Origin of the sequence: Pseudoduganella sp. OTU4001 (assembly GCF_038440195.1) — a bacterium.
Classification (GTDB): domain Bacteria; phylum Pseudomonadota; class Gammaproteobacteria; order Burkholderiales; family Burkholderiaceae_D; genus Rugamonas.
Genome location: NZ_JASATG010000035.1, coordinates 1 through 55,905, shown reverse-complemented (window position 1 = coordinate 55,905; position 55,905 = coordinate 1). Strand labels below are relative to the sequence as shown.

At 63.7% G+C, this 55,905-nt stretch carries 49 protein-coding genes (1 of these 49 only partly in view); 19 read left to right on the top strand and 30 right to left on the bottom strand.

Annotated features, from left to right (window positions below):
* On the bottom strand, positions 1-1,194 hold the 5' portion of the coding sequence (locus AAHE99_RS22740; protein ID WP_342119667.1) for a cytochrome ubiquinol oxidase subunit I. Its footprint begins 177 nt before the window's first position; the window shows 1,194 of its 1,371 coding nt (coding positions 1-1,194); it begins with the start codon at positions 1,192-1,194; the stop codon falls past the left edge of the window.
* Positions 1,187-3,505: an FdhF/YdeP family oxidoreductase gene (locus AAHE99_RS22735; RefSeq protein WP_342119666.1), complete on the bottom strand. Its 2,319-nt coding sequence runs from the start codon at positions 3,503-3,505 to the stop codon at positions 1,187-1,189. The genes AAHE99_RS22740 and AAHE99_RS22735 overlap by 8 nt, the downstream gene beginning before the upstream one ends.
* A gap of 112 nt (positions 3,506-3,617) precedes the next feature.
* Here AAHE99_RS22735 and AAHE99_RS22730 point away from each other — a divergent pair, with 112 nt between their 5' ends.
* Positions 3,618-5,033 carry an aminotransferase-like domain-containing protein gene (locus tag AAHE99_RS22730; protein WP_342119665.1) on the top strand — a complete coding sequence of 472 codons (1,416 nt, stop codon included), beginning with the start codon at positions 3,618-3,620 and terminating at the stop codon, positions 5,031-5,033.
* Here the strand turns inward: AAHE99_RS22730 and moaA are convergent.
* The 7 genes from moaA to AAHE99_RS22695 form a co-directional block, all read right to left on the bottom strand.
* Positions 5,016-6,038 carry a GTP 3',8-cyclase MoaA gene (gene moaA / locus AAHE99_RS22725; protein WP_342119664.1) on the bottom strand — a complete coding sequence of 341 codons (1,023 nt, stop codon included), beginning with the start codon at positions 6,036-6,038 and terminating at the stop codon, positions 5,016-5,018. The genes AAHE99_RS22730 and moaA overlap by 18 nt on opposite strands.
* A gap of 159 nt (positions 6,039-6,197) precedes the next feature.
* Positions 6,198-6,485, bottom strand: a complete 288-nt coding sequence (locus tag AAHE99_RS22720; protein WP_055934583.1) for a hypothetical protein — start codon at positions 6,483-6,485, stop codon at positions 6,198-6,200.
* A 138-nt stretch (positions 6,486-6,623) separates the two neighbouring features.
* Positions 6,624-7,304 (bottom strand): ABC transporter ATP-binding protein, encoded by a 681-nt coding sequence (locus tag AAHE99_RS22715; protein ID WP_342119663.1) that lies wholly within the window; start codon positions 7,302-7,304, stop codon positions 6,624-6,626.
* Positions 7,305-7,307: 3 nt separating this feature from the next.
* A complete protein-coding gene (gene phnE, locus AAHE99_RS22710) occupies positions 7,308-8,096 on the bottom strand; it encodes a phosphonate ABC transporter, permease protein PhnE (protein ID WP_342119662.1) in 789 nt (262 codons plus the stop codon).
* Positions 8,093-8,938 (bottom strand): PhnE/PtxC family ABC transporter permease, encoded by an 846-nt coding sequence (locus AAHE99_RS22705; RefSeq protein ID WP_342119660.1) that lies wholly within the window; start codon positions 8,936-8,938, stop codon positions 8,093-8,095. Before AAHE99_RS22705 ends, phnE begins: the two co-directional genes overlap by 4 nt.
* 3 nt (positions 8,939-8,941) lie before the next feature.
* A complete protein-coding gene (locus AAHE99_RS22700; RefSeq protein ID WP_342119659.1) occupies positions 8,942-9,763 on the bottom strand; it encodes a phosphonate ABC transporter ATP-binding protein in 822 nt (273 codons plus the stop codon).
* Between the two features lie 3 nt (positions 9,764-9,766).
* Positions 9,767-10,624, bottom strand: a complete 858-nt coding sequence (locus AAHE99_RS22695; protein WP_342119658.1) for a putative selenate ABC transporter substrate-binding protein — start codon at positions 10,622-10,624, stop codon at positions 9,767-9,769.
* Positions 10,625-10,734: 110 nt separating this feature from the next.
* On the opposite strand from AAHE99_RS22695, the gene egtD reads away from it, so the two are divergent.
* Together egtD and egtB are read left to right on the top strand one after the other, a co-directional pair.
* Positions 10,735-11,736 carry an L-histidine N(alpha)-methyltransferase gene (egtD, locus tag AAHE99_RS22690; RefSeq protein WP_342119656.1) on the top strand — a complete coding sequence of 334 codons (1,002 nt, stop codon included), beginning with the start codon at positions 10,735-10,737 and terminating at the stop codon, positions 11,734-11,736.
* Positions 11,729-12,907: an ergothioneine biosynthesis protein EgtB gene (egtB, locus tag AAHE99_RS22685; protein ID WP_342119655.1), complete on the top strand. Its 1,179-nt coding sequence runs from the start codon at positions 11,729-11,731 to the stop codon at positions 12,905-12,907. The genes egtD and egtB overlap by 8 nt, the downstream gene beginning before the upstream one ends.
* Here egtB and AAHE99_RS22680 read toward each other — a convergent pair.
* The 3 genes from AAHE99_RS22680 to leuA form a co-directional block, all read right to left on the bottom strand.
* Positions 12,904-14,520 (bottom strand): methyl-accepting chemotaxis protein, encoded by a 1,617-nt coding sequence (locus tag AAHE99_RS22680; protein WP_342119654.1) that lies wholly within the window; start codon positions 14,518-14,520, stop codon positions 12,904-12,906. The genes egtB and AAHE99_RS22680 overlap by 4 nt on opposite strands.
* Positions 14,521-14,643: 123 nt before the next feature.
* A complete protein-coding gene (locus AAHE99_RS22675; RefSeq protein ID WP_342119653.1) occupies positions 14,644-17,694 on the bottom strand; it encodes a DUF4214 domain-containing protein in 3,051 nt (1,016 codons plus the stop codon).
* 93 nt (positions 17,695-17,787) lie between these two features.
* Entirely contained in the window at positions 17,788-19,482 is a 1,695-nt protein-coding gene (leuA, locus tag AAHE99_RS22670; protein ID WP_342119652.1) for a 2-isopropylmalate synthase, read from the bottom strand.
* Positions 19,483-19,761: 279 nt separating this feature from the next.
* On the opposite strand from leuA, the gene AAHE99_RS22665 reads away from it, so the two are divergent.
* Positions 19,762-20,202, top strand: coding sequence for an Lrp/AsnC family transcriptional regulator (locus tag AAHE99_RS22665; protein WP_342119651.1), 441 nt, complete (start codon positions 19,762-19,764; stop codon positions 20,200-20,202).
* A 26-nt stretch (positions 20,203-20,228) separates the two neighbouring features.
* Complete coding sequence (locus AAHE99_RS22660; RefSeq protein WP_342119650.1) at positions 20,229-20,864, top strand: hypothetical protein; 636 nt, start codon at positions 20,229-20,231, stop codon at positions 20,862-20,864.
* Positions 20,865-20,893: 29 nt separating this feature from the next.
* On the opposite strand, the gene AAHE99_RS22655 is transcribed toward AAHE99_RS22660, so the two are convergent.
* The 3 genes from AAHE99_RS22655 to senB are packed head-to-tail and all read right to left on the bottom strand — an operon-like array spanning position 20,894 to position 23,486.
* Entirely contained in the window at positions 20,894-21,427 is a 534-nt protein-coding gene (locus AAHE99_RS22655) for an HD domain-containing protein (protein WP_342119648.1), read from the bottom strand.
* Positions 21,428-21,432: 5 nt separating this feature from the next.
* The gene (gene selD, locus AAHE99_RS22650; protein WP_342119646.1) at positions 21,433-22,482 is read right to left on the bottom strand and encodes a selenide, water dikinase SelD; all 1,050 of its coding nucleotides are present in this window, start codon (positions 22,480-22,482) and stop codon (positions 21,433-21,435) included.
* A gap of 8 nt (positions 22,483-22,490) precedes the next feature.
* Positions 22,491-23,486 carry a selenoneine biosynthesis selenosugar synthase SenB gene (gene senB / locus AAHE99_RS22645; protein WP_342119645.1) on the bottom strand — a complete coding sequence of 332 codons (996 nt, stop codon included), beginning with the start codon at positions 23,484-23,486 and terminating at the stop codon, positions 22,491-22,493.
* 34 nt (positions 23,487-23,520) lie between these two features.
* Between senB and senA the strand changes: the two genes are divergently transcribed.
* Both senA and AAHE99_RS22635 read left to right on the top strand, forming a co-directional pair.
* On the top strand, positions 23,521-24,723 hold the full coding sequence (gene senA, locus AAHE99_RS22640; RefSeq protein ID WP_342119643.1) for a selenoneine synthase SenA: 1,203 nt from the start codon (positions 23,521-23,523) through the stop codon (positions 24,721-24,723).
* Between the two features lie 50 nt (positions 24,724-24,773).
* Positions 24,774-25,811, top strand: a complete 1,038-nt coding sequence (locus AAHE99_RS22635) for a VCBS domain-containing protein (RefSeq protein WP_342119642.1) — start codon at positions 24,774-24,776, stop codon at positions 25,809-25,811.
* A 64-nt stretch (positions 25,812-25,875) separates the two neighbouring features.
* Here AAHE99_RS22635 and AAHE99_RS22630 read toward each other — a convergent pair whose 3' ends face one another.
* Complete coding sequence (locus AAHE99_RS22630) at positions 25,876-27,939, bottom strand: S9 family peptidase (protein WP_342119641.1); 2,064 nt, start codon at positions 27,937-27,939, stop codon at positions 25,876-25,878.
* 76 nt (positions 27,940-28,015) lie between these two features.
* On the opposite strand from AAHE99_RS22630, the gene AAHE99_RS22625 reads away from it, so the two are divergent.
* Genes AAHE99_RS22625 through AAHE99_RS22605 form a run of 5 tightly spaced genes read left to right on the top strand, consistent with a single transcriptional unit; the run spans position 28,016 to position 33,816 of the window.
* Entirely contained in the window at positions 28,016-29,848 is a 1,833-nt protein-coding gene (locus AAHE99_RS22625; RefSeq protein ID WP_342119639.1) for a DUF885 domain-containing protein, read from the top strand.
* Between the two features lie 54 nt (positions 29,849-29,902).
* A complete protein-coding gene (locus tag AAHE99_RS22620) occupies positions 29,903-30,418 on the top strand; it encodes a DUF2812 domain-containing protein (RefSeq protein ID WP_342119637.1) in 516 nt (171 codons plus the stop codon).
* A gap of 36 nt (positions 30,419-30,454) precedes the next feature.
* Positions 30,455-31,888, top strand: a complete 1,434-nt coding sequence (locus AAHE99_RS22615; protein WP_342119635.1) for an alpha/beta fold hydrolase — start codon at positions 30,455-30,457, stop codon at positions 31,886-31,888.
* 12 nt (positions 31,889-31,900) lie between these two features.
* Positions 31,901-32,635 (top strand): ABC transporter ATP-binding protein, encoded by a 735-nt coding sequence (locus AAHE99_RS22610; protein ID WP_342119634.1) that lies wholly within the window; start codon positions 31,901-31,903, stop codon positions 32,633-32,635.
* On the top strand, positions 32,632-33,816 hold the full coding sequence (locus AAHE99_RS22605) for an ABC transporter permease (protein ID WP_342119633.1): 1,185 nt from the start codon (positions 32,632-32,634) through the stop codon (positions 33,814-33,816). Before AAHE99_RS22610 ends, AAHE99_RS22605 begins: the two co-directional genes overlap by 4 nt.
* On the opposite strand, the gene AAHE99_RS22600 is transcribed toward AAHE99_RS22605, so the two are convergent.
* From AAHE99_RS22600 to AAHE99_RS22580, 5 genes are all read right to left on the bottom strand, one after another.
* Positions 33,817-35,049, bottom strand: coding sequence for a malic enzyme-like NAD(P)-binding protein (locus AAHE99_RS22600; protein WP_446728950.1), 1,233 nt, complete (start codon positions 35,047-35,049; stop codon positions 33,817-33,819).
* A 104-nt stretch (positions 35,050-35,153) separates the two neighbouring features.
* Complete coding sequence (locus AAHE99_RS22595; RefSeq protein WP_342119631.1) at positions 35,154-36,437, bottom strand: Glu/Leu/Phe/Val family dehydrogenase; 1,284 nt, start codon at positions 36,435-36,437, stop codon at positions 35,154-35,156.
* Between the two features lie 225 nt (positions 36,438-36,662).
* Positions 36,663-37,625, bottom strand: coding sequence for a LysR family transcriptional regulator (locus tag AAHE99_RS22590; RefSeq protein ID WP_342119630.1), 963 nt, complete (start codon positions 37,623-37,625; stop codon positions 36,663-36,665).
* 10 nt (positions 37,626-37,635) lie between these two features.
* Positions 37,636-38,898 carry an MFS transporter gene (locus tag AAHE99_RS22585; protein WP_342119628.1) on the bottom strand — a complete coding sequence of 421 codons (1,263 nt, stop codon included), beginning with the start codon at positions 38,896-38,898 and terminating at the stop codon, positions 37,636-37,638.
* Positions 38,895-39,323, bottom strand: coding sequence for a MarR family winged helix-turn-helix transcriptional regulator (locus AAHE99_RS22580; RefSeq protein ID WP_342119626.1), 429 nt, complete (start codon positions 39,321-39,323; stop codon positions 38,895-38,897). Before AAHE99_RS22580 ends, AAHE99_RS22585 begins: the two co-directional genes overlap by 4 nt.
* 98 nt (positions 39,324-39,421) lie before the next feature.
* Between AAHE99_RS22580 and AAHE99_RS22575 the strand changes: the two genes are divergently transcribed.
* Positions 39,422-39,958 carry a DUF882 domain-containing protein gene (locus AAHE99_RS22575; protein WP_342119624.1) on the top strand — a complete coding sequence of 179 codons (537 nt, stop codon included), beginning with the start codon at positions 39,422-39,424 and terminating at the stop codon, positions 39,956-39,958.
* On the opposite strand, the gene AAHE99_RS22570 is transcribed toward AAHE99_RS22575, so the two are convergent.
* From AAHE99_RS22570 to AAHE99_RS22540, 7 genes are all read right to left on the bottom strand, one after another.
* On the bottom strand, positions 39,949-40,719 hold the full coding sequence (locus tag AAHE99_RS22570) for a M23 family metallopeptidase (protein ID WP_342119623.1): 771 nt from the start codon (positions 40,717-40,719) through the stop codon (positions 39,949-39,951). The two genes, AAHE99_RS22575 and AAHE99_RS22570, sit on opposite strands and share 10 nt — an antisense overlap.
* A 10-nt stretch (positions 40,720-40,729) precedes the next feature.
* Entirely contained in the window at positions 40,730-41,629 is a 900-nt protein-coding gene (locus tag AAHE99_RS22565; RefSeq protein ID WP_342119621.1) for a L,D-transpeptidase family protein, read from the bottom strand.
* 102 nt (positions 41,630-41,731) lie between these two features.
* Entirely contained in the window at positions 41,732-43,435 is a 1,704-nt protein-coding gene (locus tag AAHE99_RS22560; RefSeq protein ID WP_342119620.1) for a DEAD/DEAH box helicase, read from the bottom strand.
* 247 nt (positions 43,436-43,682) lie between these two features.
* The gene (locus AAHE99_RS22555) at positions 43,683-43,889 is read right to left on the bottom strand and encodes a hypothetical protein (protein WP_342119619.1); all 207 of its coding nucleotides are present in this window, start codon (positions 43,887-43,889) and stop codon (positions 43,683-43,685) included.
* Positions 43,890-43,894: 5 nt separating this feature from the next.
* The gene (locus tag AAHE99_RS22550; RefSeq protein ID WP_342119618.1) at positions 43,895-44,755 is read right to left on the bottom strand and encodes an SPFH domain-containing protein; all 861 of its coding nucleotides are present in this window, start codon (positions 44,753-44,755) and stop codon (positions 43,895-43,897) included.
* 213 nt (positions 44,756-44,968) lie between these two features.
* A complete protein-coding gene (fabI, locus tag AAHE99_RS22545) occupies positions 44,969-45,760 on the bottom strand; it encodes an enoyl-ACP reductase FabI (protein WP_342119616.1) in 792 nt (263 codons plus the stop codon).
* A gap of 99 nt (positions 45,761-45,859) precedes the next feature.
* Complete coding sequence (locus AAHE99_RS22540) at positions 45,860-47,170, bottom strand: transglycosylase SLT domain-containing protein (RefSeq protein WP_342119614.1); 1,311 nt, start codon at positions 47,168-47,170, stop codon at positions 45,860-45,862.
* 171 nt (positions 47,171-47,341) lie between these two features.
* On the opposite strand from AAHE99_RS22540, the gene AAHE99_RS22535 reads away from it, so the two are divergent.
* Together AAHE99_RS22535 and AAHE99_RS22530 are read left to right on the top strand one after the other, a co-directional pair.
* Positions 47,342-47,902 carry a DUF1415 domain-containing protein gene (locus AAHE99_RS22535; RefSeq protein WP_342119612.1) on the top strand — a complete coding sequence of 187 codons (561 nt, stop codon included), beginning with the start codon at positions 47,342-47,344 and terminating at the stop codon, positions 47,900-47,902.
* Positions 47,902-48,096: a DUF1289 domain-containing protein gene (locus AAHE99_RS22530; protein ID WP_342119611.1), complete on the top strand. Its 195-nt coding sequence runs from the start codon at positions 47,902-47,904 to the stop codon at positions 48,094-48,096. Before AAHE99_RS22535 ends, AAHE99_RS22530 begins: the two co-directional genes overlap by 1 nt.
* A gap of 16 nt (positions 48,097-48,112) precedes the next feature.
* Here AAHE99_RS22530 and AAHE99_RS22525 read toward each other — a convergent pair whose 3' ends face one another.
* On the bottom strand, positions 48,113-48,628 hold the full coding sequence (locus tag AAHE99_RS22525; RefSeq protein WP_342119610.1) for a DUF1993 domain-containing protein: 516 nt from the start codon (positions 48,626-48,628) through the stop codon (positions 48,113-48,115).
* A gap of 89 nt (positions 48,629-48,717) precedes the next feature.
* Here AAHE99_RS22525 and AAHE99_RS22520 point away from each other — a divergent pair, with 89 nt between their 5' ends.
* Positions 48,718-51,834, top strand: coding sequence for an EAL domain-containing protein (locus AAHE99_RS22520; RefSeq protein WP_342119609.1), 3,117 nt, complete (start codon positions 48,718-48,720; stop codon positions 51,832-51,834).
* A 10-nt stretch (positions 51,835-51,844) separates the two neighbouring features.
* A complete protein-coding gene (locus AAHE99_RS22515; protein ID WP_342119608.1) occupies positions 51,845-54,112 on the top strand; it encodes a xanthine dehydrogenase family protein molybdopterin-binding subunit in 2,268 nt (755 codons plus the stop codon).
* Here the strand turns inward: AAHE99_RS22515 and AAHE99_RS22510 are convergent.
* Positions 54,098-54,520, bottom strand: a complete 423-nt coding sequence (locus tag AAHE99_RS22510) for a thioredoxin family protein (protein WP_342119607.1) — start codon at positions 54,518-54,520, stop codon at positions 54,098-54,100. The two genes, AAHE99_RS22515 and AAHE99_RS22510, sit on opposite strands and share 15 nt — an antisense overlap.
* A 40-nt stretch (positions 54,521-54,560) precedes the next feature.
* On the opposite strand from AAHE99_RS22510, the gene tsaB reads away from it, so the two are divergent.
* On the top strand, positions 54,561-55,271 hold the full coding sequence (gene tsaB, locus AAHE99_RS22505; RefSeq protein WP_342119606.1) for a tRNA (adenosine(37)-N6)-threonylcarbamoyltransferase complex dimerization subunit type 1 TsaB: 711 nt from the start codon (positions 54,561-54,563) through the stop codon (positions 55,269-55,271).
* On the top strand, positions 55,268-55,741 hold the full coding sequence (gene rimI, locus AAHE99_RS22500) for a ribosomal protein S18-alanine N-acetyltransferase (RefSeq protein WP_342119605.1): 474 nt from the start codon (positions 55,268-55,270) through the stop codon (positions 55,739-55,741). Before tsaB ends, rimI begins: the two co-directional genes overlap by 4 nt.
* Positions 55,742-55,905 lie beyond the last annotated feature (164 nt).

The following is a 55,905-nucleotide window of genomic DNA, read 5'->3' as shown; positions in this document are numbered from 1 at the left end:
CAAGCCATACACCGACCATGGCTGGCGGCCCACTTCGCGCACGATCCAGCCGCATTCCACGGCGAAGTAGGGCAGCGGGATGCACAGCGTCCACGCCAGCAGCAGTTTGCGGCGCGCCAGCAGTGCTTCCAGCCGGCCGCCGGCACCGCGCAGCGACCAGACGCTCCAGATACCCAGCGCCGCCAGCAGCACGCCGATGCCGGCCATGACGCGGAAGGCGTAATACAGCAGCGGGATGGCCGGCGGCTGTTCGTCGCGCGGGATGTCGCGCAGGCCGGTCACAGTGCCATCCGTGTTGTGGATTGCCAGTACGCTTAGCAGGGCTGGCACCTCGATCGACCAGTCGTTGCGTTGCGCACCGGCGTTGGGCCATGCCAGCAAAGACCATGGGGCGCCGCTGCCGGCGGCATTGGTTTCCCAGTGGCCTTCGATCGCCGCGCCCTTGGCCGGCTGGTGTGCGAACAGCGCGGCGCCGCTGGCGTCGCCCACCAGTACTTGCAGCGGCGCCACCACCAGCAGCGCGCCGAGCGCAATGCGGAACGAGCGTGCGAAGAATTCGGGCTGGCGGCGCTGGTACAGGTGCCAGGCCGAGATGCCGGCCACCACGCACAGGCCGGTCTCCATGGCGGCCAGCCACATATGGGAAACGCTGTGCAGCATGGAGGGGTTGAAGATCGCAGCGAGATAATCCACTACGACGGCGCGGCCATTTTCGACCACGATGCCGGCCGGCGTCTGCATCCAGGAGTTGGCCACCATGATCCAGAACGAGGAGATGGTGGAACCCAGCGCCACCATGGCGGTGGCGAACAGGTGCATCTTGCGCGGGACCTTGCCCCAGCCCCACAGCATGACGCCGATAAAGCCGGCTTCCAGCATGAAGGCCATGGCGCCTTCGAAGCCGAGGATGTTGCCGATAAAGGCGCCGGTGAAGCGCGAGAACGGTGCCCAGTTGGTGCCGAACTGGAATTCCATCGGCAGGCCGCTGACCACGCCGACGGCGAAATTCAGCACCAGCAGTTTGCTCCAGTAGCGCACGTGGTGGTAGTACACCACTTCGCCGCGCCGCAGCCACAGGGCTTCCATCAGCAGGATGAAGGCCGACAGGCTGATGGTCAGGATCGGCCACAGGATATGGAACATCGCCGTCAGCGCGAACTGGGCGCGCGACAGCAGCAACGTCGCTTCATGCATGGAGTTCTCCCTTGGCGGGGTGCAGCAGCACCGGGATGGATTTGGAAGTCGGCGTACCGGCGCCATCGGCCACGCTCGATAGCGGCACCAGCGGATTGGTCTCGGGATAGTAGGCTCCCACGCAACCACGCGGAATGTCGTAGGCCACCAGCAGGAAGTCGTCGGCACGGCGCTCGACGCCGTCATCCCAGACACTGGTGATGTCGACGCGCTGGCCGGCCTGCAGGCCCAGCATGGCCAGGTCCTGCTCATTCGCGAACACCACGCGGCGCAGGCCGAACACGCCGCGGTAGCGGTCGTCCAGGCCGTAGATGGTGGTGTTGTACTGGTCGTGCGAGCGCGTGGTCATCATGGTCAGCAGGCGCTTGCCGTGGACGGCGCGGGCACGGTGGATCGGGGTGTCGCGGTCCACCGCGTGCACGATGAACTGCGCCTTGGCGCTGGGCGTGACCCATTCGCGCTCGCGCGACGCCACCTTCAGGTGGAAGCCGCCGGGCACCGCCACCCGCGCGTTGTAGTCGTGGAAGTCGTCGAACACCTTTTCGATATCATCGCGGATGGCGGCATAGTCGGCGGCGCGTCCGAGCCAGTCGTAACGCGTGCTGCCCAGTGTGGAGTGCGCCATGCCGGCCACAATGGCGATTTCCGAACGCAGCTGGGGCGACGCCGGCTGGTTGATGCCGTAGGAGATGTGCACCATGCTCATCGAGTCTTCGACGGTGACGCCCTGCGCCACGCCATGTTGCAGATCGATTTCGGTGCGGCCCAGTGTCGGCAGGATCAGGGCATCGCGTCCATGGATCAGGTGGCTGCGATTCAGCTTGGTGGCCACGTGCACGGTCAGTTCGCACTGGCGCAGACCGTCCCAGGTGCGCGGCGTATCTGGCGTGGCCATGGCGAAATTCCCGCCCAGGCCGATAAACACCTTGACGCGGCCGTTGAGCATGGCCTGGATGGTGGCCACCACATCGTAGCCGTGGTGGCGCGGCGGTTCGAAGCCGAACACCTGCTGCAGGCGGTCCAGGAAGGCGGCGCTGGGCTGCTCCTCGATACCCACCGTGCGGTCGCCCTGCACGTTGGAGTGGCCGCGCACCGGGCACAGACCGGCGCCGGGGCGGCCGATCTGGCCGCGCATCATCATCAGGTTGGACAGCATCTGGATGGTTGGCACCGAGTGCTTGTGCTGTGCCAGCCCCATGCCCCAGCAGGCGATCACGCGCTCGCTGCCGGCAAACAGGCGCGCCAGGCGTTCGATTGCATCGCGGTCGAGGCCGGACTCCTCCAGCAGCACGGCCCAGCTTTCGTCGCGCAGGTCGCGCGCGAAATCGTGGAAACCGACCGTGTGGGCGGCGATGAAGCCGGTATCGAGCAGGCGCGGACGGCCCGCTGCCAGCGCTTCGTCATCCAGCTCCAACAGGCGTTTGGCCAGCGCCTTGATCAGGGCGAAATCGCCGCCCAGGCGCGGCTGCAGGAACATGGAGCCGATGCGCGTGGCGCTGTTGGTCGCCATTTCAAGCGGGCTTTGCGGGTCCTGGAAGCGCTGCAGGCCGCGCTCCTTGAGCGGGTTGATGGAGACGATAGCGGCGCCGCGCTTGGCGGCGTGGCGCAGCTCGCCCATCATGCGCGGATGGTTGGTGGCCGGATTCTGGCCGAATACCAGGATGGTGTCGGCCAGTTCGAAGTCGTCCAGCGTGACCGTGCCCTTGCCGATGCCGACGGTGTGCGGCAGGCCGCGGCTGGTCGCTTCGTGGCACATGTTCGAGCAATCCGGGAAATTGTTGGTGCCGTACATGCGCGCGAACAGCTGGTAGAGGAAGGCCGCTTCGTTGCTGGCGCGCCCGGAAGTATAGAAGGCCGCCTGGTCCGGGTCGGGCAGGGCGTGCAGGTGGCGCGCCACCAGGGCGTAGGCCTCGTCCCAGCCAACCGGCAGGTACTTGTCGCTGGCAGCGTCGTAGCGCATCGGATGGGTGAGGCGGCCGTGCTGTTCCAGCTCGTAGTCGGTCTGTCCGAGCAGCTCGGTGACGGTATGGGCGCCGAAGAACTCGGGCGTCACGCGCTTGCTGGTGGCTTCCGCCGCCACGGCCTTGACGCCGTTCTCGCAGAACTCGAAGGTGGACGTGTGCTTGCGGTCCGGCCAGGCGCAGCCCGGGCAGTCGAAGCCGTCCTGCTGGTTCTGCGCCAGCAGGGTGCCAAGCTTGCCGGCGCTGACGCGCTCGCGGTACAGGTTGAGGGCCACATATTTGAGCGCGCCCCAGCCGCCGGCAGGATTGGGGTAGGGCGCGATATGGCCGTCTTTTTCGGTTTTTGCCATGTTGTCAGACTCCTTTCGAGGGATGGCGCCAGTGTCGCTCCGGCGCCTTGCCCCGGGCGTGCACAGAATTGACCGTCGCGAAGCAGTACAGTGCTGCGCTATACTGGTTCCCATGAACCTGTACGAGACCCTGGCTGCCGATATCGAATCGCAGGTGGCGCGCGGTGTGCTGCTGGAAGGAGAGAAGCTGCCCTCGGTGCGGCAAACCAGCCAGCGGCGCGGCCTGAGCGTCAGCACCGTGCTGCGCGCCTACTCCCTGCTGGAGAGCAAAGGCGTGATTGAGAGCCGCCCGCAATCAGGGCATTTCGTGCGCGCCCGTCCGCGCGCCAAGGCCCGCACGCCGGGCGCGCCGGCAGTGCCGCCGCTGGTGCTGTCCTCCGAGGTCGACGTGAGCCGTCTGGTGCTGTCTACCCTGCGCACCATCCGCAGCGAAGGTGCGGTGCCGCTTGGCTCGCCGTATCCCGATCCCGCACCGTTCCCGTGGCCGCGCATCAGCCAGTACGCCAACGCCATCGCACGCCGCAGCCAGCACTGGAGCGTGATCGACGATCTGCCGCCGGGGAATCCGCAGCTGATACGCCAGATCGCGCGGCGCCATATGGAGAACGGCCTGGCGGTTGATCCTTCCGAGATCATCGTCACCGTCGGCGCCACCGAGGCGATCAACCTATGCCTGCAGGCAGTGGCTCGGCCGGGCGACACGATCGCGGTCGAATCGCCGACCTTTTACGCCATGCTGCACGCGATTGAACGCATGGGCATGCGGGCGCTGGAAGTGCCGACCGACCCGCGCACCGGCATCAGCATTGAAGGGCTGCGCAGCATCCTGGCGCAGCAGAAAGTGACGGCCTGCATGGTCATGCCGAACTTCCAGAACCCGCTCGGCTTCCAGATGCCTGATGAACGCAAGCGCGAACTGGTGCAACTGCTGGCCGAACATGACATCCCGGCCATCGAGAACGATGTGTATAGCGAGCTGTATTACGGCGACACCCATCCGACAGCGCTCAAAAGCTTCGACCACAAGGGCCTGGTGCTGTACTGCTCATCCTTCTCCAAGAGCCTGACCGCCAACTACCGCATCGGCTGGGCGCTGCCGGGGCGCTACACGGCGCAGGTGGAGAAGCTCAAGTTCCTCAACACCCTGACCACCGCCTCGCTGCCGCAACTGGCGATTGCCGACTATCTGCAAAACGACGGCTACGACCGCCATTTGCGCAAGGTGCGCAAGGGCTACGCCGAGCGCGCGCGCATGATGGCGGCGGCCGTGCTGCGCTTTTTCCCGGCCGGCACGCGGGTGTCGGAGCCGCAGGGCGGCTATGTGCTGTGGGTTGAATTGCCCGAGGGCGTGGATGCGATGAAACTGTATGCCCTGGCACTGGAGCGCAAGATTACGGTCGGCCCGGGCCATATGTTCTCGGCGCGCGGCAGCTATACCAACTGCATCCGCCTCAACTTCAGCTATCCCTGGTCGAAGGAAATTGAAGACGCCCTGCGCATGCTGGGCCGTCTAGCCGCCCACCAGTGACATCCGCACCACGCGGTGCCTGCGCTGCGCGGGGCTGCGCTGCTCCGAATAGCGGTCGCCGCGCGCCTGCCATACGCTACGGATACGGGCCGCCAGCGCCGCCTCCTGTCCGGCGCCCAGCAGTGGGCGCAGGTCGGCGCCATCCTGCGCAAACAGGCAGGTGTACAGCTTGCCGTCCGCAGCCACACGGGCCCGCGTGCAGTCGCCGCAAAACGGCTGCGACACGCTGGCGACGAAACCGATCACGCCTGCGCCATCCGCATGGCGCCAGCGGCTGGCGGTGGCGTGTCCGCGCGCATCGCCGTCGGGCAGCAGGGGATAGCGCTGCTGCACGATGGCGCGCATGGCGTTCGCATCCAGCACCTTGGCCGCGTCCCAGTGCTGCGCGCCGCCGACGTCCATGTATTCGATGAAGCGCAGTTCCACGCCGGTGTGGCGGAAATGCTCGACCAGCGGCAGGATCTGGCTTTCGTTGATCCCGCGCTCGATCACGGTATTGACCTTGAGCGGCGCCAGGCCGGCGCGCTGCGCCGCTGCGATCCCCTCCAGTATGCGCGCCAGCGGGAAGCCGACGCCGTTCATGCGGCCGCCCAGCGCATCGTCCAGGGCATCGAGGCTGACGGTAACCCGGCTCAAGCCAGCGTCCTTCAGCGTTTGCGCGCGCCCGACCAGCAAGGCGCCATTGGTGGTCAGCGCCAGGTCCAGCGCGCGCCCATCGGGTGTGCGCAGCGCGGCCAGGCGCTCGACCAGCTGCGGCAGGTCTTTGCGCAGCAACGGCTCGCCGCCGGTCAGGCGGATCTTGTCCACCCCGAGCCGCACAAAGCTGTGCGCGACCCGTATCAGTTCGTCCAGCGACAATCGTTGCGCAGCCGGCAGGAAAGGGTAGTCCGGCCCGAAGTCCTCCTTCGGCATGCAGTACGGACAGCGGAAATTGCACTGGTCGATGATGGACAGGCGCAAGTCCCTGAGCGGGCGGCCGCGGGCGTCGATAAGTTGGGTATCCATGCATGTAAGCATAGACGTGGCGCGCTATGGTGGGCAGTACAGTCAGGGGAGCGGGGCAAGGGTACAGCGGGGAGGTGTTTGGCAGGCCGGCGTTGTTTGGGGCGACCTTGAAGCGGAAATGGCGCCGGTGAATGCAATGCCGGCGCCAGGCATTTTTACTCAGTGTACTGAGGCATTCGACAGCTCTTTCAGCTCACGGATAGAGAGCTCAGACTTTTCATGCATGCGCAGCAGGATGGTGGCCCCGACTGCCAGCTTGCGGTGACGGATTTTGCTGATGATAGGTGGTTGCACTTCCAGCACCCGGCAAAGTTCCGCGTCGTTCTTCAGGTGCATCTTCTCGATTAGCGTGTCGAGCAGCTTGTTAGGTACGAAGCTGGACGGCTCCAGGGCGCGTGCCCTGTTCATTGCTTCGATTAATTCCAGTTTTTTCTGCCTGACGCTCATTTTGCTCCTCCCTGACGTTGTTCACTACGTGGATAGAAAAAGCAGGCTTGTAAGGTACGTATTAGTAACCAAGCAAGTTAATTAAATAATACTCCGGTTACAAAAAATTCCAAGAATTTGTGAGAAAAATAATGGGTTTTATTGCGCGGCAGGGTTGACGAGTGTTGTATCTTGAAGGCCATTTTTGGTGAGGCGCAGCACTTTGTCCGCTTTCGCCGCAGCGGCGGGCGAATGCGTCACCATGATGGCGGTTGCGCCGCTCGATTTAAGTTCATGGTGCAACAGTTGCAGGATGGAATTTGCGGTGTCGGGATCGAGGTTGCCAGTCGGTTCGTCCGCCAGCACAAGGGCCGGGCGGTGCACCAAGGCACGGGCTATTGCAACCCGTTGCATCTCACCGCCGGAGAGTTGATGGGGATAGTCGTGGCCGCGCCCGCCCAGGCCTACCGCTTCCAGCATGGCGTTCTCGCGGCCTGGCGGCAAGCCGTTCAGCAGCAGGGGCAGGGCGACGTTTTGCTGCAGCGTGAGATGCGGCAGCACATGGAAGGCCTGGAAGATGAAACCCATGCGTGCGCGGCGCAGTCGGGTCGCGGCGTCATCATCCAGCGACGCCAGCGGCGTGCCATCGACGATGATGGCCGGCGCGGCGCTGGGATCGGGCTGGTCGAGGCCGGCAATTAAATTCAGTAATGTAGATTTGCCGACGCCGGAGTCCCCCATGATGGCGACAAATTCTCCGGGCGCAAAGGTCCAGCTCAGCCGGTCGAGGACGCGGCGCTCATTGGAGTAACTCTTCGTCAGGTTCCGTAACTCAAGCATGGCTTAGCGCGTCAGTGCACGGCGCAGTGCGAAGCTCAGGGCATCGACCACGGCGACCAGCAGCAGCACGGCCAGGATCACCGTTGCCGCGCGCTCCATCTGGAACAGGGACAGGTGGAACTTGAGCATCTGCCCCAAACCGCCGGCGCCCACCACGCCCAGCACCGCTGCCGCGCGGATATTGTTCTCCCAGCGGTACAGCGTATAGGACAGCATTTGCGGCAAGGTTTGCGGCAGCGTGGCGTAGAAGAAGGCCGCCATGGGCGTGGCGCCATTCAGGCGCAGGCTTTGTTCCGGCAGCGGCGGCGCGTTTTCCAGCGCATCGGCAAACAGTCGGCCCAGCACGCCGGCCGTATGCGCGGCCAGCGCCATGGTGCCGGCGAACGGGCCCAGGCCTGCGGCCACCAGCAGGATCGAGGCCCACACCAGCTCCGGGATCGAACGCAGCACGTTCAGTACGCCGCGCACGGCGGCGCGCGGCGCACGGCCGAAGCGTCCCGCGCCGGGGATCGCCAGTAGCAGGCCGCCCGCCACGGCAAGCAGGGTGCCGAGCGCCGACATGGCCAGCGTCTCGATGGTGGCGATGGCGGTCTTGCGCAGGAAGCCGCCGGCCATTTCCGGAGGCGTAAAGCCGGCCAGGAAGTTGCCCATGCTGTGCATGGCTTCCAGCGTAAACAGTTCGCCCAGTTTGAGCGACAGCGTGGCAAAGCTGGCGACCACCAAAACCAGCAGTGCGGCGCTGAATAGCCAGCCGGACCAGCTGCGCGGCGGCGGGGCAGGCATATGGCTCATCCCAGCCTCCGGCGCAAATACTTGGACACCACGTCGGCCGCGGCCACCAGCAGCACGAATACGATCAGCATGCTGGCCACTTCGCCGCCGGCCAGCATCTTGGTCGATTCGTCCATGCGCTGGCCCAGGCCGCCCGCGCCGACAAAGCCCATCACCACCGAGCCGCGGATCGCGCACTCCCAGCGATACACGGTATAGGACACCAGCTCCGATGCCGCCTCCGGCAGCGCGCCGTAGAACAGCGCGGCCAGGCGCCCGCTGCCGTTCTGCAGCAGCACGTCGCTGGCATGGTGGTCGGCCGATTCCAGGATTTCTGCGTAGACCTTGCCCAGCATGCCGCAGTAGGTCAGCGCAATGGCCAGCACGCCGGCGGTTGGGCCCAGGCTGAAGATGCGCACGAACAGCAGCGCCCACACCAGTTCCGGTACGCTGCGCAGCACTACCAGCAGCCAGCGCACGATTTGCCGCACCATGCGCGGCAGCAGCGCAATGCGGCCCGTGCCGAGGCGCGAAATCGACAGGCGTTCGGTGACGACCAGCGTGGCGGGGATGGCGCCCAGCAGCGCGAGCGTCAGGCCGCAGGTGGCGATAGCCACCGTCTTCCACGCCTCGCGCGCCACCATGGCGAGGAATTCGGCATCATGCGCCGGTTGCAGGAAATCGGACAGGAAACGCCAGGTGGCGGCCAGGCTTTGCAGGTCGAACAGCACCCAGGGATAGAATTCGGTCGCTACCGCCAAAGGCCACAGCAGCACAATGCCGACGATGACCATCGTCACGCGCTGGCGCCATGCCGGGTCCGGATGATGGGGCGAGAGGGGAACGGCAGGAACGTTATGCATCGCTTACAGGCAGGCCCCGACGGCCAGTTTGGCCGCCATTTCCGGCGTTTGCGGCGAATTGGCGGGCGGCAGCTCGCCCAGGTAGAGTTCATCGACCATGGCTTGCGTGACCTGTTCGCGCGGCAGGTCGAAGGCGACGCGGCCATTCTTCAGCGCGACGATGCGCGGGAAATGGGCCAGCGCCAGGTCGACCTGGTGCAGGCTGCATACCAGCAGGGCGTTGCGCTCGCGCGCTTCCTGCTGCAGGGTGTTCAGGGTCAGTTGCGACAGCGCCGGGTCGAGCGCCGACAGCGGCTCGTCGACCAGCAGCGCCTGCGCCGACGACAGCAGCAGGCGCGCCAGGCCGCAGCGCTGGCGCTCGCCGCCCGACAGGCGGTCGACCCGCGCGTACAGCTTGTCGCCCAGGTTGAAGCGCGACAGGGCGCGGTAGGCCGCTTCCGGGTCGGCTGGCTTGAACAGCGACAGCAGCGCCTGGCCCAGGCCCCAGTGCGGCAGGCGCGCCGCCAGCACCGCGGTCACCACGCGCTGGCGCGGCGGCAAAGGCGGGGTTTGCGGCGCCAGGAACAGGCGTGCGCGCACGGCGTGGCGGCCGGCGTCCGTCAGGCGCCAGGGATCGGTGCCGAAAGCGCTGAAGGTGCCGCTATCCGGCTTGTGCGCCAGCGCTAGCGTGGAGAGCAGGGTGGTCTTGCCGGCGCCCGATGGACCGATCAGCGCCACCTGTTCGCCAGGCTCGAAGGACAGTGAAATATCCTGCAGCGCAAGGCCGCGCGAGCCGCCGATGTGGCGGACCGCGAGGCCCCGCATTTCATACCAGGCAGAAGACATTGATTACTTCAGCAGGCCGGCGTTCTTGGCTGCAGCTTCGATATTGGTGTAGTTGGCAGCCTTGGTCGGGATGAACTTCGACGCGCGCTGCAGGTCCAGGATCGCCTTGTCTTCCGGCTTGGCGCTATCCAGCGCCAGGAAGGCATCGGTGATCTTCTTTTTCAGCGCTTCCGGCATGTCGGAGCGCACGGTCCAGTTGTAGTCGTAGTAGGCCGGGGTGGTGTAGAACACGCGCACCACGGCCGGATCGACCTTCTTCTGTTCATTCAGCTTTTCCCACACCGAGATGTTCAGTGCGCCGGCATCGACCTTGCCGCCGGCAACCGCCGCCACGGTGGCGTCGTGTGCGCCGGAGAAGGAGACGCGTTTCAGGTCGGTGTCCGGATCGATCTTGGACGCCAGCAGGAAGGAGCGCGGCATCAGGTGGCCGGAGGTGGAGGACTCGGAACCGAAGCTCAGGGTTTTGCCTTTCAGGTCGGCCAGCGAGTTGATCGCCTTGTTGGTGGTGACGAAGACGGAACGGAACTTCTCATCTTCCACGCGCTGCACCAGCGGTACGACCTTGCCCTGGCTCTTGTGGTTGGCCTGCACGAAGGTGAAGCCGCCGAACCAGACCATGTCCAGTTTGCCGTTCACCAGGCCTTCCACCGAAGCGGCGTAGTCGGTCACCGGGGTGAACTCGACTTTCATGGCCAGCTTTTTCTCCAGGTATTCGCCCAGCGGCTTGAACTTGCGCTGCAGTTCAGTCGGGGCTTCATCGGGAATGGCGGAAACGCGCAGGACTTGCTGGGCTTGCGCGCCGGCAGCAGCAAACATGACACCGGCGGCAAAAAGGGTGGTGCGGAGGGAGAAGATGGACATGGACGATCCTATTTTTACGTTAATGACGAGCCGCACGCCTCGCACGAGGGCACGGTACCTGGTCTTGGATATTCAGCTATGATAGCAAAAATGTCCCAGGAGCCTGAGCCATGACCTTGTCACGCGCGGCTGCGATCCATATGGTCGCGCCGGATACGAGCAGCACACCGCCTGGAATCGCCCATGGCGATCCGGCCACCATTGCCGAAATCAGCGCCGGTTTGCTCGCCCCGCATGCGTCCACCTCGCCCAAATATTTCTACGACAGCCTTGGTTCGCACCTGTTCGAGGCGATCTGCGAATTGCCCGAGTACTACCCGACGCGCACTGAGGCCGGCATCTTTGCCCGTCACGGCGCGGCCATGGCGCGCTGCGTGGGCCCTGCCGCCATCTTGATCGACCTGGGCGCCGGCAATTGCGCCAAGGCGGCCAGTCTGTTTCCCTTGCTGCAGCCGCGCCAGTATGTGCCGGTGGATATTTCCAGCGACTTCTTGCAACAGGCGGTGGGCCAGCTGCGCCAGCGCTTTCCGGCGATTGACATCACGCCGCTGGTAATTGATTTATCGCAACCGCTGTTGATACCGGCGTCGGTGCCGCGAGCGCACCGTCAGTTTTTTTATCCCGGCTCTTCGATCGGTAATTTCACCCCGCATGAAGCGGTGGCCTTCCTGCGCCAGGTGCGCGAAAACGTGGGCGCCGATGGCGGGCTGCTGATCGGCGTCGACCTGGTCAAGGATCCGGCGGTGCTGGATGCTGCCTATGACGACGCAATCGGCGTCACTGCCGCCTTCAACCTGAACCTGTTGCGCCACCTGAACCACCTGGCCGGGGCCAATTTCGATCCACTGCAGTGGCGCCACGTCGCCTTCTTTAACGACGCCGAAAGCCGCATTGAAATGCACCTGGAAGCGCGCTGTGCGCTGACTGTGCAATGGGCCGGCGGCGAGCGCTCGTTCGCGCTAGGGGAACGCATCCACACCGAGAACAGCTACAAGTACACGGTGGAGAGCTTCAGCAGGCTGCTGGCCGATGCGGGTTTCCGCGTCGACGGCATCTGGACGGACGATGCACGCTGGTTCGCAGTGATGCACGCCGCAGCCGCCTATGCGTGACGCCAGCCTCTGGACTGAACGCTATGCCCAGGTGCGCGCAGCCACCATGGCGCTGGCGGCGCCGCTGTCGGACGAAGATTGCGGCGCGCAGTCGATGCCGGACGCCAGTCCGGTCAAATGGCATCTCGCGCATACCACCTGGTTCTTTGAGACCTTCATCCTGGAGCGCTTCGAAGCGGACTTCCAGCCCTTCCATCCCGCGTTCCGGGTGCTGTTCAATTCCTATTACAACGGCGTCGGCGACAAGCACCCGCGTCCCCAGCGCGGGCTGCTGACGCGGCCCTCCATGGCGGAGGTGCGCGGCTACCGCGCCAACGTCGATGCGCGCATTGCCGCGCTGGTCGCTCGCGGCGGCAGCGATGCCGGGCTGGCGGCGCTGCTGACGCTCGGCCTGCAGCACGAGCAGCAGCACCAGGAACTGATCCTGACCGACGTCAAGCACCTGCTGGCGCAGAATCCCCTGGCGCCAGCCTACGCGCCGCGCGGCGCCGCTCCCGCCAGCCCTGCCGCTGGCGCGTCCCCGGCCTGGCTGCGCTTTGACGGCGGCGTGCACGAAATCGGCCACCACGGCGACGGCTTCTGCTTCGACAACGAACTGCCGCGCCACAAGGTCTACCTGGAGCCGTACGAACTCTCCGCGCGCCTGGTCACCAACCGCGAATACCTGGCCTTCATGCAGGCCGGCGGCTACCGCGACCCAGGCCTGTGGCTGGCCGAGGGATGGGACTGGATCCGCGCGCAATGCCTGGACGCCCCACTGTACTGGCGGCGCGACGGCGGCGGCTGGAGCGTATTCACCATGCACGGCCAGTTGCCGCTCGACCTGGACGCGCCCGTGACGCACATTTCGCTGTTCGAAGCCGATGCCTATGCCCACTGGGCCGGTGCACGCCTGCCGACCGAAGCTGAATGGGAGCACGCCGCCGCAGGCGGCCCGGCGCAGATGTTCGGCCACGGCTGGCAATGGACCAGCAGCAGCTACGCCCCATATCCCGGCTTCCGTCCGGCGGCAGGGGCGATCGGCGAATACAACGGCAAATTCATGGTGAACCAGTACGTGCTGCGCGGCTCCAGCGCCGCCACCCCGCAAGGCCACTCGCGCGCCAGCTACCGCAATTTCTTCCCCGCCAGCTCGCGCTGGCAATTCACCGGCATCCGCCTGGCGCGCTAAGCCGCCAGCCGTGGGCGCGGACGGGCTGCAGCCGACGGCAGCCGGTTGGTGGGCGCCGCAGTGTGGTCGCCCGGCAGGCGGAAGCGCGCCACCAGGCGTTCCAGCTCGCCCGCCTGGTCGCTCATCGCCGAAGCGGCAGCAGCCGCCTGTTCGACCAGCGCCGCATTCTGCTGCGTGCCCTGGTCCATCTGCATGATCGCCATATTCATCTGCTCGATGCCGTCGGTCTGCTCGCGCGTGGCAATCGAGATCTCGCCGACGATGCTGGTCACGCGCTGCACCGATGCGACCACTTCCTCCATCGTAGTGCCGGCCTGGGCGACCAGCTTGGCGCCCGCATCGACCTGCTCGACCGAGTTGGAAATCAGTTCCTTGATCTCTTTCGCGGCACTGGCCGAACGCGCCGCAAGGTTGCGCACTTCGCTGGCGACGACGGCAAAGCCGCGCCCTTGCTCGCCGGCGCGCGCCGCTTCCACCGCCGCATTCAAGGCCAGGATATTGGTCTGGAAAGCGATGCCGTCGATGACGGAAATAATATCCACCACCTTGCGCGAGGAATCGTTGATCGAATCCATGGTGGTCACCACCTGCGACACCACGGCGCCGCCGCGCTGGGCCACGCTGGAGGCCGAGGTGGCCAACTGGTCGGCCTCGCGCGCGTTGTCGGCGTTGGCTTTGACGGTGGAGGTGAGTTCCTCCATCGAGGAGGCGGTTTCCTCCAGCGCCGAAGCCTGGTTCTCGGTGCGCGCCGACAGGTCCAGATTGCCGGTGGCGATTTCGTTGGAGGCGGCCGCAATCGCCACGGTGCCGTTACGCACCTGGCCGACGATCTGCGACAGCGCTTCGTTCATGTCGCGCAGGGCATGCAGCAGCTGGCCCGCTTCGTCCTGGGTGCTGGCCTTGATCTGGCTCGTCAGGTCGCCCGAAGCAACCGCACGCGCCACCTGCAGCGCATAGTTGATCGGGTGCGTGATCGAGCGCGTCACCCAGTAGGCGCAGGCGACGCCGAGCAGGATGGCCGCGACGCCAAGCGCGATCATCATGACAAGCGCTGTGCTGATGTGCTTCTTGATCTCGGCGCCATTGGTGCTCACGATCTTGTCCTGCAGGTCGCCGAGCTTTTCGACCGTGCCCTGAAGCTTGGCCAGGCGCGGCATGGTTTCCGTCATGGCGCGCTGGGTGGCTTGTTCGCGCTGGCCATCGGCCAGCAATTTCAGCACGCCGGAGAACGATTGGACATAGGCCACGCGGTCGGTGGTCACCTGGTTCAACAGCTCACGCCCCGCGGGAAGGTAGACCAGCTTGTCCAGCGTGGCCAGCGCTTCGGTAATGATGGTCTTGTTGCGCTCGACCTGCTTGCGCAGTTCAGCCGACTGGCTGGCATCGGTGACCAGCAGCAGCTGCAGCACCAACGCCGCATTGGCGCGCGTGGTGGCGGTGATGGTGGCGGCCGCATCCGCCTTGACCCAGTCCTTGTCGATAATGGTGGAACTGAGATCGCCGATACTCGACAGCCGCTGGCTGCCGACCACGATCAGCATTGTCATCAAAGCGAAGACAATCGCGAAACACAATCCCAGGCGGGTCCCGATTTTCAGGTTGGCGATGCGCATGGCGGCTCCTTCCGGCGGCTGGAAAACGATTTACCAGTATATTCAAACGCCGCAAGAAGAGGGTGGGGCGGGCCGGCGTACACCGCCGCCCCGAATGAGGAACTATCAGTTTGGCGACTTTTATCAAGCAACCCAAGGAGTGTAGGCGATACCTTTTTGGATCGATCCGATCACCTGGGCGTAGTTCTCCGGGCTTTCGCTGAAGTTGGTCAGCAGTTCGCCGAGGGTTATCTGTTGCTTGTCCATCAGGCCCTGCCAGAAGGCAAAACCGCCGGCATCGGGCGCGCGGTGCAAAGCGTATTCGTACAGTTTGGCGATCAGATCCCCATTGGATGGCGTTGCGCCATACAGCAACTTGAATTCGGTGCCTTGTGTGAAATGGACGGCAATATCGTTCAGGGGCATGCCCTTGTCGCGCGCATCGATCCAGAAGCCCAAACCTTTCTGGTCCGGGGTGCGGTTGAAAATTGCCTGGTACAGGCGCAGCACCTGGCCGGCGCTGCCGTTGATGTCCAGCGCAATTGCGCTGTCAGCGAAATGCAGGCGCTCGACGCCGGTCACGGTATCGCGGCTGTCGTTGTTGGTAATGGCATAGCCGCCGGCGATGGATTCGACCTTGTAGTCCGCGCGCTTACCCTGGAAGACCACCGCATCGAAGCCGGCGCCGCCATCGATGCTGTCGTCGCCGCCATAGCCGGTGATCACGTCGTTGCCTGCCCCGCCGCGCAGTACGTTGGCGCCTATGGTGCCGAACAGGCGATCGTTGCCGCTGCCCCCAGTGGCGTTCTCGAACGTGCTGCCGTAGTTGACGGTAATCTGGCCTGCCGCGGTGATGCTGCTGCCCTGGCTGCCGATATAGTCCCAATGGCCGGATTCGAGGTGCAGGGTGAGATCCTTTTCCAGGCCGGTAGCGTCAATCGTGTCGCGCCCCGCGCTATCCCACAGGAAGTTCGCCTGCAGTTCGCTCAGCTTGTAGGTGTCGTTGCCGGTGCGCGCCGTGCTGCGGGGGCCGTACAGGTATTGCAGTGCCGCGGTGCGCAGCGGATCCAGGCTGCTGTTGGCGGTGTTGTCGCCCTCCAGTCCAAGCACGTGCAGCAGGTCCCGGTTCAGCTCCGGCAGCAGGCCACGGATGGTTGTGCTGCTGGTGGGCTTGCCGATATACAGGTCGGCGCCGGTGGCTGACATTCCCGCGTAGGCCATTTTGCCGGCAACCAATTCAGCGGAAGAATGGATTTCCAGCTTGCCGCTGCCCGGCGTTTCATTGGTATTCAGTTTGATGTCGGCCACCGCTGCGATGGCGTTCAGCAGGCCATTCACCAGGTCCTTGTCCGATTGCGACAGCGGCACAGCCTTGCCATCGGTGACGAAGCCGATGCTCAGGCTGTGGTTTTCGTCCAGGTAGGACAGGCGGTCTTCCTTCCACGCAGGCGCTGCGTGATTGCCCAGCAGCGCCTCAATCCACGGTGCGACGGTGTTCGGTGTGATTGCCACGGCGGTAGTGGCTTTCGCACTTAACGCGCCGCTGTCCACGAAGGTCCATTCGACCTGCACGGTCTCGTTTTTCGCGATGTCGGCCGCGTTGCGGTAGCTGATGCTGTGCAAAGACTTGTTGACCAGCGCTTCGGTGGCGTTTTCGTTGAAGTCGATGCGCAAGCTGCCCTTGTCCTGCGTGGCAGTGCCGATGACCACGCCGTCGATGGTGAGCTTGGCGTCAAAGATATCGGCTGCGTTGGCGCCGCCTTTGCGCTGCAAGGTCAAGCTCGAACCCTGGTAATTGCTCGCCGCGAGTTCGTTGTCGTGCAGGATGATGCCGGGATTGAGGCTGACCGCCGCATGGCCTTCACGGTAGGCGACCTGGTTCTGCGTGCCTGCGGCGCTGGCGCCGAAGGTCAGGTCGCGCGATCCGTCCTGGTTAAAGCTGTAGATGGAGAACGGGGAGCCCCAGCCGGAGCCGGAAATGAACAGGCGCCCGTCCGGCATTTCCACCATGCTCCCTACGGAAGAGTAATTTCCCCGCTGAAGATCGGTGACCGCAAAACCATTCTTGCCAAACGTGGTATCGAGCTCACCATTCGGGCGTACTGAAATCATGGTGAACTGATTGCCGATATAAGTATCCTTGCCATAGGTATTGATGGTGCCGCCAACCACGATGCTGCCGTTCTCGCGAATCACCATGGAGCTCGCCCAGGCGTTGGCGTATAAGCCATCCTGCATCTCTGCTGCGGACATGCTCGGGCCAGGATAGACCGTGACCTTGCCGTTGTTGCCAAATTCGGTATCCAGCGTGCCGTCCGGGTTGAACCGTACGAGACCAAAACCCGATGCGTGATCGCCTGCGGGGGTTGAGGCGGCGGCGACAATTTTTCCGTCAGCTTGAACCGCCAGCGACTGGATGCTCGCAATCGGCGAGTCGAAACCAAACGCCGTATGGCCTCCATCACCGAAAGACTGGTCCAGCGTGCCGTCAGCATTGAAACGATAAATGACAGCCTGGATCCAGTTGTCTGGGCCATAGGTATGCCAGCCGGCAGCCACGATCTTGCCATCGCTTTGCAGCAGCATGCTCTTGAACTCGACATTTGTTTCCGGGATAAGGACCGAGCCCTTGTCGCCGAAGCTTAGGTCCACTTCGCCCTTGGCGGTGAAGCGGCTGATGGCGATAAAGTTGTTTGGCTGATCTTTGATATCGCCGCTGCCCGAATTGCCGATGACGATAAATTTGCCATCGCGCGTCATCAGCATGCCGACGGCATTGTCGATTTTGCCTGGATTGGTGGTGGCATAACCCTGGCCCTTGGCAAACGTGGTGTCCAGGGTGCCGTCGGCATTCAAGCGGTAGAGGCCAAAGCCGCTTTGGTTACTCTCGCCGCTAACCGTAAAGGATTCCCAGTTGCCGGCGACGACAATCTTGCCGTCGGGCATAAGTTTGAAACCCTTGTCCTGCACGTTGAGAAAGCCGCCGTTGATACCGGACTGGACGCTATTTGGCTGCCTGGTTTCAGAATGCAGGGTGCCGTCCGGGTTGATCCGGACAATCGAGTTCGGCCCAAGCCCGATCACGCTGCCATCGGGCAGGACGGACTGCGAGAAAACGTAGAAGTAGTCGCGGAAGTTAGAGGAGGGCGTGACGCCGGTATGGAGAGCGGAAAAACTTGCTGCGGTATTGGACATTTCGGGTGAATCGGGGCATGGTTTTTTATGTAGTGCTCATTGTATTATAAATGTGGCAACCAAACCATGCCCCGGGGCATTCACACTGCGGCTTCAGCCCCCCGCATGGGCTGCTGCCGGAGCTTCCACCCTGGCGGCAATCTGGCGGTTGATCGCGCTCAGCACGGCCTTGAAGGAGGCGGTGACGATATTGCTGTCGATGCCGGCGCCGAACAGGGTAGGGCCGCCATCCAGGCGCAGCTCCACATAGCAGGCCGCCTTGGCGTTGGCGCCGTGGCCGATGGCGTGTTCGTGGTAGTCCATCAGCGTGACGTCGAGGCCGAGTGCGTCGACGAAGGCGTCGATCGGGCCGTTACCGCCGCCTTGCAGCGACATGGCGGCCTTGTTGTGGATCAGGCCAATGTCGATCTGCACCGGTTCGTCGCTGGAGCTGTCTTCCACCATCTTGTGGGAGGCGTAGGCGTAAGGCGTAGTCTGGCCCAGGTATTCGCGTTCGAAGATCTGGTAGATGCCTTCGGACGTGATTTCCAGGCCGGTCTGGTCGGCCACTTTCTGCACGGCGCGGCTGAATTCAATCTGCAGGCGGCGTGGCAGTTCGAGTCCGTAGTCCTGCTCCAGCAGGTAGGCCATGCCGCCTTTGCCGGACTGGCTGTTGACGCGGATGACGGCGTCGTAGCTGCGGCCCACGTCCTGCGGATCGATTGGGAGGTATGGGATTTCCCATGGCGCGCCGTCCTGCTGCTTGGCGAAGCCTTTCTTGATCGCGTCCTGGTGCGAGCCGGAGAAGGCGGTGAATACCAGGTCGCCCACGTAAGGGTGGCGCGGGTGCACCGGCAGCTGGTTGCACTCTTCGACGATCTTGCGCACGGAGTCGATGTCGGAGAAGTCCAGGCCCGGGTGCACGCCCTGGGTGTAAAGGTTGAGCGCCAGGGTCACCAGGTCGACGTTGCCGGTGCGCTCGCCGTTGCCGAACAGGCAGCCTTCCACGCGCTCGGCGCCTGCCATCACGGCCAGTTCGGCGGCGGCGATGCCGGTGCCGCGGTCGTTATGCGGGTGCACGGAGATGATGATGGAGTCCCGGCGCTGCAGCTTGCGCGACATCCATTCGATCTGGTCGGCGTAGATGTTCGGGGTCGAGCATTCGACGGTGGCCGGCAAGTTCACGATCATCTTCTTTTGCGGGGTCGGCTCCCAGATGGCGGAGACGGCGTCCACAATGTGCTTGGCGAAATCCAGCTCGGTGGTGGAGAACGATTCCGGGGTGTATTCGTAGGTCCAGTCGGTTTCCGGATGCTGGGCCAGCAGTTCTTTTACCAGCTTGGTGCCTTCGGTGGCGATGGCGGTGATTTCTTCGCGGCTGGCGCCGAACACCACTTTGCGGAAGACCGGTGCGGTGGAGTTATACATGTGGACGATGGCGCGCTTGGCGCCGATGCACGATTCCACGGTGCGGCGGATCAGTTCTTCGCGCGCCTGGGTCAGCACGATGATGGTGACGTCGTCCGGGATGCGGTTTTCTTCGATCAGCTTGCGCACGAAGTCGAAGTCGGTCTGCGATGCGGAAGGGAAGCCTACCTCGATTTCCTTCAGGCCCACCTTGATCAGGAGTTCGAAGAACTTGATCTTCTTCTCCACGCTCATTGGCTCGATCAGCGCCTGGTTGCCGTCGCGCAGGTCGGTGCTCATCCAGATTGGCGGCTTGGAGATGACGGCGTTCGGCCAGGTGCGGTCGGTCAAGCCGACGGTCGGGTATGGACGATATTTCGCGGCAGGGTTCTTCAACATCATGGTGATACTCCTGTGATTTTCAAATTTTTTGATTCTGGGAGCGCGGCGCAGTGGCGGCCGGCGCGGGGTACTGCCAGGGGAAATTCAGGCGCGTGCCAGTAGTAGCGCCCCTAGGTGTAGGGCGCCTGGCAGGTGTGCAGAGATGTGCAAATGCGAGGTCATGTCTTGCAATGTACGGCACCGGATTTGGCATTGTCAAGGAAAAATCTTTGGCGGCGTTGGCGATGATTTCGCACTTTCCAATGCTAGAATGCGTTCGTTGGCGAGGAAAAATCGGACATGGATAAGATTGATCGAGAAATAATCGAGCTTTTGCGCGATGATGCGAGGATAAGTTTTAAGGATTTAGGCGAGCGCGTAAGCCTCAGCGCCAACACGGTGGCGGACCGCGTGCGGCGTTTGGTCGCCGATGGCGCGATCCTGGCTTTCGAAGCGCGCGTCGACCACGCCGCGCTTGGCCTGCACCTGCAAGCCTATATCGACATCAAGCTGAAGGCGGGCATGAATACCCATGAATTCGAGGAAATCGTGAAGACGATTCCGGGCGTGCTGGAAGTGGCCCTCCTGACGGGCAACTACGATGGCTTGCTGCGCGTTGCGTGCAAGGACCAGGCACAGTTGCTGCGCCTGATCGATACCCTGCGTGACCGTGCCGGCGTGCAGGACACCTACAGCCGCGTGATCCTGCACCAGACGCCGGTGCGCGCGCCGTTACAATAAGCGCCATGCAAAAACTGAATTCAGAATTGAAACGGCTCTATCTGGCCTCCGGCGGCGCGGCCGGCGAGACGAGGGCGATTGCTCTGGCGTTCCGCCGCTTGCCGGGCGACGCTGAAACTGGACACTGGGAGCGCCTGTGCGCAGTTGCCAACGCATTGCAGGAGGATCTGGGCTTGCCAGCGCCGGCGGTAAGCATCTCCGGCGACGGGGCATATGGGCTCTGGCTGTCGCTGGAGAAGCCGCTGCCGGAGCAGCACGCGCAGGAATTCGCCAAGCTGCTTTACGCCGCTTATTGTCCCGAAGCCGAACAGCCGGCAACGGCGCTTGGCAATGCACTGGCGTTGCCGCCGTTCCTGCACCAGTCCAGCGGAAAGTGGGCGGCCTTCATCCATCCTGGCATGGGGGCATCGTTCGCCGGTGATGAGGGGCTTGAAATGCAGCCGCCAGAGGCAGGGCAGCTGGCGCTACTGGATGGCCTTGAAAGCATTGGCGGGGAGCAGTTGGCGCAGGCTGAGGCGCGGCTGCGCCCTGCGGCGCCTGCGCAGTCACCGGCACCGGCAACTGCGCAGGACGGCTTGCTGCTAAAGGATGCAACGCTGGAAGATATCGTCAAATTCCTCCATTCGAAGAATATCGAACCTACCTTCCGCTTTCTGATGTAGGGTCAAGTGGCTACGGATGCCCGCCGAAGCTACCAGCGCATCATGGGCAATGGATTGAGCGGGTGGCGCAGCGCGCGCCGGGCGCTTAGCTGGAGCAGCCGCAGGTGGAACCCGGCATCGGGAAAGGCGGCCTGCACCTGGCGAATGAAGCTGCGTGGCAGTCCGTGGCGCAGCACTCCGAAGCTAACGTCGATCCAGTCGGCCTGCCGGAAGGCTTCCACCAGCGCAGTATGATGTGGCGCGCAAGCTGTGATCTTGTGGTGTTCGGCGATCATGTCCGCGATTTCATCGGCCCAGGCAGCGCGCCCGTTGCGGGCCAGCCAATTGCGTGCCTGCTGGCCGGAGGGTGGCAAATAGTCGAAGGTGCTGTGGGTCCAGATGCCGATGTCATGGAAGGCGGCGGCGATGGACAGCTTGTCCAGCTGGTCCTGGTCGCCGCTTGCCAGGGCATGGGCGAAGTTGACCATGCGGTAGCAGTGGTTGCGGTACGCGGTCAAATCCTTGCCGATAGCCGGCGCGTGCTGCTCAATCAATTCGTCGAACAGTGCGAGCCGGGTCAGCATGGTGATTATGCTGCGACCTGGACGCGCGGTTCGCCGGCGGCCATTTCGCCGATCACGGCGGCGTGTTCGAAGCCGTGGCTGCGGAACAGGGCCAGTACTTCGTCAACGCTGGCCGGGTCGCAGGAGACCAGCAGGCCGCCCGAGGTTTGCGGGTCGGTCAGCAGGGTGTGCTGCGGCTGGGTGATGTTTGGCGACAGCAACACATCCTTGCCGTAGGCGTCCCAGTTGCGGCCGGAGGCGCCGGTGAAGAAGCCGTCGTGCGCCAGTTTTTCAACCCCCGGCAGCAGCGGGATCTGCGACATATCCAGCTTGGCGGTCAATTTGGCGCCGCGCGCCAGTTCCAGCAGGTGGCCCAGCAATCCGAAACCGGTGACGTCGGTCAGTGCGTGCACGCCCGGCAGTTCGGACAGGGCCTTGCCTGGCTTATTCAGCTTGGTGGTGTTGTCGATCATGGCCTTGTAGCCTTCGTCGCCCAGCACGCCTTTCTTCAGCGCAGCGGACAGCACCCCCACGCCCAGCGGCTTGCCCAGTACCAGTACGTCGCCGGCCTTGGCGTCGGCGTTGCGCTTTACTTTCGATGGATGGACCAGGCCCAGTACCACCAGGCCGTAGATCGGCTCGACCGAGTCGATGGTGTGGCCGCCGGCGATCGGGATGCCCGCTTCGTTACAGATCGATTCGCCGCCTTTGATGATCTTGCCGATCACCTCGATCGGCAGTTTGTTGACCGGCATGCCGACCAGGGCCAGCGCCATGATCGGGGTGCCGCCCATGGCGTACACGTCGGAGATGGCGTTGGTGGCGGCGATGCGGCCGAAGTCGAACGGGTCGTCGACGATGGGCATGAAGAAGTCGGTGGTGGCGATCAGGGCCTGTTCGTCGTTCAGCTTGTAGACGGCGGCGTCGTCGGCGGTTTCGATGCCGACCATCAGTTCCTTCGGTACCGGGAAGCCGTTGGTGTTCTTCAGGATCTCGGACAGCACGCCGGGCGCGATCTTGCAGCCGCAGCCGCCGCCGTGGGAGAAGGAGGTCAGTTTGATTGGTTCAGTGCTCATGATTGGGCCTATTTGTTCGTATGGAGCAGATTATCCACCAAGTCGAGCAGGGCTGCCTGCTCGGCCTCGGGCGTGAAGAGTCTGGCGCGTTCGGCGCATTGCTGGCGCAGCACCGCGTACCAGGCTGGATCGCGGATGCTGCGGTCGATCAGTGCGGCCAGGGCGGCGGCGTCTCCGGGCGGGAAGTAGCCGAGGTAGCCGTCGCCCAGCATGCCGCGGTTGCCGCTGATATCGCTGGTCAGCACAGGCACGCCGCTGGTCACGGCTTCGATGATGACGTTGGCGCCGCCCTCCATGCGCGAGCAGATGGCCATGGCGTGGGCGTGTTTCAGGCGCTGGCGGGTTTCGGCGTGGGGCAGTGCGCCGAGCCATTGGTAGCGGTTGGGCGCGGCCGCTGCGGTGGCGTTGGCGGCGTCGCCCAGCGCCTGGTCGAGGGCGCCGCCAATGTGGAGTAGGCGGGCGCTTGCCGCGTGCACCAGGCTTGCCGCCGCCATGAAGGTGCGCGGGTCTTTTTCCTCGCGCAGGTGGCCGACCATCAGGATGTCGTGGTGGCGCGGGGCGGCGGGACGGGCGGCGGGCTGCAGGGCTGGGGCGGACTGGTAGATCACTCGTGCCTTGGCACGCAAGTGTGGCGGCAGCTCGGCGAGACCGGCGGGTTGCAGCAGGACCAGCGCGCTGGCATGCTCGAGCGAGGCCTGGGCGCTGGCGTCGCTGTGGATGTCGCGGTACAGGTCGGTACCGGTCAGGACCAGCACTGCCGGGCGCGCGGGATGGGCGGCGCGGAAGCGCGCCAGCGGGGCGGCGGAGCGGCGTGCGTGCAGCGCGATCAGCAGGTCGGGCGCGGCGGGCAGGGCCTCGGACGCGGGCTGGCCGGGCCAGTCGGTGGCGATGGTGGCGTTATGCCGCGTGCGCAGGAACTGGGCCCAGCGGCGCGCGGTTTGCCAATTGCCGTTGTTGGCTTGTGCCAGCGCCGGGCTGACGATGCAGATAGTCTGTTTGCTCATTGGTGTGTTGCTCAAATATCGCTACAATCGACCCATGAACGCCATCCATGCCTCGTTCCGGACCGCCCGTACGCAGCAACTTGCCGACGCCTTGCAGGCTGCGCGCAATTATACGCTGAGCCTTTTCGAATGTTTTGCCGCCGCCGGAATGGATGCCGCGATGCGTGTGCCGCAGCTGCGCATCGTCAATCCGCCGTTGTGGGAACTTGGCCATACGGCCTGGTTTGCGGAATGGTTCATCCTGCGCGAGGCGGTGTCGAGCCATCCGGCCGACGCGCTGTATGCCTCGCTGCTGCGCAAGGGCGATGACTGGTTCGACTCGAACATGGTGCCGCACCGCAGCCGCTGGAGCCTGGATTTGCCCAGCACCGGCGGCGTGAAAACCTATTGCCACGAGGTGCTGGACCGCGTCCTGGACAAGCTGTCGCGCGAACCGAACACCGACGAAGCGCTTTACCCTTACCGCCTGGCGCTGGCGCATGAGGACATGCACGGCGAAGCCTTCCTGTACACGCTGCAAACGCTGGGCCTGCAAGCGCCGGCGCACCTGACCCACGACGAGCGTGCATCCGGCGCACCGGGCGACCTGGCTTTCCCGGGCGGTACGCTGCAACTGGGCAGTCCCGCCGATGGCGGCGGCTTCGTGTTCGATAACGAGAAATTCGCGCACCCTTGCTACGTCGCGCCGTTCCGCATGGACGCCACCCTGGTCACCAATGCGCAGTTTGCGGACTTCGTGGAGGATGGCGGCTACGAGCGCCGCGAGTACTGGAGCAATGCCGGCGCCGACTGGCTGCTGCGGCAGGAGCGTTCGGCGCCGCGCTACTGGCGGCGCGATAACGGCCAGTGGCGCACCATGCGCTTCGGGCGGCTGACCACCTTGTCGGCGCATGAACCGGTGCGCCATGTCTGCCTGTATGAGGCGCAGGCCTATTGCGCCTGGGCCAACCGCCGCCTGCCGACGGAAATGGAATGGGAGTATGCGGCGCTGCACGGCCATCCGGCGTTTCGCTGGGGGCAGCTGTGGGAGTGGACGGCGTCGCCGTTCGAGCCGTATCCGGGCTTCACGGCGGACCGCTACCGCGAATACTCGGCGCCGTGGTTCAGCACCCACCAGGTGCTGCGCGGCGCTTCCTTCGCTACGCCATCGCGGCTTGGTTCGGCCAAATTCCGCAATTTCTACTTGCCTGAGCGAGACGACATCTTTAACGGATTCCGCACATGTGCATTTGAATAATCCTGAACCCGGCCTATGATGAACTGTAGAGCTGGGTAAGGAGAACAAAAATGCCAGGCAATAATACAAATAACAATGTTGCAGACCAAACCGGGGCAGCCAAGGATGATTCCTTTACCAGCGCGGCTTCCGGCCTGACTGAAGACCACCTGCAAGGCAGCCTGGACGTGCTGCCCAATGACCCCGGATCCGCCGCCCTGTATTCAATGTGGCAGGCCGTTGCCGGCGCCGATCCCCATGGACTGTTCCCGGTCGCTTCCAGCGGCCTGTCGGCGCTGGGGGCCACGGTTTCCATCGGCGGCGGCATGGTGCTGTATGACGCGGCGGCCATCGCAGCGCTCCTGCAGTCGATGCACGCGGGCGAGACCATGAGCGACAGCTTCCTGTACACAGTGCGCATGGCAAATGGCGCGCTCAGTACCGCGAATGTGACGCTGGAACTGGCTGGCGCCAATGACCTGGCGACGATCACGGGCGATATGGCGGCGCAGGTGCAGGAAGACGGCGTGCTGGCCGGCTCCGGGACTTTGCTGGTGAGCGATGTCGATCACGATGAGGCGCATTTTGCCGCTGTCGATGCGGCGGCGCTGCATGGCGTCTACGGCGAATTTACCTTTGTGCAGGCGAGCGGGGCATGGACCTATACGCTGCGTAATGGCGATGCGAATGTGCAGGCGCTGAATACCGGCGATACCAGGACCGATAGCCTGGTGGTGAAGTCGCTGGATGGCACGGCCACCGCGACCATCAATGTCACTATTCTGGGCGTCGACGAACCGGCGGTGCCGCCAAATGAGGTCCCTGTGGCCGAGGCGCCCGCGGCTGCGGTATCGACCACGTTTATGGTCAACCATGGGCTGAGCACCATCAACGGCCGCAACAAGTTCACCGGCTTTGACAGCGACGACATGGTGAAGTTCGCCAAAAACCTGGTGTACAAGGGCTTTGCGCTGGCGGACGCGGATGGCAATGGCTCGAAGGAGTCGACGGTCCTGCAATTCGTCTACAAGAACCATCCCGGCGAATCGGTGGATGTGACACTGGTGGGCTATACCGGCTGGACCGACGCCCAGTTATTCCACGGTTGATTGCCGCGCCGGCTGGGAATTCGTGAGCGGTGCGCAGCGCACCGCTCACGCAATAGGGGCGGGGTTACTTCTTCAGGTGGTCGTCCAGCCAGCCGATCACGGTCTTGTGCCACATGATCGAGTTGGCAGGCTTCAGGACCCAGTGGTTCTCGTCCGGGAATACCAGCAGCTTGGACTCGATGCCCTGGCGCTGCAAGGCGGCGAAGGTGCCCAGTGCCTGGGTGGTCGGCACGCGGAAGTCCAGGTCGCCCTGGATCACCAGCATCGGGGTCTTCCACTTGGCTACGTGGTGTACCGGGTTGTGCTTCTCGTAGTTCTGCGGGTTGGCGTAGTAGGTGCCGCCGTTTTCCCATTCGGTGAACCACAGTTCTTCGGTAGCGTAGGCCATGCCGCGCTGGTCGAAGATGCCGTCGTGGTTGACGATGCACTTGAAGCCATCGCTCCAGTTACCTGCGATCCAGTTCATCATGAAGCCGCCGTAGGAGGCGCCCAGGGCGCAGGCGTTCTTACCGTCCAGGAAGTCGTACTTGGCAACAGCTGCCGCCATGCCTTTCTGCAGGTCTTCAAGCGGCTTGCCGCCCCAGTCACCGCTGATCGAGTCGGTAAAGGCCTGTCCGTAGCCGGTCGAACCGTGGAAGTCAATGAACACGGCCGCGTAGCCGGCGCCGGCATACACCTGCGGATTCCAGCGGTAGCTCCAGCTGTTGCCGAAGCTGCCCTGTGGGCCGCCGTGCACCAGGAAGGCAACCGGGTATTTCTTGCCAGGCTCGTAGTTCCAAGGCTTCATCACATGGCCGTAGACGGTTTCGCCGTTGGCGCCCTTGTACGAGAACTGCTCGAACTCGGCCATCTTCACGTCTTTCAGGCGATCGGCGTTGGCCCAGGTCAGCTGGCTGCCCTTCTGCTCGGCGCCCTCGGTCTTGAACTTGACCAGTTGCGCGCCGCCAGCCAGCGAAGCGTGTGCCACAACGACGGTGTCTTTCTGCACGTGGAAATCGCCGGCATAGCCTTTGCCGGTCAGCGCAGTCACTTTGCCGGATGCGACATCCAGCGAAAACAGGCGGTGGTTGCCGATATCGTCGGCATTGGCCAGCAGGGCCTTGCCGTCATCGCGCCATTTGTAGTCGGCGATGGAGCGGTCCCAATCCTGCGCCAGCACACGCTTCTTGCCGGTAGCCACATCCATCAGCACCATGTGGAAGCGGTCGGCTTCAAAGCCTGGGCGCTTCATCATCAGGTAGGCCAGGGTCTTGCCGTCCGGGGAGAAGGCAGGCTTGGCGTCCCATGCCGGGTTTTCGCCGGTCAGGTTGCGCGGGGCCGCGCCGCCGGCGGCCGGCACTTCGTACAGGTCGAAGTTGGTGGACCAGGATTCGGCCTTGCCCGCCACGCGCGCGGCGAACACGATCTTCTGGCCGTCAGGACTGAAGTTGTAGTCTTCGGCGCCGCCGAATGGCTTGGAGTGCACGTCGCCGTCCAGCGAGCCGCTCAGGCTGACCGCAGCGCCGGCCTTGCCGGAAGCGTCGACCGGCGCCGAGTACAGCACGTTGCGGCGGCCATCGGCCCAGGTATCCCAGTGGCGTACGAACATTTCGTTGTACAGCATGCCGGTGGCCTTGTTCTTGGCCTTGTCGTCCAGGCGCTTCTTGGTGCAGGCCAGGTCGGCGCAGTCGCGATAGACTTCAAAGGCCATGGCCAGGCGGTCGCCCTTCGGCGACAGGCGGAAGCTCTCCACGCCGACCGGGTAGTCGGTCACGCGCACCGCTTCGCCGCCGGCATTCATCGGCAGGCGCCACACCTGGGCGGAACCGGAGCGGCTGCTCACGAAGTAGACGGCGTCGCCCGAAGCCGACCATTGCGGCTGGCTGCTGCTGGCATCGTGCTGGGTCAGCTGGACTGGCGCCGGCTTGGCAGCCTTCAGGTCGATCATCCACAGCTGGGTGATGCCGCGGTTCTTGTCCATATTGGTGGCGCGGACGGTGTACACCACGCGGCTTGCATCCGGCGACAGCGCAGGGCTGCCGACGCGGTCCATGCTCGCCAGGTCTTCGATGGTCAGGCCGCGCGGGGCGGCAACTGCACTGGTGGCGGCTGCAACGGCAGCGCCCAGTACCAGCAGGCGTAAGGTCATTCGGGATCTCCGGTCTGTTATCAAATCTGCCAGTTTGGTCGCTGGCAAACGGCGATGATACTGTAATATTCCCGGCATGGAGATCAATGCAAAAAAAATTGCGGTATGGGCGCTGACCGGGGCCACGGCCTCCCTGTGCGCGGTCGCCGTGCTGGCGACCCAGACCTGGTATTCGAAGCCGCTCAAGCTTGAATGGTTTTACATGCGCGCCTTCGCATCGGCCGCGCTGAAAAGTCCGGAGATGATGTCGAAGCTGCGCGTGCTGCCAGGCTGGCTTGATTTCCACAGCACGCAGCTGGACGATGAATCGCCCGCCCATCGCCAGGAGATCCTGCAGGACATGCAGGACAACCTCGCCATGCTGGACCGCTACGACCGCAATGCGCTCAAGGGCGAGGCCCAGCTGTCCTACGATACGCTGCATTACTACCTGTCCGACAAGATCGAAGGCGGACGCTTCTACCTGCACGATTTCCCGGTCAACCAGATGCACGGCATGCAAAGCGCGCTGCCCGAATTCCTGGCCGACGTGCACCAGGTCAACACGCGCAGCGAGGCGGAGGACTATATCGCGCGCCTGCAGAAATTCCCGCGCAAGTTCGAGCAGCTGTTGGAGTTCCTGCGTGCGCAGGAAGCGGCGGGTATCCTGCCGCCGCAATTCCTGGTGGAGAAGGTGCTGCTGCAGATGCATGGCTTTGCCGGCCGCCCGGCGCGCGAGAACATGCTGTACACCAGCTTCAAGGCCAAGCTGGACGCCATCCCGCTGGCGGATATGAACGAGAAAGTGCGCGCCGAATTGCTGCAGGGCGCGGCCAAGGCGATCCAGAACAGCGTCTATCCGGCCTACGCGGAGCTGATACGCCACTTTGTCGAGTTGCAGGGACGCGTGTCCGGCAACGACGGCGCCTGGTCGCTGCCGGATGGCGACGAATACTACGCCTGGTGCGTGCGCCACCATACCTCGACCAACCTGACGCCGCAGCGCGTGCATGAACTGGGGCTGGCCGATGTCGACCGCGTGGCCGGCATCATGGACCGGCTGCTGAAGCAGCAGGGGCTGGAGCAGGGCAGTGTCGGCGAGCGCATGCAGCGCCTGCTGCGCGATCCGCAATACCGCTATCCGGACACGGAGCAGGGCCGCAAGGCCATGCTGGCCGACTACCGCGCCATCATGAGGGAGGCCGACGAGAAGCTGTCGAACGTTTTCGATGCGCATCCCAAAGCCGCCATTGACGTACGCCAGGCGCCGCCTGAATCGGCTGCCACCGCGCCCAGCGCCTACTACATTCCCGGTGCGCTGGACGGCACCCGGCCCGGGGTGTTCTACGCGAATATGCGTTCGATGGCCGACATTCCGCGCTTCGGCATGCGCAACACGGTGTTCCATGAGGTGATGCCGGGTCACCATTTCCAGGTATCGCTGGCGCAGGAGATGCAGGGTGTGCCGTTCTTCCGCCGCATCATATCGTTCTCCGCCTACCAGGAAGGCTGGGCGCTGTACGCCGAGCGGCTGGCCTCCGAAATGGGCCTGACACCGGAGCCGCTGGACCAACTGGGACGCCTGCGCGACGAAATGATGCGCGCGGTGCGGCTGGTGGTCGATACCGGCATCCACTACAAGCGCTGGTCGCGCGAGGATGCCATCGACTACATGGTGGAGCATACGGGCATGGGGGAGAAGGAAGTCACCGCCGAAGTGGAGCGCTATATCGTGACGCCCGGCCATGCGCTGGCCTACAAGGTCGGGATGCTAAGCATCCTAGGTCTGCGCGAACGCGCGCGCCAGGAGCTGGGCGACAAGTTCGACCTGAAAGAATTCCACCACGAGATCGTGGGCCACGGCGCCTTGCCGATGACCGTGTTGGAACGCGTTGTCAATGACTGGATTAATCGACGCAAGGGGCATTGACATCGTTTATTTAAATGATAATATATCGGACATCGATATAGCGATGACCGATATATGAAGAAGCTTGTCTGGAAAATTCGGTGGTTCTGGGATGATGCAGACCATGTGATTGAGCGCTGGCTGGAGCAGATGGCGCGCGAAGGGCTGCACCTGAAAAGCATCCACGCACTGCGTACCATCTTTATCTTCGAGCGCGGCGAGCCGGCCGAAGTGAATTACCGTATCGACTTCCGCCTGACCCGCGCCGACGCGCACTACCTGCAGCTGTTCGAAGACGCCGGCTGGCAGCGTGTCGATGATTTCCTGGGCTGGTTCGTCTGGCGCGCACCGGTCGGCTCCGTGCGTTCGCCCGAGATCTTCACCGATATCGAGTCCATGGGCCGCCGCTACAAGCAGCTGATCTGGCTGTTCGTGGTGCCGCTGGTGTTGCAGCTGCCGCTCACAGTGGACCAGCTGCGCAGCGGCAGGCCCGGTGCGGTGGCCGCGGTGCTGGGCCTGCACTCAATCTGCTTCTACTGCATCGCGCGGCTGGTCAAACGCTTGCGAAGTTTGAGTAGTCCAAAGGGCTGACGCCCCCACACTTTTTTCTACCCGAGGAGTTTTCTAATGAAATTGCGTATTTCATGGACGGCGCTCGTCCTTACGCTGGCTGCACTGTTGGCGATCGACGCCAAGGCGGCGGCCCAGCCGGGGCGCGGCTGCCACCTGCGCGGCAGCGAGGAAGCCTTGCGCTGCCACGATATCAATGTGCCGCTGGACCCGCAGCGCAAGGATGCCGGCCAGTTCAAGCTGCACGTGGCAGTGGCGCCGTCTTTCCGCCCGGTGCCGAACAGCGATCCGGTATTCGTGCTGGCGGGCGGCCCGGGTGAAGCCGGTTCCGACGTGGTGGCCCTGCTGGACACGACTTTCAAGCGCATGCGCGCCACGCGCGACATCGTCTTCATCGACCAGCGCGGCACCGGCCTGTCCGGCAAGCTGCGTTGCGATGGCGACCAGATTGACGACGCCGGTTCCGACGGCCAATTGAACCAGGCGGTGGCCAAGTGCCTGTCGGCGATCAAGCATCCGCTTGGCCTGTACAGCACCGCCAATGCCGCCGCCGACATCGAGCAGGTGCGGCTGGCGCTTGGCTACGGCAAGGTGAATATTTTTGGCGGTTCCTACGGCACCCGCCTGGGACAGGCCTATGCCCGCAGCTATCCGAACAGCGTGCGCACCCTGATCCTGGACGGCGTGGCCGCGCCGGAGCAGGTGATTCCAGCCGCCGCGCAGGACGCGCAGCAGGCGCTGGAAGGCATCTTCAAGCGCTGCGCCGACGACAAGGCTTGCGCCCAGGCCTACCCGCAACTGGCGAAAGAGTTTGAAACGCTGCTGGCGCGCGTCAACGCCGGTTCGGTGAAGCTGGACTTCACCCACCCGCGCAACCTGAAGCGCATCCAGCTGCCGCTGACCAACCTGCGCTTTGTGTCGGTGATCCATTCCACCTTGTATTCGCCGCAGGACAGCCAGCGCCTGCCTTACATCATCCACAACGCGTATGAAGGCAACTGGGGCCCGTTCCTGGCGCGCTCCTACGCCGGCAGCGACTACTCACCGGAAGGCTTGCTCTCCATGCCGCTTTACCTGGCCGTGGTGTGCAGCGAAGACATCCCGCGCCTGACCGATGAAGCGCGCGTTGCCGATGAACGCGGCTCCTTCCTGCGCGGCCACGCCGGCCGTATCGCCGCCATCTGCCCGCTGCTGAAAGTGCCGGCCGCGCAAACGCAGCCGGCCAGCCAGATTGCCGCGCCGGCGCTGCTGCTGTCCGGCGCCCAGGACCCGGTCACACCGCCGCGCCGCGCCGAAAGCGCCGCCAAAGCCATGGCCAAGGCCAAGCATGTGGTGGTCAGCAACGCAGGCCACGGCGTGTCGCGCCTGGGCTGCATGCCGCGCCTGATGCGCGAATTCCTCGACAAGCCGGAAGCGGAGGTGGACACCGCCTGCCTGAAAGAAATCGCACCGGTACCGTTCCAGCTTGGCCACGCCGGCGCCAAACCTTGAAAGGATGCATACATGATCCACGTAGAAGACGTACATAAAAGCTTTGGCGACTTTTCCGCACTGTCCGGCGTCAGCTTCAGTGTCGCCGATGGCCGCGCCACCGCGCTGCTCGGCCCTAACGGCGCCGGCAAGACCACGCTGATGCGCACCCTGGTTGGCCTGCTCAAGCGCGACCGCGGCGCGGTCAGTATCGACGGCGTCGATCCGGATCAAGATCCGATGGGCGCACGCCGCAGCATCGGCCTGCTAACCGACCAATTCGGCCTGTACGAACGCCTGACCACGCGCGAATACCTGGAGTACTTCGGCCAGATCAACCGCATGGAAAAGCCGGCCATCAAGCGCCGCATCGAGGAAGTGACCGAGCTGCTTGGCCTGGGCGAATTCATGGAGCGCAGCTGCAAGGGTTTCTCGCAAGGCCAGCGCATCAAGGTCGCCCTGGCGCGCACGCTGCTGCATAGCCCGCGCAACCTGCTGCTGGACGAACCGACCCGCGGCCTTGACGTCATGAGCACGCGCGCCCTGCGCCGCGCCCTGGTCAAGCTGCGCGAGGAAGGCTGCTGCATCATCCTGGCCACCCACGTGATGCAGGAAGTGACGCATTTGTGCGACGACGTGATCGTCATCGCCAACGGCCGCACGGTGGCGCAAGGCACGCCGTCGCAGCTCTGTGAACAAACTGGAATCGCCAGCCTGGAGGACGCCTTCGTCCACCTGGTCGGCACGGAAGAGGGGATCGCAGCATGATGCCGCAATACTTGGTTGTAATGAAAAAAGAGCTGACCGAAGCCTGGCGCGATGGGCGCACGCTGAAGCTGCTGCTGATGTTTGTGTTCATGTACCCGGCGCTGGTGGGCTTTATGCTGCATACGCAGATCCAGCGCGGCACCCGCACGGAAAAGACCGGCATCGACATGGTGATGGTCGGCGCCGCGCAGGCGCCGAACCTGGCCAATTACCTGCGCCAGAAGAACGTCAACATCACCGAGCAGGACGCCATGGGCGAAGCCGAGATCGGCAAGCTGCTGGCTGAAAAGAAGTTCACGGCCGTGCTGAAGCTGGGCGATAAATTCGGCGAATACTACGAAGACCTGCGCCCGGCCCCAATCGAGCTGTGGTTCGATTCCTCGGTGGAGAAAGCCTCCCAGCGCCGCGAGCTGGAGACCATGCTGCGCGAATACGGCAGCAATGTCGCCGGCGCCCGCCTGCTGGCGCACGGCGTTTCGCCGGCCACGCTGTCGCCGCTGATGCTGCAGCGCTTCGATACGGCCGACAGCAGCACGCGCGCCAACAAGAGCATCGGCTTCTTCCTCGGCATGTTCTTCGTTCCGGCCCTGGTCTTCGGCCTGTCGCTGGCGATCGACAGCACGGCGGGCGAGCGTGAGCGCCGTTCGCTGGAAGTGCTGATTTCCCAGCCAATGAGCGCCTTCGACCTGGTGGCGGGCAAGTGGCTGGCTGCGTCCGCGCTGGCCGCGATCGGCCTGGCATTCGAGCTGGGCGTGGCGCACGCGGTGCTGAAGTACCTGCCGCTGGAAGAGATTGGCTTGTCGTGGCGCGTTGATACGCCGACGCTGTTGCTGGTGATTGCCACCGCGCTGCCATTGTGCTTGATGGTGGGCGCCCTGCAGATCGCCATGGCGATGAACTCGCGCACCTTCAAGGAAGCGCAAACCACCGCCGGCCTGGTGACGTTCATCCCGATGCTGCCGGTGTTTATCGTACCCGCGCTGGAACTCAACACCCAGAACTGGATGTATGCGGTGCCGCTGTTGGGCAACCAGACCCTGTTCCAGGGCCTGGCCATGGGCACCAAGCTGGGCGCCACGCCTTACCTGCTGGCCTGCGCCTTGCCGCTGGTGCTGGCCGCAGCAGCGGTAGCATTCGCCACCCGCCGGATGGGCAGCGAACGCTACGTGCTGGGGGTTTGATTACAGCAGGGTCTTGCCGAGCGCCTCGAGGCGCTCGAAATAGGCCGTCATGTCCAGCTCTTTGCGGGCCACGCCGCTGCGCATCGCCGCTTGGGCGATCTTCGGCGTGACGGTCGGCAGCAGGCGGTCGTCCAGCAGGCCTGGTACCACGTAGTCCTTGCCGAAACGGGCATCGCTGCGCGCCAGGCCGGCCAGGGCGGTCACGCAGGCGCGCTTCATTTCGCAGTTGATGGTGGTGGCGCCGGAGTCCAGCGCAGCGCGGAACAGGTATGGGAAGCACAGTGCGTTGTTGATCTGGTTCGGGTAGTCCGAACGGCCGGTGGCGATGATCGCATCCGGCGCCACTTCGCGCACCAGCTCGGGGCGCAGTTCCGGCTCGGGATTGGCCAGGGTGAAGACGATAGGCTGCTTCTTCATGCGCTGCACGTCGGCTTGCGACAGTACGCCGGGGCCGGAAACGCCCAGGAATACGTCGGCGCCTTCCATCACGTCGGACAGGGTGGTGGCCGTGGTGTCCTGCGCCCAGTCGGCTTTTTCGCCGGTCAGGTTGCGGGCCTTGCTCAATACGCCCTTGGAATCGCAGACGAAGATGTTCTCTTTGCGCGCGCCGATATCCACCAGCAGTTCCAGGCAGGCGATGGCCGCCGCGCCGGCGCCGGAGCACACGATTTTCACGTTGGCGATATCACGGCCGGTCATCTCAACGGCGTTCAGCATGCCGGCGCCGACCACAATGGCGGTGCCGTGCTGGTCGTCGTGGAATACTGGGATGCTCAAACGCTCGCGCAGCTTGCGCTCGATGTAGAAGCATTCCGGCGCCTTGATGTCTTCCAGGTTGATGCCGCCGAAAGTAGGGTGCATGGCGGCGATGATGTCGACCAGCTTGTCCGGATCGGTTTCATCCAGTTCGATATCGAAGGAATCGATGCCGGCGAATTTCTTGAACAGGATGGACTTGCCCTCCATGACCGGCTTGCCGGCCAGCGCGCCGATATTGCCCAGGCCCAGCACCGCGGTGCCGTTGGTGATCACGGCCACCAGGTTGCCTTTGGCGGTGTATTCATAGGCCAGCGCCGGATCGCGCGCGATTTCGACGCAAGGCGCCGCTACGCCCGGCGAGTAGGCCAGGGCCAGGTCGTCCTGGCTGGCCACGCTCTTGGTCACTGCGATCGCCACTTTGCCGGGCGTGCCGGCTTTATGGTATTCCAGTGCCTTTTGTTCAAGACTGCTCATGCTGCTTCTCCTTGTGTTCTGCGAAAAACGCCCGCTACAGGCCAGTTTAGCCTGAGCGGGCGTGCTTTGCAGGGCGCTACGCGGGCGCCCGTGCTTGAGTGTGATTATGGGTACAGGCCACGAACTTCGCGGGCAGCCAGCACGCGGGTGCATGCCAGGATGAAGGTTGCGGTGCGCAGCGAAACCTTCTTCTCTTGCGACACTTCCCACACGGAGTTGAACGCGTCCTGCATGATGCGGGTCAGGCGTGCATTGATCTCTTCCTCGCTCCAGAAGAAGGAGGAGAAGTCCTGCACCCACTCGAAGTAGGACACGGTCACGCCGCCGGCGTTACACAGAACGTCCGGAACGATCAGGATGTCTTTTTCGTTCAGGATGTCGTCCGCTTCCGGAGTGGTCGGGCCGTTGGCGCCTTCCAGGATGATCTTGGTGCGGATCTGGCCTGCGTTCTTGGCGGTGATCTGCTGTTCCAGCGCTGCCGGTACCAGGATGTCGGACTCGATGCCCCAGAAGGAATCGCGGTCCTGGGTTGCTTCGGCACCTGCGAAGCCAGCGACGCCGCCGGTTTCCGCTACGTGCTTGTGCAGTTCAGCGACATTCAGGCCGCCCTGGTGCACCACGGTGCCGGTGTGGTCTTGTACAGCGATGATCTTGGAACCAGCTTCTGCGAACATGTTGGCAGCGATGCCGCCCACGTTGCCGAAGCCCTGGATTGCGATGCGTGCGCCCTGGATGGCAACGCCACGCTTGGCAGCCGCTTCGCGGCCGGTCACGAACACGCCGCGGCCGGTTGCTTCACGACGGCCCAGCGAGCCGCCCATCGAGATTGGCTTGCCGGTTACAACGCCGGTCGACAGGTTACCTTCGATCATGGCGTAGGAGTCCATCATCCATGCCATCACCTGTTCGTTGGTGTTCACGTCCGGTGCAGGGATATCCTTGGTCGGGCCGATGATCAGGCTGATCTCGCTGGTGTAGCGGCGGGTCAGGCGCTGCAGTTCACCTTTGGACAGGGTCTTCGGATCGACACGGATACCACCTTTTGCGCCACCGTATGGCACGTTGACGGCGGCGTTTTTCACCGTCATCCATGCCGAAAGGGCCATCACTTCCGACAGGGTCACGTCCTGGTGGAAGCGCACGCCGCCCTTGCCTGGGCCGCGCGACATATTGTGCTGCACGCGGTAGCCCTCGTAGTGGGCGATAGTGCCGTCATCACGCTCGATCGGTACGTCGACAACCAGGATGCGCTTTGGACGCTTCAGGGTTTCCACCCAGCGGGACAGGTTGCCCAGGTGAGGGGTGACGCGATCGATTTGTTTCAGGTACTGGCCCCATGGACCGAGATCGTCGGCGTTGAGGTAGGAAGGCAAGGCGTGGTTGGTCATTGTGTGACTCGCTTGAGTTGTTCGGTAACGCGGCGAATCTTATTCCTGTGCAATTCCGGAGGCCAATGCCGAGTGCGCATCCGGTTATGCAAAATTTGCATAACCTTGGATTTGGTAGTCGAACTACAACCCGGTAAACCTGGGTCAGACCCAAGGGTCAGACCCGATACGCGCCCGCCGCCGGCCTGGGTCCGACCCTTGGGTCGTACCCAGGTTTACCGGGGTTCAGCGGTCGGACGCAGGCAACCGCCGCTTCGCCGAAGCCGGCTTCTGCCGCTCTGCGAGATGCTCCCAAAGCCTTGCCACAATCGCCTTGCCAGGCCGTGCAGCGCTTGGCCGCTCGCGATAGAGCCGGATCTCCATCTCGATTTCCCACTCCGCGCGCCCGCCGTCGGCTGGCGCCAATAGCTTTTGTTTAACTTCGCGCGTCACCGCCGATTCGGGCAGGAAGGCAATCCCGCGCCCCTCCAACGCCATCATCTTCAAGCCCTCCGCCATATCCGTCTCGTAGTGGGTCTCAAGATGCAAAGCCTGCTTCGCATCCGACACGATCAGGTCGACCATGCGCCCCAGGTAAGCATTGGTGGTGTAGGAAAGGAAAGGCAGCGGAGCAGTCTTCCGCCCCGGCAGCACAAACTCCGGCTGCTTCGCCTTATCGCAGCGCGCATAGGCCCGCAGCGCCTCGCGCCCCAGCACCAGCATGTCGTAGCGTCCCGGATCCAGCTGGACCGGCTGGCGCGGATGGTGGTAGCACAGCAGCAGGTCGCAGCCGCCTTCCACCAGCTGCAGCACCGCGTCGTGCACGTTCAGCGCCATCAGCCGCGAATTGATCGGCGCGAATTCCTCCTCGAGCTGCGTGATCCACTTCGGCACGAAGGTCAGCGACAAGGTATGCGGAACCGCCAGGTCGATGCTGTTCTGCGCCGCTGCACGCTTGCCGCGCAATAGTTCTCGCACGCCGTTGATCTGGCTAAGCATTTCCAGCGCCTGTTCGTAGAACACCAGCCCCGCCGGCGTCACGCGCGTCGGGTAGGAGGTGCGGTCGATCAGGTCCATGCCCAGCCAGTTCTCAAGCGACTGGATGCGCCGCGAGAAAGCAGGCTGCGTCACATGGCGCAGCTGCGCCGAGCGGCTGAAACTATTCGTTTCGACCAGCGAGATAAAGTCTTCAAGCCATTTGGTTTCCATAGCGCAGATTCTACCCGCTCAAACCGATGCGGCGCATTGGCGTAAACACCCAGGCCAGCGCCACGCAAGCCAGCAGCACAAAGCCGCCGCCGACAAACATCTCCTGCAACGACACGTACTGCAGCAACCAGCCGGTGAGCGCTGCCGACAGCGGTGCAAGTCCGAACAGGATGAACATGAAGATGCTCATGGTGCGGCCGATCATCTGCGGCGGCACGCGCTGCTGGATCCAGGTGAAGATCACCACGTTGATCAAGCCTTGCAAAGCGCCCAGCGCAAGCAGCAGGAGGCCGCCTTGCCACAACGCTGTAATCGCGCCCAGTGGAAGCAGCAGCAGGCCGGCGATGGCGTCGATACCCAGCGCCATCAGGCCGATGCGCATGCGGTTGGCCGGCGTGGCGCCGTTACGGCGCGAGGAGAACGCCGACCAGCCCATGCCCAGCAGGCAGCCCGCGCCATGCGCCGCCATCAGCATGCCGAAAGCGGAACCGTCGTGCAGGCGCTCCTTGGCCAGCACCGGAAGGGCAACCTGCATCGTGCCGCCGATCAGCAGTGACACCAGGCCCCAGTAGCCGAAGCAGGCGCGCATTTCGACATCGCGCCAGACGGTGGCGATGCCTTCGCCAACCGAGCGCCACACGCTGCTTGCGGGCGCAGCCGCAGCGCCAGGCAGCGGCAGTGGCACGACCCTGGACAAGGTCCATGCCGAAATCACAAAGCTGGCGCAATCGAAGGCGAAGGCGAGGCCCAGCGCATGCATGCCGCCTTCGCCATTGCCGCCGACGGCCAGCAGCAGCGCCGCCAGCAATGGCCCGGCCAGCAGGCCAATCTGGCGCAGGCCCATCATGACGCCGTTGGCGGCCTGCAGCAGCTCGCGCGGCACCGCGTGCGGCATCATCGATGTACCGGACGGGATGGCGAAAGCCTGCGCCAGGCCGATGCCGAGCGATAGCACATACACCGCAGGCAAGGTCGCGCTGCCGGTCAGGGTCAGCGCGGCCAATACGCCCAGCAGCACCGAGCTGGCGTGCTTGGACAGCATCAGCACGCGCTTGGGCGAATAGCGGTCGACCAGCGCGCCGCCGAACAGGATGAAGATGGCACGCGGGACGCCCAGCAAGGCCAGCACCAGGCCGAGCGAGAGCGGGTCGCCAGTCAGCTTCAGCACCAGCCAGGGCAGGGCGATCAGGGTGAACTGGTCACCCAGCATGGAGAGTACGCCGCCGGACAGCAGCCAGCGGAAGTTGGTATCGGTTTTCAGCGTGGTAGTCATTTTTGAAGCCCTACCAGGTTGCCGAGGACAGTGTTCAGGGGCGCCAGCTCCTCGTCGCTTGAATGGCGCAGCAGGTCGGCCGCGTATTCGGCGGCGGTACGCTGGGCATTGTCCAGCAGCCCGTGCCCGGCGGCGGTGATCACCGCGTAACCGACGCGCGCATCGCGTTCATCGGCCTGGCGCGCCACCCAGCCGGTTTTTTCCAGTGGCAGCAGGGTGCGGGTGACGCCGGACGCGGTCAGGCCCAGGCGGTCGGCCAGGTCGACGCGGCGCAGGCGGCCGCCGGGCGCGTTGGCCAGGCTTTGCAGCAGCATGAAGTCGCTGAAGCTCAGGCCATGGTGGCCGCCCAGGACGGTGTCCAGGCGGCGGATGATGGTGGCGTGGGTGCGCGCCAGGCGCAGGCAGAATTCGAGTGCGTTATCCATGACTATTCATTGAAAAGTGCTTGAGTAATCAAGTATATCGAAACTTCTTTCCGCGCGCCATAAAAACATGGAATCGGCGTCAGCGGTAAGCTAACGCCATGAACCACCGTCGATCCTTCCTTAAAAGTTCCGTCGCAGTGGCCTCAGCGCTGGCCCTGCCATCCATGGCGCGCGCGGCCATCGCGGCGCCGCATGAGCGCAGCCTGCGCTTTTACAATACGCATACCGGCGAGACCCTGCGCACCATGTTCTGGGCCGACGGCCAGTTTATTCGGGAAGCGCTGCAGGACATCAACCATCTGCTGCGCGACCATCGCAATGACAAGATTGCAACCATGGATCCAGAACTGCTGCTCATGCTGGAACGCGTCAGCGCGCAGTTCAGCAACAATGAAGTGATCCATGTGATTTCCGGCTACCGCTCGCCCGAAAGCAACCGCAAGCTGGCGGAAGCCAGCGGCGGGGTGGCGAAGCACAGCATGCACCTGGAAGGGAAGGCGATCGATGTGCGCATTCCGGGGCGCGACCTGGAGCGCCTGCACAAGGCGGCGCTGGCGCTCAAGGGCGGCGGGGTTGGCTATTACCCGACTTCACAGTTCGTGCACATGGACACGGGGCGCGTGCGTCACTGGTGACCCAGCAGCGGGTAGGGGTTGAGCGGTTTTCCCTGCCACCAGTTCTTTTCCGGACCCAATTCGAACATCGCAAAGTGCAGGTGCGGCGCGGCGGGATCGGCATTGCCGGTGGTGCCGACATAGCCAATCACATCCCCCCGTTTCACCTGCTGGCCCTCTTTCAGCGAGGTCGCGTAGTGGTCCAGGTGGGCGTAGTAGTAGCTGTACTTTTCGTTTGGATCGAACTGGTAGATCGTCAGGCCGCCGGGTTTGCTGTTGAATAGCTTGGCGATGCGGCCGTCCGCCACCGCGTAGACCGGGGTGCCGATCGGTGCGGGGATGTCGAGCGCTTCGTGTACCCGTTCCGCACCGCGCGGCTGGCTGTAGGTGTCGCGGATTTGCGCCGCCTTGATGCCGGCCACGGGGATCAGCAGCGACGAACCGCTGCCGCTGCTGGCGACCAGGCCGCCGGTGCCGCTGCTATCGGCTGCGCGCATGCCGGCCATTGAGTCGCCGGATGCCTTGCCGGCGCCGGGTACGCCTGGTTCGCTGGTGCCGGGCGTCGCCGCGCGGGCGGGCAGCGCGTGTTCCGCTGCTGCTGGCGTGGACTTCGGCTCGATGGGCGCTATGGGTGCCGCTGCGCGCGGTTGCTGGTCGGCGGGGACGGTGATGGCAGCCGTCTCGCGGCTGTCGAGCGGCACGCGGCTTAACAGCAGCAACGTGCCTGCCGCACCGAGGACAATACCGATGACCAGGGTGCCGAATGTGCCTAAAGGTCTCATGACGACCTCCTTATTCCTGCAGCACGACTGGCGTACCCGGCCCCACGGCATCGGCGACGCGCGCAGCGTCCCAGTTGGTGAGCCTGATGCAGCCGTGCGACTGCGTTTTGCCGATCTTGCCCGGCTCCGGCGTGCCGTGGATGCCGTAATGGTCGATCGACAGATCGATCCACGCCACGCCGACCGGATTATTCGGCCCGGGCGGGATGGTGGCCTTGCTTTCATCCGGCCGCGCATCCCAGAACAATTGCGGGTTGTAGTGGAAGGGCGGGTTGCGCGCCACGCCATTCACTTTCCACTGCCCGACCGGCAACGGGTCGTGCTCGCTGCCGGTGGTGGAAGGCATTTGCGCGATCAGGCGCCCGGATGCATCCAGCAAAGCCAGCGTGCGGTCGCTGCGGTCCACCACCACGCTGGCGGCTTTCGGCAGGGTGCGCGCGGCGCCGATATTGGGCACCATGATTTGCGCGCCGGCCTGCTCGATTTCCTTGCCTGGATTGAGCTTGCGCAGCAGCGCCGGGCTGGCGTGGAAGCGCTCTCCCAGTGCCTCCGCCGCGCTCGAATAGCCCATCGCCTGCATTTTGGCCTTGTCGGCCATATCCTCCGGCACCGGCTCGAAGGGGCCGGCGACGTCGGCGTCGGTCACGGTGTACGTGGTGAGCACCGGCTGGCCATCATCCAGCGCAGCCAGCGTCGCCTGATCGGCTTTGCCCGTCTCTGGCAGGCCGCGCGCACGCTGGAAGCCGATCAGCGCTTGCCGCATATTGTCGCCGGCGGAACCATCGATCTGGCCGGGTGAGAAATTGGCCCGGTCAAGCAGCACCTGGGCGCGCAGGGTTGGGGAGGGCGAGTCCGGAGCCGCATGCGCGCCCGTGCCGGCTAATAACAGGACCATGAGAGCTGTTTTCATGGCCGCAGTGTCGCGCCGATTCGTTTGGCGCTCTGTTCGATGACGTACAAAAGAAAAAGGCCGCCAGGTTGCCCTGGCGGCCTTCTTATTGCTCGCTATCGATTAGCGATCGCCCCATGGGCGGCGCGGTGCATCGGTGCGTGGGCCCTTGAAGCCGCCCGCATCGCGGTCGCGGTTGCGGAAGGTGCTCTCGCCGCGCTCACGGAAACCGCCTTCCTTGCGGAAGCCGCCTTCGGGACGGAAACCGCCGCCGTCTGCACGGTTACGGAAACCGCCTTCATTACGCGGAGCGCTTTCCGGGCGTTCGTTGCGGAAGCCGCCCTCGTTGCGCTGGCGGAAGCCGCCTTCAGGACGGAAACCGCCTTCAGCGCGCACGCCGCCTTCGTTACGGTTACGGAAGCCGCCTTCGCTGCGCTCGCCACGGAAACCGCCTTCGTTGCGGTAGCCGCCTTCGCGACGCTCACCAGCGAACGGGTTGCCTTCGCTGCGATAATGGCCGCCTTCCGAACGCGGGTTCGAGAAGGAACGCTGGCCTGGCTTGGCGTTGCGGCCATCGCCCGGCTTCCAGCCTGGACGCGAAGCGGAACGCGAAGGCGCTGCACGCTTAGGCTCGAAGCCTTCGATCACTTCGACCGGAATCGGCTGGCGGGTCAGGCGTTCGATGCGGCGCACCAGCATGTTTTCAGCATGGTTCACCAGCGATACTGCGACACCGTTACGGCCAGCGCGGCCGGTACGGCCGATGCGGTGCACGTAGTCTTCAGGGAACTTCGGCAGGTCGTAGTTGAACACGTGGGTGATGTTCGGCACGTCGATGCCGCGTGCTGCCACGTCGGTCGCTACCAGTACCTTCACGTTACCGCGGCGCAGGCCGTCCAGGGTGCGGTTACGCGCGCCCTGGTGCATGTCGCCGTGCAGCGCAGCGGCGGAGAAGCCGGCGATGTTCAGGCGGTCGGCGATGGTGTCGGCGTCACGTTTGGTGGCGGTGAAGACCACTGCCTGGTCCATGGTTTCGTCGCGCAGCAGGTGGTCCAGCAGGCGGTTCTTGTGCGACAGGTCGTCCACGAAGTGCACGCGCTGCATGATGTTCTCGTGCTTGGTGGTGGCGGTGTTGATCTGGATGATCTGCGGCTCTTTGGTGATGCGGCGGGCCATATTACCCACCACGCCGTCCAGGGTTGCCGAGAACAGCATGGTCTGGCGCGAATCAGGGGTAGCGGCAACGATCTTCTCGATGTCGTCGATGAAGCCCATGTCCAGCATGCGGTCAGCTTCGTCCAGCACCAGGATCTGCAGCTGGGAGAAGTCGATCTTGCCTTGCTCCATATGGTCGATCAGGCGGCCAGGGGTCGCCACCAGGATTTCCGGATTGCGCGACAGCAGTTGCATCTGCTTAGGGTAAGGCATGCCGCCCAGGATTGCGACCGACTTGATGTGGCGCAGCTGGGAGGTGTACTTGGTGGTGTTGGTGGTGACTTGCAGGGCCAGTTCACGGGTTGGGGTCAACACCAGCATTTTCGGGGTAGCAGGGCGGAAGCGCGGACGCTCGCCACGGGCGCGCGCCGACTGGGCTTCCTGTGCGGCGGTCTTGCCGGCGCCGGTGTAAGGCGCGCTGGCCAGAAGGTGCAGCGAAGGCAGCATGAAGGCCGCGGTCTTGCCGGAGCCGGTCTGCGAGGAAACCAGCAAGTCCTTGCCTTCAATCGCCGCAGGGATGGCCTGCTGCTGGACTGGAGTCGGCGCGGTGTAACCGGACTCGGTCAGTGCGTTGAGGATGGACGTGTGGAGACCAAGTGCTTCAAAAGTCATGTATATCTTTCGTAAATCAAGCGAAAAAAAGCAACGCTAACCAGAACGACGAAACGACTCTATTTTGTATAGAAATTTCGGCACAAAAGCTTTGCGCCGGGACGGTGTCATTTGACTACGACACGCAAGGCGGAGGGCTTTTTAGGCGGCATCCAATGTTTAGGGATGCGGCAGATAGGTTCGCGAAGCTGCTATTTGTGTTTTTATTACAGCTGCGTTATGTGTGTTGCAGCGCACAAGGGGTGAATTATACAGGCTTTTCGAAAGCCGTGTCGGGATTTTCTTGCGCTGGTGCGGGGCGCGGTTTGATACCCCGGCGCGCCAGGGATTCCCGCAGCAGGAACTCGATTTCCGCGTTCACGCTGCGCAAATCCTGGGCGGCCAGGCGCTGCAATTCCTCCCACAGGGCGGGATCGATACGCAGCGGGAAGGCTTTTTTGCCGGGGCTTGCCATATTGCTTAGTTGTACAGGGTGCCGGTGTTGACGATTGGCTGGGTTTCTTTGTCGGAGCACAGCACGACCAGCAGGTTGCTGACCATGGCGGCTTTGCGCTCGGTATCGAGCTCCACGATTTCGCGCTCGGCCAGGCTGTTCAGCGCGGCTTCAACCATGCTGACAGCGCCGTGCACGATGCGGGAGCGGGCGCTGACGATGGCTTCGGCCTGCTGGCGGCGCAGCATCACTTGCGCGATTTCCGGAGCGTAGGCGAGGTGGGTGAGCTTGGCGTCCACCGTTTCCACGCCCGCTGCGCCGAAACGCGCCTGCAGTTCCGCCCTGAGTGCCTGCGAGACTTCATCCAGGCCCGAACGCAGCGTCATCTCGCCCTGAGCCAGGTCTTCGCCCTCGTCATAAGCATAGCGCGAGGCCAGGTGGCGGATTGCGGCTTCCGCCTGCACCGCCACGTAGCGCTCGAAATCATCCACGTCGAAGATCGCCTGCGCCGTATCCTGCACGCGCCACACGATGGCGGCCGAAATCTCGACCGGGTTGCCGCGCTTGTCGTTCACCTTCAGGGTTGGCGCGTTCAGGTTGCGGGCACGCAGCGACAGGCGCTGCTTGCGGTACAGCGGGAAGGCCCAGCGCAGGCCCTCGTTGCGGTCGGTGCCGATGTATTGTCCGAACAAGGTCAGCAGGGCGCTTTCATTCGGCTGCAGCATGTACAGCCCCGGCGCCAGGAACACCGCCACCAGCGCACACGCAGCGGCCAGCAGCGGCTGGAAAGCACGCAGCATCAGGAAGGCCAGGATCGCCAGCGCGACCACCACGGTAAGGGCCAGATAGCCACTGTAAGACGAGAACGACTTTTCGTTGCGGGTCATGATCAATCCTATGAAGGTTACATCAAAGTGATATCACTTTAGTCTCACTTTTCCAAGTTGTCAATTTGATTCCGCGCAAAGGCTCGATGCTGGGCTGAAAAAACAGGGACGGAACAAGTTTTCCGCCCAGCGGAAAACTTGTTCCGTCCCTGTTTTTCTTCCCCAAATTGAGAAAGCCGCCCGGAGGCGGCTTTGGAGATGAGCGGACGAGGATTACTCGTAGTCGCTCGAATTCAGGCCCATCACGTGCGAGAAGCCGCCGTCGACATACATGATGTCGCCGGTGATGCCGGAGGACAGGTCGGACAGCAGGAACGCTGCGGCGTTACCCACTTCTTCAATGGTCACGTTGCGGCGCAGTGGGGCGTGGGCGGAGGCGAAGCCCAGCAGCTTGGAGAAGTCCTTGATGCCGGAGGCAGCCAGGGTCTTGATCGGGCCGGCAGAAATGCCGTTCGAACGGATGCCATGCTGGCCCAGGTTCTCTGCCAGGTAGCGCACGGAGGCTTCCAGCGATGCTTTGGCCAGGCCCATGGTGTTGTAGTAAGGGATCGCACGTACCGCGCCCAGGTAGGACAGGGTCAGCACGGAGGAGCCAGGCTTCAGCAGCGGCAGGGCGGCCTTCACCATGGCCGGGAAGCTGTAAGCGGAAATATCGTGGGCGACGCGGAAGTTTTCGCGGGTCAGGCCGTCCAGGAATTCGCCGGCGATCGCTTCACGCGGGGCGAAGCCGATGGCGTGCACGAAACCGTCCAGGCGGTCCCAGCTCTTGGCCAGGTCGGTGAACAGGTTGGTGATCTGTTCGTCGCTGGAGACGTCGCAGTCGAAGACCAGGTTGCTGCCGAATTCGGCGGCGAATTCAGTGATGCGGTCTTTGAAGCGCTCGCCAACGTAGGTGAAAGCCAGTTCGGCGCCTTCGCGGTGGGCAGCCTTAGCAATGCCGTAAGCGATGGATCGGTTGGACAGGACGCCAGTAATCAGGATTTTTTTGCCTTGCAAGAAAGCCATATCTACTCCAATGGGGTTATACCGCAAGAACGGGATTGTAAACGCGGCGGCGCCACCCCTGCAAGTTTGGCAAGGGGGTGGCGGGCCGGTAAAGCCGTTTTAGTTGCTGCGGCGGGACTTGGATTTGCCGGCTTCGTCACGCTTGACGCGTGGCTTGACCAGGCTGACTGCCGGCTTGGACTCGCTGCGGGAGGAGGAAGCCTGGCGGTAATTGCTGCGTTTCGGGCCTGCGCGCTCGGCGTCGTCCAGCGCCAGGGCGGCGTTTTCGATCACTTCGCTCGAGATGTCGCCGGCACTGGCGGAAACCTTCGGCACCAGGATGGTGGAGCCGGCTTTCAGCACCGATTTCTGCGGAATATTGTTGGCCTGGCGGATCGCATCCGGCGTGGTGCCGAACTTGCGTGCCAGGGAAGCAATGCTTTCACGGGCGCTGCTGATCTTGTGGGTGGTCCAGCTCGACAGGGCGTGGGTCCAGGAGGCCAGGTTGGCGGCGAATTTCTCCGCGTTCTCGGTCGGCAACAGGATCTTGGTCTGCTCGCCGCCGGTAATCACCGGCTTCTTGAATTGCGGGTTCAGGGCCTTGAATTCATCTACCGAGATCTCGGCCAGCTTGGCGGCCAGGTTCAGGTCGATATCGCGCGTTTTGTCGATCGCGGTGAAGTAGGGCTCGTTATTGATCGCTGGCAGGTGCACTGCGTACTGGGCCGGGTTGGCGACGATGTTCTTCACCGCCTGCAGCTTCGGGACGTAGTTGCGGGTTTCGGCCGGCATATGTTCGGCCAGGCTCTCGAAATCGGTCGGCTTGCCGGCGGCCTGGTTGCGCTTGATGGCTTTCTGCACATTGCCTTCGCCCCAGTTATAGGCGGCCAGAGCCAGGTGCCAGTCGCCGAACATGGTGTACAGGCGCTGCAGGTAGCTCAGGGCGGCGTCGGTCGAGGCCAGCACGGAGCGGCGGTCGTCCTTGAAGGCGTTCTGCTTCAGGTCGTAGTCGCGGCCGGTGCCCGGCACGAACTGCCACAGGCCGGCCGCGTTGGCGGTCGACAGGGCTTGCGGGTTGAAAGCGGATTCGATGAAGGGCAGCAGGGCCAGTTCGGTCGGCATATTGCGCTTTTCCAGCTCCTCCACCACATGGAACAGGTAGAGTGAGGCGCGGCCGACGGTGCGGTTGATGTAATCCTGGCGGTCGGCGTACCACTTGACGTGCTTGCTGACCAGGGCGTTATTTACATCGGGAATGGCATAGCCGGAGCGGATACGACCCCAGACATCGGTTTCTTTGTATTCTTCGACGGCGGGAACCTGAAGCACCACGGATTTCGCGGGCTCGGTCGCTGCCAGGGACGAGGCTGCCGGGACCGCAGCGCTCAGCGCCAGGGCGATCAGGACAGCTTGTTTGAGTCTATCTTGCATAGTGTTTCGCGGTTGCCTTACAGAAACAAAGGACGGACTATCTAAGGCGAGAGTCTAGGGGCGAAACCCGGTCGAGTCAAGGTAAAATTCGCTATGTGCCTGATTTTCTTGGATAATTATGTCGAACTGGCTATATAATTGATGCCTTGGACAACGAATTTGGATGTATAAATGAGCAACACTCCAGTGGATTATGAAGCCGTCATCGCGGACACCGAACAGTGGCTGGAAAAGGCGGTTATCGGCCTGAACCTGTGCCCGTTCGCCAAAGCGGTGCATGTGAAGAAGCAGGTGCGGTACGTGGTGTCGGAGGCTTCTTCGCCGGAAGAACTGCTGGAGGACCTGATCAAGGAGCTGGAGTTCCTGGCCGAGGAAGATGCGGAGGTGGTCGATACGACCTTGCTGATCCATCCGCTGGTGCTGCAGGATTTTGAGGATTACAACGAGTTCCTGGACGTGGCCGATGCCGCGCTGGAGGAGCTGAAGCTGGATGGCGAGCTGCAGGTGGCGAGCTTCCACCCGGATTACCAGTTTGCGGATACCGACAAGAACGATATCTCGAACTACACCAACCGTTCGCCTTACCCGACCCTGCACCTGCTGCGCGAGGCGTCGATCGATCGTGCGGTGGAGGCGTTCCCGGAGGCGTCCGATATCTTTGAAAAGAATATCGAAACCATGGAAAAACTCGGCCACGAGGGCTGGGATAAGCTGGGTTTGAAGGTGAAGTGATGGCGGAGCAGAAAGTGCCGGAGCGCCCGGATACGCCTTGCGTAGCGGTTTGCTCGACGACCTTTGATGAGATTTGCCGGGGCTGTGGCAGGACCTATATCGAGGTCGCGCATTGGGTGGCCATGAGCGCGGACGAGAAAGAGAAGGTGTGGCAGCGCATTCTGGCGCAGGGTTACCCGCGCCGGAATTCCTGACCCCGGTTTGCCGGGTTTATTCGGCCTTCCACGAGCCAATAAAGTCCTTCTTGCCAATCTCCAGCCCATTGTGGCGCAGGATGTTGTAAGCGGTGGTGGCGTGGAAGTAGAAGTGCGGCAAGGCATAATGCACCAGATACTCCTGCCCCACCCATTGCTTGGTCTTCTCACCGCTACCGGTGGTTACCGAGCGCGTCTCCGAACCCTCAATCGCCTCACGCGGCAGCGAATCCAGGAAGGTCAGGGTGCGCTGGATGCGCAGCTTGAGTTCACCAATGGTCTTTTCAGTATCTTCATAGGACGGCACATCCGCGCCAGCCAGGCGTGCGCCCGCGCCCTTGGCGAAGTCGGCCGCAATCTGGATCTGGCGGGTAAATGGCAGCATGTCCGGGAACAGGCGGAACTGCAGCAAGGCGTTCGGATCGAGCTTCTTTTCCTCAACATAGGCGTCGGCCTTGTCAAGAATGGACAGCAGGCTGCCCAGGATCTGGCGGAAGACCGGAATCGAGGCGGAATACATAGAAAACGACATAGGGTAACTCCTTCCTTTATAGAGTGGCGATCATACCAAGATACGTGCATAATTGCTGCTGGATAATCTTTTCCAACAGAACCCGCTGAATGGCTCGGAATTTATATAACAAACTTAGGTCCCGCCTGAGCGCACTGTATGGCTTGTCCATCTATGGTGCCCTGTTACTGGTGGTATTCGGCGGCCTGGTGATTCCGGCGATTATCGGTAGCTACTTGCTGATCGGCGTGCACGAGCAGAAGTCGGCGCAGACCGCCCTGAACGAATCCCTGCAGCGCAATGCCGACATTTTGGCGCTCGGCATGCAGGAATCCCTGTGGAATATGAATGCGGAATCGGCCCACTCGCTGGTCGAATCCGTGATGCGCGACCGCTCGGTGCTGCAGGTGCAGGTCACCGGCCAGGCTGATACCCAGTTCATGCACGTGGAAGCGCCCAAGCGCGCCATCGGCAATGTGGTGCGCGCCGAACGCGAAATCCTGGTGCGCGGAGAGAAGATCGGCAAGATCATGGTCGAAATGGACGATGCACGCTCGCAGCAGGAACTGCGCGAGAAGCAGCTGTCCTATGTCTTCGTGCTGGCGGCGCAGCTGACGGTGTCGCTGCTGCTGATCGTGCTGTTCCTGAACCAGCGCCTGTTGAAACCCCTGCGCAAGCTGATGCGCTTCTCCGACCGCCTGTCGCACGGCGATTTCGAAACCCGGATGGAATTGAGCGGCAGCGACGAACTGGGTCGCCTGGCCGGCCAGCTGGACCAGATGCGGGTCGCGATCAAACACCTGTTCGAAGACATCGCCCAGCGTGAGGAGCGCTTCCGCACCATCGTGACCCAGGTGCCGGGCGCGGTGTTCCGCTTCCGCCCCGATGGCCCGATCGATTTCGTGTCCGACGCCATTGAAGAAATCTCCGGCTACTCCGCCGCGCAGTTCATGCGCAGCACCACCCATGCATGGGCCAACCTGATTTGTCCTGAAGACCGCAAACGCCAGCGCCGCGTGGTGGTGCAGGCGATCCAGGACGGCAAACCGTACGAAATCGAATATCGCATCATCGACTCCACCGGCACCGAGCGCTGGGTGGCCGAGAACGGCCAGCCGCAGCCGGCCGAATCGGGCGGTTCGCCCTGGGTCGACGGCATCATTTCCGACATCAGCCAGCGTAAGCACAATGAGATGCGCATTGAAGGCCTGCTGGCGGAGCAGAGCGCTATTCTTGATAACGTGATGTTCGGCGTGATGTTCGTGCGCCACCGTACCATCGTGTCCGTCAACCGCCGCTGCGAGGACCTGTTCGGCTACGAGCCGGGCCAAATGATCGGCGCCTCCACCGCCATCGTATTCCCGACCACCTTCGATTTCGAATCGGCCGGCGCGCGCCAGTATCCGTCGCTGCAGAGTGGCGAGTACTTCAGCGAGGAGCGCCACTACCGCCGCAAGGACGGCTCGCTTTTCTGGTGCATGGTGTCCGGCTGCGCGATCGACCAGAACCGCCCGAACGAAGGCTCGATCTGGGTGTACGCGGACATCACCGCGCGTAAGGAAGCGGAAGAAAAACTGCGCCTGTCGGCCACCGTGCTGGAACACATTGCCGACGGCGTGATGGTGATCGATGATAAAGGCACCATCGTGGCCGTCAACCCGGCCTTCACCCAGATTACCGGCTACACCGAGGCCGAAGCATTGGGCCGCGACCGCAGCGTGACGCGTTCGGGCCGCCACGATGAGCAATTCCACGCCGAGCTGTGGAAGGAGCTGGTAGACCACGGCTACTGGCGCGGCGAAATCTGGAGCCAGCGCAAGAGCGGCGAGTTGTACCTGGAGTGGCTGACCCTGACCGCGGTGCGCGATTCGCGCGGCATCACAACCCACTATGTGGGCGTATTCAGCGACATCACCCTGGTCAAGGAATCGCAGGAAAAGCTGGACCACCTGGCCCACCACGATCCGCTCACGCAGCTGCCGAACCGCCTGCTGTTCCACGACCGCCTGCAGCACGCTATCCAGCGCTCCATGCGCAGCAACGAGCAGCTGGCGCTGCTGTTCATCGACCTTGACCGCTTCAAGAACGTCAACGACACGCTGGGCCACCATATCGGCGACGAGCTGCTGAAGCAGGTGGCGCACGCGCTGTCGGACAAGCTGCGCGAAGGCGACACGCTGGCGCGCCTGGGCGGCGACGAATTCATCGTGCTGCTGGAAGACGTGGAAGGCCAGTACGGCGCCGGCCAGGTGGCCGAGAAGCTGGTGGCCATGTTCGAACATCCATTCATGGTGGCCGGGCACGAGCTGTTCGTGACCTGTTCGGTCGGCATCTCGGTGTTCCCGACCGATGCCAGCGACCTGAATATGCTGATCCGTAACGCCGACGTAGCCATGTACCAGGCCAAGGCGCGCGGCCGCAACGGCTACCGCTTCTACCAGCCATCCATGACGGGCGAGGGCGTCGAACGCCTGCGCCTGGAAACCTATCTGCGCCGCTCGATCGAGAAGGAAGAAGTCTTCCTTAACTTCCAGCCGCAGGTCGAAATCGATACCGGCAAGCTGCTGGGCGTGGAAGCGCTGGTGCGCTGGAACCATCCGGAACTGGGCCTGGTGCCGCCGAACCGCTTCATCCCGCTGGCGGAAGACACGGGCTTCATCAACCAGCTGGGCCAGTGGGTGCTGATCGAGGCCTGCCGCCAGATGGTGCGCTGGCAGGAAGCCGGCCTGCACGTGCCAAAAATTGCCGTCAACCTGTCGGCTAAGCAGTTCGAGCGCGGCAGCATGGTCAACACCGTGGCCGACATCCTGCGCGAAACCGGCCTCGAGCCGCATCGCCTGCAGCTGGAAGTAACCGAGTCGGTGATCATGAATACCGGCGATGCGCTGGCCTTCATCAACGACCTGCACGCGGTCGGCGTGTCGCTGGCGATCGACGATTTCGGCACCGGCTATTCCTCGCTGGCCTACCTGAAGCAGATGCCGGTGCAGACGCTGAAGATCGACCGTTCCTTCATCAAGGATATCTCGACCGACGTCAACGACGAGGCCATCGCCATCGCTATCATCCAGCTGGGCCGCAGCATGAACCTGTCCGTCATCGCGGAAGGCGTGGAGACGGAGCAGCAGGCGGCCTTCCTGCTGCGCCATGGCTGCAACCAGGCGCAGGGCTACTATTACAGCCGGCCGGTAATGCCGGAGGACTTGCTGCAGCGCTGGCTGCCGTGATGGGACCACTATGCTGAAACCAAAACAATCCTCGCGCCGCCGCTTCATGTTGAGCGGCGTTGCCATCGCCGGCGCCATGCTGGTCGGCTGGGGTGTGATGCCGCCGCGCCAGCGCCTGCGCGGCAAGGAACAGCTGCCGCTGGAAAACGGCGCAGTCCCGCTCAACGGCTGGATCGCCATCGCTTCCGACGGCACCGTGCAGCTGGCGATGCCGCGCGCGGAAATGGGGCAGGGCGTGCACACCGCGCTGTCCATGCTGGTAGCGGAGGAGCTGGATGTCGGGCTGGACGCGATCAAATTGGTCCAGGCGCCGGCCGACAAGATTTACGCCAACCTGGCCGTGATGCGCGAAACACTCCCATTCCATCCCGACGATACCGGCCGCACGCGTGCCTTTGCCAGCTGGATGCTGGGCAAGGTGGCGCGCGAACTGGGCATCGTCATCACTGGCGGTTCGTCCAGCGTGAAAGACGCCTGGAGCGCGATGCGCGAGGCCGGTGCTACCGCGCGTGCGCTGCTGGTGGCGCAGGCTGCGCAAGACTGGAAAGTGCCGCCGGAGCAGGTGCGTACCGAGAATGGCCACCTGTACCACGATATCAGCAAGAAGTCGGTGGCATACGGCGCGCTTGCCGCCCGTGCCGCCCTGGGCCAGCCGGGCAAGGTCACGCTGAAAGACCCGCATGCCTTCCGCCTGATCGGCACCAGCGTGCCGCGCCTCGATTCGCGCATCAAATCCGAAGGCGCGGCCATGTACGGCATCGATGCCCGGCCCGAAGGCATGGTCTACGCGGCGGTGCGCATGTCGCCTGTGGTGGGCGGCAAGATCGCCGGCATTACCCCTGCCGAGGTGGTGAAGATGCCGGGCCTGCTGTCCGTGATCGATTTTTCCAACGCCATCGAGCCGTTCAACGGCGCCGGCGCCGGCGTGGCCGTGGTGGCGAGCAGCTTCTGGCAAGCCAAACAGGCCGCTGCTGCGCTGCCGGTGCGCTGGGATGGCGGCGCCAATGCCTCGCTGTCGAGCGAAGCGATTTACACCTCGCTGGCCAATGCCCTTGAGTCGGAAAATGGCGACAGCTACCACCAGCGCGGCGACATGGCGCAAGCCGCCAACGCCCTGCGCACCATCAAGTCGGTGTATCGCGTGCCGTACCTGGCGCATGCCTGCATGGAGCCGATCAACTGCACGGCCCAGGTCAAGGATGGCAAGGTGACCGTGTGGGTGGGAACCCAGGCGCCGACCTTTGCCCGCCGCGCGGCGGCGCGCGTGGGCGGCGTCAGCGAGTCGGACGTGATCCTGCACGAATACCTGCTGGGCGGTGGCTTTGGCCGCCGGCTGGAGGCGGATATGGTGGCGCAGGCGGTCGCCATTGCGCGCGAAACCAAGGGCGCTCCGGTGCAGGTGATCTGGACGCGCGAGGACGATACCACGCACGACGTCTACCGTCCGGCCGCGCTGGCGCGCATGACGGCGGGCCTGGATGCTGCGGGCAATATCATCGCCTGGGAAGCCAAGACGGCCGGCGGCGCGCTGACCCACCAGTTCACCAAGCGTAACCTCGGCCTGCCGGGCGCGGGCCCGGACCGTTCGACCGCCGAAGGCGTGTACGACATGCAGTACGAAATCCCGAACCAGCAGATCAACCATGTAGTGGTGGATGGCGCCGTGCCGCTGGGGAACTGGCGCTCGGTGGGACACTCGCAGAATGCCTTCTTCAAGGAGAGCTTCGTCGACGAGATGGCCAGTGCGGCGGGCAAGGATCCGGTGGAATTCCGCCGCACCATGCTGCTGAACCACCCTCGCCACCTGGCGGTACTGAATGCTGCTGTGGCCAAGGCCGGCAAGCCGGCGGAGGGGCGTGCGCACGGCGTGGCGCTGCACCAGTCGTTTGGTTCCATCGTGGCCCAGGTGGCGGAAGTGTCGGTGCAGGACAAGCAGATCCGCGTGCATCGCGTGGTGTGCGCCATCGACTGCGGTATCGCGGTCAATCCGAATATCATTGCGCAGCAGGTGGAATCGGCAGTTGTGTACGGACTGTCGGCGGCGCTGGGCGGCGAGATCACCATCAAGGAAGGCAAAGTCGTGCAGAGCAATTTCGCCGACTATCCAGTGCTGCGCATGAATGAGGTGCCGGCGGTGGAAACCGTGATCGTGCTGAGCGCCGAGCCGCCCGAAGGCGTTGGCGAGCCTGCTACGCCGGCGATTGCCCCGGCCGTGGCGAATGCGGTATTCGCGCTGACCGGCCAGCGCCTGCGCAGCCTGCCGCTACGCCTGGCCTAACAGCGCGCGCAGGTTGCACTCCTGCTGCCATTGGCGGCGTTCCGGGGTGGACGCCGCCTGGCGCGCCAGTTCTTCGTCGCTGAGCTCTGCCTGGGTTTCGATCAGGCGGTGCGCCACGTTCGGGTCGGGCAGCATGGTGCCGAAGAAGGCCACGTGTTCGTGGCGCTGGATCAGCAGGGTCGGGAAGTTCTCGACATCGAGGTCGCCCACCAGGTCGGCATGGTCTTCGATATCGACCCACAGGAAGTACTTGTCCGGATGGCGGCTGGCCAGTTCCTCGAATGCCGCGCGGTAGGACGCGCAGGTGCCGCACCAGGCGGCGCACAGGCAGGCCACGATCAGGTGGTCCTGCGCCAGCGCGGCGGCCACTTCGGCGCGGTTGTCGGCTTGTAGGGTAGTGCTGTGCATGGGGTGCTATTGTACATGGCCACAGGTTAAAATATCGGCCATGGCTACCATTCTTGCAATCGAAACATCCTCTGAATTGGCTTCCTGCGCCTTGCTGCGCGGGGAGCGCGTGTATTTCCGCGAATCGTCCGGCGTGCGCACCCATTCCCAGGCCGTACTGCCGATGATCCAGGAATTGCTGGAGGAGGCGGGTATTGTCCTGCGCGATTGCGAGGCGATCGCTTACGGCGCGGGGCCGGGCTCGTTCACCGGTGTGCGTACGGCCTGCGGTATCGCGCAGGGCCTGGGCTTTGGCGCCGGATTGCCGCTGCTGCCTATCGTGACCCTGGACGCCATGGCGCTGGCGCACCGCGCCCGCCACGGCGACGCCGCGCCGGCGCAGGTGCTGACCGTGCTCGATGCGCGCATGAACGAGGTCTATTGGGCGCAATACCGCTTTGACGACGCCGGCCAGCCGGTGGCCGTGCTGCCTGCCGCGCTTTCCGCGCCGGGCGACGTAGCGCCTGCGGGCGAGGTACGTTCCTGCGGCAATGGCTTCCCGGCCTATGCCGAGGCTTTCGCCGGCAAACCGTTTGCCGAAGGCGCCGACGCCGCCATCATGCCGCACGCCGTGCAGGTCGCGCAGCTGGGCCGGGCCGCTTTCGCCGCCGGCCATGCGGTGCCGGCTGCCCAGGCGCAGCCGCTCTACCTGCGCAATAAGGTCGCCTACACCAAGGCAGAACGTGAAGAGATGAAGGCGTCGCAGGCATGAAGCAGCAGGCATGGGATCTGGCGCGGCTTGTTTATGAGCCGATGCAGGAAAGTGACCTCGATGAGGTGGTGGCGGTGGAGGAGGCGGTGTACCCGCACCCCTGGAGCCGCGCCAATTTTTCCGATTCCCTGTCGCAGGGCTATCACGCCTGGGTGCTGCGCGCGCAGGACCGGGAGTTGATGGGGTATTTCCTGGTGATGGGGATCGTCGATGAGGCGCATCTGCTGAATGTCGCCGTGGCACGGCCCTGGCAGGGGCGCGGGCTTGGCCGCTTGCTGGTCAACCAGGCGGTCGCCCTGTCGCGCGGGCTCGGGATGGAGTCGGTCCTGCTGGAGGTGCGCCCATCCAACGGGCGCGCGCTGGAGATCTACCAGCGCTATGGTTTTTCTGAAATCGGGCGCCGCAAGGGGTACTACCCGGCTGCCAACTCAACCCGCGAGGACGCCATTGTGATGCGTTATGCCTTATGAGTGATCGCCGCTCCGCTGTGTTTTTGGAGGAGATGGGCGTTGGGCCGCAGTGGCGCTTGCGCAATCGTCCGGCCGCCGCCGCCGAAGAGGCGCTTAGCGATGCTGACTTCGCCGCAGCGGTCCACGCCGCCGTCGCCGAGCCCGCGCCGCTGACACCCGTCACC

What these genes read in the sequence shown, in the direction of transcription:
- AAHE99_RS22720 (WP_055934583.1), bottom strand. Translation starts at nt 6,485, where the DNA reads ATGAGCGTCAGGCAGAAAAAACTGGAATTAATCGAAGCAATGAACAGG.
- AAHE99_RS22615 (WP_342119635.1), top strand. Translation starts at nt 30,455, where the DNA reads ATGAAATTGCGTATTTCATGGACGGCGCTCGTCCTTACGCTGGCTGCA.
- AAHE99_RS22730 (WP_342119665.1), top strand. Translation starts at nt 3,618, where the DNA reads ATGAACCTGTACGAGACCCTGGCTGCCGATATCGAATCGCAGGTGGCG.
- AAHE99_RS22655 (WP_342119648.1), bottom strand. Translation starts at nt 21,427, where the DNA reads ATGCTGACCCGGCTCGCACTGTTCGACGAATTGATTGAGCAGCACGCG.
- AAHE99_RS22625 (WP_342119639.1), top strand. Translation starts at nt 28,016, where the DNA reads ATGGAGATCAATGCAAAAAAAATTGCGGTATGGGCGCTGACCGGGGCC.
- AAHE99_RS22680 (WP_342119654.1), bottom strand. Translation starts at nt 14,520, where the DNA reads ATGCGCATCGCCAACCTGAAAATCGGGACCCGCCTGGGATTGTGTTTC.
- AAHE99_RS22695 (WP_342119658.1), bottom strand. Translation starts at nt 10,624, where the DNA reads ATGTCCATCTTCTCCCTCCGCACCACCCTTTTTGCCGCCGGTGTCATG.
- AAHE99_RS22565 (WP_342119621.1), bottom strand. Translation starts at nt 41,629, where the DNA reads ATGAAAACAGCTCTCATGGTCCTGTTATTAGCCGGCACGGGCGCGCAT.
- senA (WP_342119643.1), top strand. Translation starts at nt 23,521, where the DNA reads ATGAACGCCATCCATGCCTCGTTCCGGACCGCCCGTACGCAGCAACTT.
- AAHE99_RS22675 (WP_342119653.1), bottom strand. Translation starts at nt 17,694, where the DNA reads ATGTCCAATACCGCAGCAAGTTTTTCCGCTCTCCATACCGGCGTCACG.
- AAHE99_RS22555 (WP_342119619.1), bottom strand. Translation starts at nt 43,889, where the DNA reads ATGGCAAGCCCCGGCAAAAAAGCCTTCCCGCTGCGTATCGATCCCGCC.
- AAHE99_RS22595 (WP_342119631.1), bottom strand. Translation starts at nt 36,437, where the DNA reads ATGACCAACCACGCCTTGCCTTCCTACCTCAACGCCGACGATCTCGGT.
- moaA (WP_342119664.1), bottom strand. Translation starts at nt 6,038, where the DNA reads ATGGATACCCAACTTATCGACGCCCGCGGCCGCCCGCTCAGGGACTTG.
- AAHE99_RS22525 (WP_342119610.1), bottom strand. Translation starts at nt 48,628, where the DNA reads ATGTCGTTTTCTATGTATTCCGCCTCGATTCCGGTCTTCCGCCAGATC.
- AAHE99_RS22540 (WP_342119614.1), bottom strand. Translation starts at nt 47,170, where the DNA reads ATGCAAGATAGACTCAAACAAGCTGTCCTGATCGCCCTGGCGCTGAGC.
- AAHE99_RS22665 (WP_342119651.1), top strand. Translation starts at nt 19,762, where the DNA reads ATGGATAAGATTGATCGAGAAATAATCGAGCTTTTGCGCGATGATGCG.
- AAHE99_RS22705 (WP_342119660.1), bottom strand. Translation starts at nt 8,938, where the DNA reads ATGCATAACGTTCCTGCCGTTCCCCTCTCGCCCCATCATCCGGACCCG.
- AAHE99_RS22515 (WP_342119608.1), top strand. Translation starts at nt 51,845, where the DNA reads ATGCTGAAACCAAAACAATCCTCGCGCCGCCGCTTCATGTTGAGCGGC.
- selD (WP_342119646.1), bottom strand. Translation starts at nt 22,482, where the DNA reads ATGAGCACTGAACCAATCAAACTGACCTCCTTCTCCCACGGCGGCGGC.
- AAHE99_RS22715 (WP_342119663.1), bottom strand. Translation starts at nt 7,304, where the DNA reads ATGCTTGAGTTACGGAACCTGACGAAGAGTTACTCCAATGAGCGCCGC.
- AAHE99_RS22590 (WP_342119630.1), bottom strand. Translation starts at nt 37,625, where the DNA reads ATGGAAACCAAATGGCTTGAAGACTTTATCTCGCTGGTCGAAACGAAT.
- fabI (WP_342119616.1), bottom strand. Translation starts at nt 45,760, where the DNA reads ATGGCTTTCTTGCAAGGCAAAAAAATCCTGATTACTGGCGTCCTGTCC.
- AAHE99_RS22700 (WP_342119659.1), bottom strand. Translation starts at nt 9,763, where the DNA reads ATGTCTTCTGCCTGGTATGAAATGCGGGGCCTCGCGGTCCGCCACATC.
- AAHE99_RS22585 (WP_342119628.1), bottom strand. Translation starts at nt 38,898, where the DNA reads ATGACTACCACGCTGAAAACCGATACCAACTTCCGCTGGCTGCTGTCC.
- AAHE99_RS22610 (WP_342119634.1), top strand. Translation starts at nt 31,901, where the DNA reads ATGATCCACGTAGAAGACGTACATAAAAGCTTTGGCGACTTTTCCGCA.
- AAHE99_RS22520 (WP_342119609.1), top strand. Translation starts at nt 48,718, where the DNA reads ATGGCTCGGAATTTATATAACAAACTTAGGTCCCGCCTGAGCGCACTG.
- rimI (WP_342119605.1), top strand. Translation starts at nt 55,268, where the DNA reads ATGAAGCAGCAGGCATGGGATCTGGCGCGGCTTGTTTATGAGCCGATG.
- AAHE99_RS22510 (WP_342119607.1), bottom strand. Translation starts at nt 54,520, where the DNA reads ATGCACAGCACTACCCTACAAGCCGACAACCGCGCCGAAGTGGCCGCC.
- AAHE99_RS22635 (WP_342119642.1), top strand. Translation starts at nt 24,774, where the DNA reads ATGCCAGGCAATAATACAAATAACAATGTTGCAGACCAAACCGGGGCA.
- AAHE99_RS22605 (WP_342119633.1), top strand. Translation starts at nt 32,632, where the DNA reads ATGATGCCGCAATACTTGGTTGTAATGAAAAAAGAGCTGACCGAAGCC.
- AAHE99_RS22630 (WP_342119641.1), bottom strand. Translation starts at nt 27,939, where the DNA reads ATGACCTTACGCCTGCTGGTACTGGGCGCTGCCGTTGCAGCCGCCACC.
- AAHE99_RS22620 (WP_342119637.1), top strand. Translation starts at nt 29,903, where the DNA reads ATGAAGAAGCTTGTCTGGAAAATTCGGTGGTTCTGGGATGATGCAGAC.
- phnE (WP_342119662.1), bottom strand. Translation starts at nt 8,096, where the DNA reads ATGAGCCATATGCCTGCCCCGCCGCCGCGCAGCTGGTCCGGCTGGCTA.
- senB (WP_342119645.1), bottom strand. Translation starts at nt 23,486, where the DNA reads ATGAGCAAACAGACTATCTGCATCGTCAGCCCGGCGCTGGCACAAGCC.
- AAHE99_RS22575 (WP_342119624.1), top strand. Translation starts at nt 39,422, where the DNA reads ATGAACCACCGTCGATCCTTCCTTAAAAGTTCCGTCGCAGTGGCCTCA.
- egtB (WP_342119655.1), top strand. Translation starts at nt 11,729, where the DNA reads ATGCGTGACGCCAGCCTCTGGACTGAACGCTATGCCCAGGTGCGCGCA.
- AAHE99_RS22535 (WP_342119612.1), top strand. Translation starts at nt 47,342, where the DNA reads ATGAGCAACACTCCAGTGGATTATGAAGCCGTCATCGCGGACACCGAA.
- AAHE99_RS22735 (WP_342119666.1), bottom strand. Translation starts at nt 3,505, where the DNA reads ATGGCAAAAACCGAAAAAGACGGCCATATCGCGCCCTACCCCAATCCT.
- AAHE99_RS22580 (WP_342119626.1), bottom strand. Translation starts at nt 39,323, where the DNA reads ATGGATAACGCACTCGAATTCTGCCTGCGCCTGGCGCGCACCCACGCC.
- leuA (WP_342119652.1), bottom strand. Translation starts at nt 19,482, where the DNA reads ATGATGTTGAAGAACCCTGCCGCGAAATATCGTCCATACCCGACCGTC.
- egtD (WP_342119656.1), top strand. Translation starts at nt 10,735, where the DNA reads ATGACCTTGTCACGCGCGGCTGCGATCCATATGGTCGCGCCGGATACG.
- AAHE99_RS22550 (WP_342119618.1), bottom strand. Translation starts at nt 44,755, where the DNA reads ATGACCCGCAACGAAAAGTCGTTCTCGTCTTACAGTGGCTATCTGGCC.
- tsaB (WP_342119606.1), top strand. Translation starts at nt 54,561, where the DNA reads ATGGCTACCATTCTTGCAATCGAAACATCCTCTGAATTGGCTTCCTGC.
- AAHE99_RS22530 (WP_342119611.1), top strand. Translation starts at nt 47,902, where the DNA reads ATGGCGGAGCAGAAAGTGCCGGAGCGCCCGGATACGCCTTGCGTAGCG.
- AAHE99_RS22570 (WP_342119623.1), bottom strand. Translation starts at nt 40,719, where the DNA reads ATGAGACCTTTAGGCACATTCGGCACCCTGGTCATCGGTATTGTCCTC.
- AAHE99_RS22560 (WP_342119620.1), bottom strand. Translation starts at nt 43,435, where the DNA reads ATGACTTTTGAAGCACTTGGTCTCCACACGTCCATCCTCAACGCACTG.
- AAHE99_RS22600 (WP_446728950.1), bottom strand. Translation starts at nt 35,049, where the DNA reads ATGAGCAGTCTTGAACAAAAGGCACTGGAATACCATAAAGCCGGCACG.